At 71.9% G+C, this 43,745-nt stretch carries 38 protein-coding genes and 1 pseudogene; 21 read left to right on the forward strand and 18 right to left on the reverse strand.

Annotated features, from left to right (window positions below):
* On the reverse strand, window positions 1–552 hold a 552-nt coding region (locus tag HEQ75_RS21360; protein ID WP_168034186.1), incomplete at its 3' end, for an enoyl-CoA hydratase/isomerase family protein.
* Between the two features lies 1 nt (window position 553).
* Window positions 554–1,147 carry a cysteine dioxygenase family protein gene (locus HEQ75_RS21365; RefSeq protein ID WP_168034150.1) on the reverse strand — a complete coding sequence of 198 codons (594 nt, stop codon included), beginning with the start codon at window positions 1,145–1,147 and terminating at the stop codon, window positions 554–556.
* A 131-nt stretch (window positions 1,148–1,278) separates the two neighbouring features.
* Between HEQ75_RS21365 and HEQ75_RS21370 the strand changes: the two genes are divergently transcribed.
* From HEQ75_RS21370 to HEQ75_RS21390, 5 genes are all read left to right on the forward strand, one after another.
* Window positions 1,279–2,061: an IclR family transcriptional regulator gene (locus HEQ75_RS21370; protein WP_168034151.1), complete on the forward strand. Its 783-nt coding sequence runs from the start codon at window positions 1,279–1,281 to the stop codon at window positions 2,059–2,061.
* Between the two features lie 125 nt (window positions 2,062–2,186).
* Window positions 2,187–3,242, forward strand: coding sequence for a radical SAM/SPASM domain-containing protein (locus tag HEQ75_RS21375; protein WP_168034152.1), 1,056 nt, complete (start codon window positions 2,187–2,189; stop codon window positions 3,240–3,242).
* 14 nt (window positions 3,243–3,256) lie between these two features.
* Window positions 3,257–4,483: an ABC transporter substrate-binding protein gene (locus tag HEQ75_RS21380; protein WP_168034153.1), complete on the forward strand. Its 1,227-nt coding sequence runs from the start codon at window positions 3,257–3,259 to the stop codon at window positions 4,481–4,483.
* 7 nt (window positions 4,484–4,490) lie between these two features.
* Complete coding sequence (locus HEQ75_RS21385; RefSeq protein WP_168034154.1) at window positions 4,491–6,146, forward strand: ABC transporter permease; 1,656 nt, start codon at window positions 4,491–4,493, stop codon at window positions 6,144–6,146.
* On the forward strand, window positions 6,143–6,778 hold the full coding sequence (locus HEQ75_RS21390; protein WP_168034155.1) for an ATP-binding cassette domain-containing protein: 636 nt from the start codon (window positions 6,143–6,145) through the stop codon (window positions 6,776–6,778). Before HEQ75_RS21385 ends, HEQ75_RS21390 begins: the two co-directional genes overlap by 4 nt.
* Window positions 6,779–6,944: 166 nt before the next feature.
* Here the strand turns inward: HEQ75_RS21390 and HEQ75_RS21395 are convergent, their stop codons facing one another.
* The 6 genes from HEQ75_RS21395 to HEQ75_RS21420 form a co-directional block, all read right to left on the reverse strand.
* Entirely contained in the window at window positions 6,945–7,712 is a 768-nt protein-coding gene (locus tag HEQ75_RS21395; RefSeq protein ID WP_168034156.1) for an MBL fold metallo-hydrolase, read from the reverse strand.
* 13 nt (window positions 7,713–7,725) lie between these two features.
* Window positions 7,726–8,700 (reverse strand): Bug family tripartite tricarboxylate transporter substrate binding protein, encoded by a 975-nt coding sequence (locus HEQ75_RS21400; protein ID WP_168034157.1) that lies wholly within the window; start codon window positions 8,698–8,700, stop codon window positions 7,726–7,728.
* 32 nt (window positions 8,701–8,732) lie between these two features.
* Complete coding sequence (locus tag HEQ75_RS21405) at window positions 8,733–9,827, reverse strand: Ldh family oxidoreductase (RefSeq protein ID WP_168034158.1); 1,095 nt, start codon at window positions 9,825–9,827, stop codon at window positions 8,733–8,735.
* Window positions 9,824–10,813 carry a Bug family tripartite tricarboxylate transporter substrate binding protein gene (locus HEQ75_RS21410; protein ID WP_168034159.1) on the reverse strand — a complete coding sequence of 330 codons (990 nt, stop codon included), beginning with the start codon at window positions 10,811–10,813 and terminating at the stop codon, window positions 9,824–9,826. The genes HEQ75_RS21405 and HEQ75_RS21410 overlap by 4 nt, the downstream gene beginning before the upstream one ends.
* Before the next feature lie 50 nt (window positions 10,814–10,863).
* Window positions 10,864–11,667, reverse strand: coding sequence for a class II aldolase/adducin family protein (locus HEQ75_RS21415; RefSeq protein WP_168034160.1), 804 nt, complete (start codon window positions 11,665–11,667; stop codon window positions 10,864–10,866).
* Window positions 11,668–11,769: 102 nt separating this feature from the next.
* Window positions 11,770–12,675, reverse strand: a complete 906-nt coding sequence (locus HEQ75_RS21420) for a LysR family transcriptional regulator (protein WP_168034161.1) — start codon at window positions 12,673–12,675, stop codon at window positions 11,770–11,772.
* 89 nt (window positions 12,676–12,764) lie between these two features.
* Here HEQ75_RS21420 and HEQ75_RS21425 point away from each other — a divergent pair, with 89 nt between their 5' ends.
* A complete protein-coding gene (locus tag HEQ75_RS21425; protein ID WP_168034162.1) occupies window positions 12,765–13,640 on the forward strand; it encodes an amidohydrolase family protein in 876 nt (291 codons plus the stop codon).
* A gap of 39 nt (window positions 13,641–13,679) precedes the next feature.
* Here HEQ75_RS21425 and HEQ75_RS21430 read toward each other — a convergent pair whose 3' ends face one another.
* The gene (locus HEQ75_RS21430) at window positions 13,680–14,630 is read right to left on the reverse strand and encodes a tripartite tricarboxylate transporter substrate binding protein (protein WP_168034163.1); all 951 of its coding nucleotides are present in this window, start codon (window positions 14,628–14,630) and stop codon (window positions 13,680–13,682) included.
* A 106-nt stretch (window positions 14,631–14,736) separates the two neighbouring features.
* On the opposite strand from HEQ75_RS21430, the gene HEQ75_RS21435 reads away from it, so the two are divergent.
* On the forward strand, window positions 14,737–15,558 hold the full coding sequence (locus HEQ75_RS21435; RefSeq protein ID WP_209318700.1) for an amidohydrolase family protein: 822 nt from the start codon (window positions 14,737–14,739) through the stop codon (window positions 15,556–15,558).
* On the opposite strand, the gene HEQ75_RS21440 is transcribed toward HEQ75_RS21435, so the two are convergent.
* From HEQ75_RS21440 to HEQ75_RS21450, 3 genes are read right to left on the reverse strand one after another with little or no spacing between them, the layout of a single operon-like run.
* Window positions 15,546–16,568, reverse strand: a complete 1,023-nt coding sequence (locus HEQ75_RS21440; RefSeq protein WP_168034165.1) for an MBL fold metallo-hydrolase — start codon at window positions 16,566–16,568, stop codon at window positions 15,546–15,548. The genes HEQ75_RS21435 and HEQ75_RS21440 overlap by 13 nt on opposite strands.
* Complete coding sequence (locus HEQ75_RS21445) at window positions 16,565–17,713, reverse strand: thiolase family protein (protein WP_168034166.1); 1,149 nt, start codon at window positions 17,711–17,713, stop codon at window positions 16,565–16,567. The genes HEQ75_RS21440 and HEQ75_RS21445 overlap by 4 nt, the downstream gene beginning before the upstream one ends.
* Window positions 17,710–18,081, reverse strand: a complete 372-nt coding sequence (locus tag HEQ75_RS21450; protein WP_168034167.1) for a Zn-ribbon domain-containing OB-fold protein — start codon at window positions 18,079–18,081, stop codon at window positions 17,710–17,712. Before HEQ75_RS21450 ends, HEQ75_RS21445 begins: the two co-directional genes overlap by 4 nt.
* A gap of 104 nt (window positions 18,082–18,185) precedes the next feature.
* Between HEQ75_RS21450 and HEQ75_RS21455 the strand changes: the two genes are divergently transcribed.
* From HEQ75_RS21455 to HEQ75_RS21500, 10 genes are all read left to right on the forward strand, one after another.
* Window positions 18,186–18,539: a hypothetical protein gene (locus HEQ75_RS21455; RefSeq protein ID WP_168034168.1), complete on the forward strand. Its 354-nt coding sequence runs from the start codon at window positions 18,186–18,188 to the stop codon at window positions 18,537–18,539.
* A gap of 76 nt (window positions 18,540–18,615) precedes the next feature.
* A complete protein-coding gene (gene htpG / locus HEQ75_RS21460) occupies window positions 18,616–20,448 on the forward strand; it encodes a molecular chaperone HtpG (protein ID WP_168034169.1) in 1,833 nt (610 codons plus the stop codon).
* 68 nt (window positions 20,449–20,516) lie between these two features.
* Window positions 20,517–21,296 carry an SDR family NAD(P)-dependent oxidoreductase gene (locus HEQ75_RS21465; protein WP_168034170.1) on the forward strand — a complete coding sequence of 260 codons (780 nt, stop codon included), beginning with the start codon at window positions 20,517–20,519 and terminating at the stop codon, window positions 21,294–21,296.
* Between the two features lie 87 nt (window positions 21,297–21,383).
* Window positions 21,384–22,997, forward strand: coding sequence for an ABC transporter substrate-binding protein (locus tag HEQ75_RS21470; protein ID WP_168034171.1), 1,614 nt, complete (start codon window positions 21,384–21,386; stop codon window positions 22,995–22,997).
* Window positions 22,997–24,004 (forward strand): ABC transporter permease, encoded by a 1,008-nt coding sequence (locus HEQ75_RS21475; protein WP_168034172.1) that lies wholly within the window; start codon window positions 22,997–22,999, stop codon window positions 24,002–24,004. Before HEQ75_RS21470 ends, HEQ75_RS21475 begins: the two co-directional genes overlap by 1 nt.
* Window positions 24,001–24,870, forward strand: a complete 870-nt coding sequence (locus HEQ75_RS21480) for an ABC transporter permease (protein WP_168034173.1) — start codon at window positions 24,001–24,003, stop codon at window positions 24,868–24,870. Before HEQ75_RS21475 ends, HEQ75_RS21480 begins: the two co-directional genes overlap by 4 nt.
* A gap of 68 nt (window positions 24,871–24,938) precedes the next feature.
* Window positions 24,939–25,937 carry an ABC transporter ATP-binding protein gene (locus tag HEQ75_RS21485; protein ID WP_328734600.1) on the forward strand — a complete coding sequence of 333 codons (999 nt, stop codon included), beginning with the start codon at window positions 24,939–24,941 and terminating at the stop codon, window positions 25,935–25,937.
* Window positions 25,934–26,959, forward strand: a complete 1,026-nt coding sequence (locus tag HEQ75_RS21490) for an ABC transporter ATP-binding protein (protein ID WP_168034174.1) — start codon at window positions 25,934–25,936, stop codon at window positions 26,957–26,959. The genes HEQ75_RS21485 and HEQ75_RS21490 overlap by 4 nt, the downstream gene beginning before the upstream one ends.
* Window positions 26,956–27,147 carry a DUF4089 domain-containing protein gene (locus tag HEQ75_RS21495; RefSeq protein ID WP_168034175.1) on the forward strand — a complete coding sequence of 64 codons (192 nt, stop codon included), beginning with the start codon at window positions 26,956–26,958 and terminating at the stop codon, window positions 27,145–27,147. The genes HEQ75_RS21490 and HEQ75_RS21495 overlap by 4 nt, the downstream gene beginning before the upstream one ends.
* Window positions 27,144–28,541, forward strand: a complete 1,398-nt coding sequence (locus tag HEQ75_RS21500) for an AtzE family amidohydrolase (RefSeq protein WP_168034176.1) — start codon at window positions 27,144–27,146, stop codon at window positions 28,539–28,541. The genes HEQ75_RS21495 and HEQ75_RS21500 overlap by 4 nt, the downstream gene beginning before the upstream one ends.
* A gap of 1 nt (window position 28,542) precedes the next feature.
* Here HEQ75_RS21500 and HEQ75_RS21505 read toward each other — a convergent pair whose 3' ends face one another.
* On the reverse strand, window positions 28,543–30,114 hold the full coding sequence (locus HEQ75_RS21505; RefSeq protein WP_168034177.1) for a regulator: 1,572 nt from the start codon (window positions 30,112–30,114) through the stop codon (window positions 28,543–28,545).
* Window positions 30,111–30,800 carry a cysteine hydrolase family protein gene (locus tag HEQ75_RS21510; RefSeq protein WP_235962037.1) on the reverse strand — a complete coding sequence of 230 codons (690 nt, stop codon included), beginning with the start codon at window positions 30,798–30,800 and terminating at the stop codon, window positions 30,111–30,113. Before HEQ75_RS21510 ends, HEQ75_RS21505 begins: the two co-directional genes overlap by 4 nt.
* Before the next feature lie 110 nt (window positions 30,801–30,910).
* On the opposite strand from HEQ75_RS21510, the gene HEQ75_RS21515 reads away from it, so the two are divergent.
* Window positions 30,911–32,428, forward strand: coding sequence for a phospholipase D-like domain-containing protein (locus HEQ75_RS21515; RefSeq protein WP_168034179.1), 1,518 nt, complete (start codon window positions 30,911–30,913; stop codon window positions 32,426–32,428).
* 76 nt (window positions 32,429–32,504) lie between these two features.
* Here HEQ75_RS21515 and hpxZ read toward each other — a convergent pair whose 3' ends face one another.
* Genes hpxZ through HEQ75_RS21530 form a run of 3 tightly spaced genes read right to left on the reverse strand, consistent with a single transcriptional unit; the run spans window position 32,505 to window position 35,306 of the window.
* Complete coding sequence (gene hpxZ / locus HEQ75_RS21520) at window positions 32,505–32,900, reverse strand: oxalurate catabolism protein HpxZ (RefSeq protein ID WP_168034180.1); 396 nt, start codon at window positions 32,898–32,900, stop codon at window positions 32,505–32,507.
* A gap of 1 nt (window position 32,901) precedes the next feature.
* Window positions 32,902–34,068: an amidase gene (locus tag HEQ75_RS21525; RefSeq protein ID WP_168034181.1), complete on the reverse strand. Its 1,167-nt coding sequence runs from the start codon at window positions 34,066–34,068 to the stop codon at window positions 32,902–32,904.
* On the reverse strand, window positions 34,068–35,306 hold the full coding sequence (locus tag HEQ75_RS21530) for a serine hydrolase domain-containing protein (RefSeq protein ID WP_168034182.1): 1,239 nt from the start codon (window positions 35,304–35,306) through the stop codon (window positions 34,068–34,070). Before HEQ75_RS21530 ends, HEQ75_RS21525 begins: the two co-directional genes overlap by 1 nt.
* Before the next feature lie 60 nt (window positions 35,307–35,366).
* Here HEQ75_RS21530 and HEQ75_RS21535 point away from each other — a divergent pair, with 60 nt between their 5' ends.
* Complete coding sequence (locus HEQ75_RS21535; RefSeq protein ID WP_168034183.1) at window positions 35,367–35,828, forward strand: RidA family protein; 462 nt, start codon at window positions 35,367–35,369, stop codon at window positions 35,826–35,828.
* Between the two features lie 60 nt (window positions 35,829–35,888).
* Window positions 35,889–37,517: a GMC family oxidoreductase gene (locus HEQ75_RS21540; protein WP_168034184.1), complete on the forward strand. Its 1,629-nt coding sequence runs from the start codon at window positions 35,889–35,891 to the stop codon at window positions 37,515–37,517.
* 21 nt (window positions 37,518–37,538) lie between these two features.
* Here HEQ75_RS21540 and HEQ75_RS21545 read toward each other — a convergent pair whose 3' ends face one another.
* Window positions 37,539–42,752, reverse strand: a complete 5,214-nt coding sequence (locus HEQ75_RS21545; protein WP_168034185.1) for a LamG-like jellyroll fold domain-containing protein — start codon at window positions 42,750–42,752, stop codon at window positions 37,539–37,541.
* 324 nt (window positions 42,753–43,076) lie between these two features.
* Between HEQ75_RS21545 and HEQ75_RS21550 the strand changes: the two are divergent.
* A pseudogene (locus HEQ75_RS21550) lies at window positions 43,077–43,745 on the forward strand (hypothetical protein); the annotation flags it as partial.

Raw genomic sequence — 43,745 nt, forward strand, 5'->3', positions numbered from 1 at the left:
CTGGGCCGCGGGCGCGGCCTCCGCCGCCGCCACCGCCGTCGCCAGGCCGATCGCCGCCGCCTGCGCCGCGTCGATCGCCGCGCCATCCAGCAGCAGGCGCCGCGCCACGCCCGCCCCGACCAGCCCGGCCAGCCGCCCGGTGCCCAGCACCAGGCCGAAGCCGGGGCCGGGGAAGGCGAAGCTGGCGCCATCCAGCGCCAGGCGATGATCGCAGGCGGCGAAGAGATCCGCCCCCGCCCCCATCACCCGCCCGCCGGCCAGCGCCAGGGTGGCGATGGGCAGGGCGTGCAACTTCTGCAGCAGCAGTTCGATCCGGAGGATGCGCAGCGCCAGGTCGCCCTCGCTCGCCGTGTCGAAATCCGCCAGGTCGAAGCCGGTGCAGAAATGCCGGCCGCGGCCGCGCAGCACCACAAGCCGGGCGCCGCCCGCCACCGCCGCATCCAGCGCGGCCTCCAGCCCCGCCACCAGCGCCGCATCCAGCGCATTGCCGCGCGCCGGCCGGTCCAGCCAGATCGTGGTGGTCTCCCCGGGCTCAACCACCAGCCCCGCCATGTCAGCCACGCCAGGGATTCGGCAGCACGGTGTTGGCATAGCCGCTGACGAAGCCCTTCGGCGCCAGGGTCGCGGCGTCGAAGACATGCCGCGCGACGGCGCCGATATTGGCGCCATAGACATGGATGCTGATGGAGGTGCGGTCATCGAAGGCGTTGGCGACGCGGTGGATGTCGCCGATGCGGGGGGAGACGGCGTCCACCATCCCCGCCTCCAGCCGCTCCGTCGCATGCGGGGTGGCGGTGCCGGGGGCGAACAGCTCCGCCACCTCCGCCCCGCGCAGCACGCCGATCAGGCCCCAGACCGTGTGGTCGTGGATCGGCGTGCGCTGGCCCGGCCCCCAGACGAAGCTGACGACGCTGAAGCGCTGCAGCGGGTCGCAATGCAGCAGGTACTGCATGTAGTGCTCGGGGTGCGGCTGGGCGAAGCGGTCCGGCAGCCAGTCATCCACCGCCACCAGCCCGCCCAGCAGCGCGCCGCCCTCGGCGAGCAGGCGCGGCTCATCCGTCCCCGCCGCCTCCACGAGTCGCGTCATCCCGGCGATGAAGCCGCGCAGGCGGGCGGCGCCTTGGGGGGTGGGCGAGGTTTCGGACATCCTTCGGCTCCTCGGGTCGTGCGGCCGGCCCGGCACGTGCCGCATTGTGGAACGCCGTGCCGCATGGTAGCGCAGAGCAGGCTGAACCCGGGACGGCCGCGTGGCAAGCCCTGGCCGATTCCAGGACCACCATGCCCGATTCTTCTCCCGACCCCGCCGGCCCCGACAAATCCTTCGCCAAGGGCCTGGCCCTGCTCCGCGCGCTGGCGCTCAGCCCGCAGCCGCGCGGGGTCAGCGAACTGGCGCGGGAGCAGGGGCTGACGAAGAGCAACGCCTTCCGCCTGTTGCAGACGCTGGTCGCCGCCGGCTTCGTCCGCCGCCACGCCGCCGGCAGCTACGAGGCCGGCCTGCTGTTGTGGGAGTTGGGGGCGGCCGTCGCCGGGCGGCTCGATCTTCGCCGGATCGCCGCGCCGCACCTGGCCGGGCTGGCCCAGGCGACGGAGGAAAGCGTGCACCTTTCGGTGCTGGAGGGGACGGAGGTGCTGTACCTGGACAAGGTGGAGGGGCCGCACCCGGTCCGCGCCTACAGCCGCATCGGTGGCCGCGCCCCGGCGCATGGCGTGGCCACCGGCAAGGCGCTGCTGGCCTGGCGCGATCCGGCCCCGGCGCCCGCCTCGCCGCCTCCCCTGGAACGCTTCACGCCACAGACCATCACCGACCCCGCGGCGCTGGCGGCGGCGCTTGCCCAGGTCCGGGCGGAGGGCTGGGCCATGAACCAGGGCGAGTGGCGGGAGGGGGTGGCCGGCCTGGCGGCGCCGATCCGCGACGCCACCGGCGCCGTGGTGGCCGCCATCGGCATTTCCGGCCCGGCCGAACGGCTGCGGCCGCGCCGGATGCGGGCGATGGCGCCGCTGGTGGTGCAGGCCGCCGCCGCCATCTCCCGCCAGCTGGGTGCGCCGGCGGGGCTGGATTGACCGGCCCGGGGTGGCCGCGGCGGACCGATCGCCGGTAGGCTTGGCCACCCCGTAACCTCTGCCGGGGCGCTCACGAAGCTCGAAGCGACCCCATCTTTGGCGGGGCGTGCCACCGGGGAGAGTGCATGGAATCGATCTACTGGGTCATGGCCTGGGCCTGCCACCGCAAGTGCCGGCACTGCTACGAGGACCGCTTCCGCCCCTATGTGCGTCAGAATCTGGAAGCCGTGGTGGCGGAGGCGGAGCGCAACACCCCCCGCGTGCTGGCGAACCTGCCGCCGCGGATGACCTACCTCGACCGCGACGACCCGGCGCCGGACGGCACGCTGCCGGAGAAGACCGGCCGCATCATCCTCTCGGGCGGCGAGGCGCTGCTGGACCCGGTGCGGGAACGCGTGACCTACAAGGTGATCGAGGGGCTGGTGGCGCGCTACCGCGGTGCCGGCGGCGTGAAGATCGTGGTGCAGACCACGGGCGACCTGCTGCGGCCGGACATCGTGCGGGACCTGCTGGACCGCGGCGTCTGGATGATCTCGGTGGCCGGGGTGGACGATTTCCATGTCGGCCTGGAAGGCGAGGCGAAGCAGGCCGAATTCAAGGCGGTGCTGACCGCGATGATGGAGGCGGAGGGCATGCGCGCCGCCGGCGTCGCCAGCACCCACCGCAAATGGTTCGAGGAGGAGGGACCGCTGTTCTCCTTCTTCGGCGCCACGCCGGATGCCTGGATCGGCAAGCTCTGGCCGCGCGGCCGGGCCTGGCAGAACGGCCTGTCCACCGCGACGATAGAGGATAATTTCTGCAACCGCTGGTCCGGCGGGCTGGGTTTCCTGAACCATGGGGTGAACGGGTCCGAGGTCTCGATCGAGCCCGATGGCAGCGTCTATCCCTGCTGCATCAAGACCAGGCTGCCGCTGGGCAACCTGGCGGAGGAAAGGCTGCTGGACATCCTGGACAGCCTGTCGGAGGACCCGGTCTACCAGGCGATCAATGCCGGAAAGCCGGAGCGCATGGGCCTGGCCGATGGCTGGTCCGAGGCGATGTTCCGGGAAAAGTCGCAGACCCTGGACCCGAAGGGCCGGCCCTACGCCAATCTGTGCATCGGCTGCGACCGCTTCCATGAGGAGGTGCTCGGCGCGCGCATCGAGGCTGCCCGCGCCCGCCGCCTGGCCGTGACCGCCTGACCGGAAGGCCCGCCATGACCCAGCCCACCCGCCGCGCCCTGCTGGGCGCCGCCAGCCTGGCCCTGGCCGCCCCGGCCTGGGCGCAGACCCCGGGCCACGCGCTGCTGGCGGCCGACTGGCCGGCGGTGCAGCGCGAAGCGCGCGGCCAGACCGTGTTCCTCAACGCCTGGGGCGGCGACGACCGCACCAATGCCTTCCTCGCCTGGGCCGGCGGCCGGGTGCAGGCGCTGCACGGGGTGGCCATGCGCCATGTCCGCCTGCGCGACACGGCGGAGGCGGTGGCCCGCGTGGTGGCGGAAAAGGCGGCCGGAAGAACCCAGGGCGGCAGCGTCGACCTCATCTGGATCAACGGGCCGAACTTCCTCGCCATGAAGGAACAGGGGCTGCATTTCGGTCCCTTCCTGGACCGGCTGCCGAATGCCCGCTTCATCGATCGCCTGGGCAAGCCCTCCACCATCGTCGACTTCACCGTGCCGGTGGAGGGGCTGGCCGCCCCCTGGCGGATGGCGCAGGTGGCCTTCATCGCCGACTCCGCGCGGGTGCCGCAGCCGCCGCGCAGCATGGCGGCGCTGCTGGACTGGGCGCGCGCCAACCCCGGCCGCACCACCCATCCGCAGGTGCGCAACTTCATGGGCGTCACCTTCCTGAAGCAGGCGCTGCATGAGTTGGCGCCGGACAAGGCGGCGCTGCTGCGCCCGGCCTGCGACGCCACGCTGCGGCCGGCCGCCGATGCGCTCTGGGCCTGGTACGACCAGCTGCGGCCGCATCTGTGGCGCGGCGGGCGGGCCTTCCCGGCCAATGGGCCGGCACAGCGGCCGCTGATGCTGGACGGGGAGCTGGACATCTATATCAGCTTCAACCCGGCGGAGGCGGCGGTGGCCATCGCCAACGGACAGCTGCCGGAGACCGCCCGGCCCTTCGTGCTGGCGGGCGGCACCCTGGGCAACACCAGCTTCGTCTCCATCCCCTTCAACGCTGCCCATGCCGCCGGCGCCATGCTGGTGGCGGATTTCCTGCTTTCGGCGGAGGCGCAGGCGCAGGCCGCGGACCCCCGCGTGCTGGGCAGCCCCACCGTGCTGGACCTGGCGGCGCTGCCGCCCGAAGGCCGCGCCCGCTTCGCCGCCCTGCCCGCCGGCCCCGCCATCCTGCCGCCCGAGGCGCTGGGCCGGCCGCTGCAGGAGCCGCATCCGAGTTGGATGACGCGCCTGACAGCGGAGTGGGAGGATCGCTACGGCCGCTAGCCAGGTGATGCGCGCGGCCCCCTGGCTGACCGCCACGCTGTTCCTGGGCCCGCTGGCGGCCGGGCTGGCGGGCACGCTGCTGCCCGCCTTCGGCTACCTGCCGGCCCTGGGCGGCGATTCGCTGTCGCTCGATCCCTGGCGCGCGCTGCTGGCCGCACCCGGCCTGGCGCGGTCGGTGATGCTGACGCTCGGCAGCGGGCTGGCGGCCACGCTGGTCGCCCTGCTGCTGGTGCTGGGCTTCTGCGCCGTGACGCAGGGCAGCGCCTGGGCGCGGCGGGCGCAGGCGGCGCTGGCGCCGGTGCTGGCGACGCCACATGCGGCGCTGGCCATCGGCTTCGCCTTCCTGGTCGCCCCCTCCGGCTGGCTGGCGCGCCTCGCCTCTCCCTGGGCGACGGGCTGGGACCGCCCGCCGGACCTGCCGATCCCGGGCGACCCCTGGGGGCTGGCGCTGGTACTGGGGCTGGTGCTGAAGGAGGTGCCCTACCTGCTGCTGATGGCCTTCGCGGCGCTCGGCCAGGTGCCGGCGAGCGCCAGCCTGCGCGCCGCCGCGGCGCTGGGCCACCGGCCGGTTCCGGCCTGGTTCAAGCTGGTGCTGCCGCAGATCTACCCGCAGCTGCGCCTGCCCATTTGCGCCGTGCTGGCCTTCTCGCTGTCCGTCGTCGATGTGGCGCTGATCCTCGGCCCGGGCACGCCGCCGACGCTGGCGGTGCTGGTGCTGCGCTGGTTCGGCGACCGCGACCTGGCGCTGTGGTTCCCCGCCGCCGCCGGGGCGGTGCTGCTGCTGGGGCTGGTGCTGGGCGCCATCCTGGCCTGGCGGCTGGGGGAGAGGGCGGTGGCCGCGCTGGGCCGGCGCTGGATCGCCACCGGGCATCGTGGCGGGCAGGCGCTGCTGCTGCGCGCCCTGGCGCCGGCCGCCCTTGGCCTGCTGCTGGCGGCCAGCCTGGCCGGGCTGGCGGCGCTGATCGCCTGGTCCCTCGCCGGTCCATGGCGGTTTCCGGAGGCGCTGCCCGCAGGCTGGACCCTGCGGGTCTGGCGGGCGCAATCGGCCGAGATCGCCGGGCCAGCGCGGGCGACGCTGCTGGTGGCGGTGCTGTCCACGCTGGCGGCGCTGGGGCTGGTGCTGGCCTGGCTGGAATCCGGCGCGGGGCGGCGGCTGCGGGCGCTGGTCTGGCTGCCGCTGCTGCTGCCGCAACTCGCCTTCCTGTTCGGCTGGCAGGTGGCGCTGGTGCGGCTGGGGCTGGATGGCACGCTGGCGGCGGTGGTGTGGACGCATCTGCTGTTCGTGCTGCCCTATGTGCTGCTGTCCCTGGCCGATCCCTGGGCGGCGCTGGACCCGCGCTATGCCCGCAGCGCGGCGGCGCTGGGCGCCGGGCCCTGGCGGGTGTTCTGGGCGGTGAAGCTGCGGCTGCTGCTGCGGCCGCTGCTGGTGGCCGCGGCGGTGGGGTTCGCGGTTTCCGTCGGGCTGTACCTGCCCACGCTGTTCGCCGGCGCCGGCCGCATCACCACCCTGACGACGGAAGCGGTGACGCTGGCGGCCGGGGCGGATCGCCGGGTGCTCGGCGCCTATGCGGCGTTGCAGGCGGCGCTGCCGCTGCTGGCCTATGCGCTGGCCGCCGCCCTGCCCGCCTGGCTGCACCGCCATCGCCAGGGGATGCGGCCATGAGCCTGCGCATCGATGATCTGGTCATCACCCTGGGCGACCGCCCGCTGCTGGCGCTGCCGGCGCTGGCGGTGGCGCCGGGGGAGGTGGTGACGGTGATGGGGCCCTCGGGGGCCGGCAAATCCACCCTGCTCGCCTTCCTGTCCGGCACGCTGGATGCCGCCTTCCGGGCGCGCGGCCGGGTGTGGCTGGCGGGGGAGGACGTGACCAACCTGCCGCCGCATCGCCGGCGGATCGGCCTGCTGTTCCAGGACGACCTGCTGTTCCCGCATCTGAGCGTGGCGGAAAACCTGGCCTTCGGCCTGGCCCCCGGCCTGCGCGGCGCCGCCCGCCGCGCCCGCGTGGCGCAGGCGCTGGCGGAGGCGGAGCTGGCGGGGTTCGGCCCGCGCGACCCGGCGACGCTTTCGGGCGGCCAGCGCGCCCGGGTGGCGCTGCTGCGCACGCTGCTGGCGGCGCCGCGCGCCCTGCTGCTGGACGAGCCTTTCTCGAAGCTGGATGTCGCGCTGCGCGGCCGGGTGCGGGACTTCACCTTCGCCGCGGCCCGGCGCGAGGGGCTGCCCTGCCTGCTGGTGACCCACGACCCGGCGGATGCCGAGGCCGCGGGCGGGCGGGTGCTGGAACTCGGCCGGGGCTGACGGAGCCTTGGCGCATTTCCCGAGTCGCCTTGCGAAGCCGCAAGGCTTGGAAATGCTCTACTCCGGCGCATTTCCCGAGTCGCCTTGCGACGCCGCAAGGCTTGGAAATGCTCTACTCCAGCGCATTTCCCGAGTCGCCTTGCGAAGCCGCAAGGCTTGGAAATGCTTACTCCGGCGGCGCCAAGTCGAAGCGCGTCATCTCCTCCAGGCTCTCGCCGAACCATGCCTTCACGCCCGCGGTGTGACGGCCGATGGGGCGGGGAACGCCGTTCTCCACCACCATGGGCAGGTCATGGCCCGGGATCAGCAGGCAGCCGGGGCGGGTGCGGCAGATCTCCCACACCATTTCCACCGTCGCGCGGCTCACCGCCGCATCATAGGTCATGTCCGTCCGGCGCGTGGTCAGTTCCACCCGGTTCTTCACCGCATCCTGCAACAGCACGCAGTCCTGGCCGTCCCCCGCGATGATGAACAGCAGATGGCCGGGCGTGTGGCCGGGGGCGAGGTGGGCGGTGATGCCGGGCAGCACCTCCTCCCCCTCCTCCACCAGATGCAGCGTCGGCCAGGTGGACAGCGCCAGGATGGCGTGTTCCGGCACCGGCGTGGTGCCCCATTCCACGCCCAGCGCCCAGGCCAGCTCCTTGCGGCCGATGGCGATGCGGGCATGGCGGAACAGCGGCCAGTTCACCGCATGGTCGTGATGCGCGTGGCTCAGCAGCAGGTCGGTGACGTCCGCCGGCGTCACGCCATGCTGCGCCAGCGCCTCCACCAGCGTCTTCCGCTGGCCGAAGCCGCCGCCATCCAGCACCACGGTGCGACCATGGCCGCGCAGCAGCACGATGGTGCTCCAGCCGAGGCCGCCATGCTGCGTCGCCTTGCCGGGAAAGCCCGGCACCAGGATATCCAGCGTCCAGCCGCCGCCCTGCCATTGCATGTTCGGCCTCCCTTCAATCCAGCCGCACGCCGGAGGCCGCGACCACCGGCAGCCACAGCGCCAGCTGCTGGTCCCAGAAGCGCTGCAGTTCCGCGGTCGTGCTGCCGGCGGGCTCCGCCCCTGCCTCCCGCAGCCGCCGTGCGAGGTCCGGCTTGGCGACAGCGGTGCGGATGGCGCCTTCCAGCCGCGCGATCGCCGGCGCCGGGGTGCCGGAAGCGGCGAAGACGGCCATGATGTTCATGATCTCGAAATCGGAGAAACCCTGCTCGATGGCGGTCGGCACCTCCGGCAGCGCCGGGTTGCGTTCCCGCGCCAGCACCGCCAGCGCCCGGACATTGCCCGAGCGCACATGCGGCGCCTGGGAGGCGATGCCCTCCACCAGCCAGTCCACATTGCCGCCGATGAGGTCGGCGTAGACCAGCCCGGCGCCGCGATAGGGCACGTGCAGCGCCTGTGTGCCGCTGCGCAGGTTGAACAGATGGGCGCCGAGATGGTTGATGCTGCCGGCGCCGGCGCTGCCATAGGTCAGCCGGCCCGGTGCTTCCTTCATCACGCCGACGAATTCCTGCAGCGTGTTGGCGCGCACATGCTTGCCCACGGTCAGCACCATGGGCAGCGTCGCCACCAGGGAGACCGGCGTGAAGGCGGTGCGCGGATCCAGCCGCGGGTCGCGCATCAGCCCGGCGTTCAGCACCGCATTGGTGATGGTGAACAGCGCCACCGCATGGCCGTCCCGCGGTGCGGCCAGCAGCGCCTCCGCGCCGATGATGCCGGCGGCACCGCCGCGATTCTCCACCAGCACGGTGCGGCCGCCCAGCGCCTCCTGCATCCCGGGCGCCAGGATGCGGCCGACCACGTCGGTGGCGCCGCCGGGGGCGAAGGGCACGATGATGCGCACGCTCTGGCTGGGGAAATCCGGCTGGGCCAGGGCCGGCGCGGCCAGCCCCGCGGCGGCGAGGCTGCCCAGGGCACGACGGGTGATGTTCATTCTGTTGCCTCCCGGTTCTTGTGGTTGGCCCCTCAGGGCATCAGGCACGGCACGCCGGCCCGCTCGCAGACGCCGCGCAACTGCCGCGCCAGGCTTTCGGGAATGGGAATGCCCTCCGCCAGGCGGCGGGCGCGGCTGGCGACCTCCGGGTCGCCGGCCACCAGCACGGGTTTTTGCGGGTCCGCCGGCGGAGTCGCGCGCAGCACATCGATGGCGTCGTCGAGATCGGCCTCGAAGTCGCCGGGATCGCGGAAGGCGTCGGGGTCGATGGCCATGAAGAAATGGCCAAGATTGTCCGGATCCTCCGGCCGCTGCGTGCGGTTGCGGATCGGCGAGAAGCTGGCGCCGGACAGCACGCCGCCCAGGATATGCACCATCATCGCCAGGCCATAGCCCTTGTGGCTGGCCATGTCCGCCGTGCCGCCCAGCGGCGTCAGCCCGCCCTGGTGCGTCACCCGCAGCCGGTGCCAGGCCTCCGCCGCATCCGTCACCGGCTGGCCGGCCGCATCGAGCACCCAGCCGGCGGGCAGGGGCTTGCCCTGCAGGTCGTGCACCTTGACCTTGTTGCTGGCGCAGCTGCTGGTCGCCATGTCCAGCCGGAAGGGCTGGTTGCGCGCGGCGGGCGCGGCGAAGGCGATGGGGTTGGTGCCGAGCAGCGGGATGGAGCCGCGCGTCGGCACCACGGAGATGCTGCGCGTGGCGCTGGTGACCATGCCGACCAGCCCCTCCGCCGGGGCCAGCGCCGCGTAGTAGCCGGCGGCGCCGAAATGGTGGGAGTTGCGCACCGCGACCACGCCGACGCCGGCGGCCTTCGCCTTGGTCATCGCCAGCGTCATGCCGAACACCGCCGCCGGATGGCCGAGCCCGGCATCGGCGTCGACCAGCGCCGTCACCAGATTCTCCCGCAGGATGCGCGGCTCTGCGTGCAGGTTCAGCCGGCCCTTGCGGCGGCTTTCGTCGTAATCCATCAGCATGGAGATGCCGTGGCTGTCGACGCCGGCGAGATCGGTTTCGATCATCACCTCCGCCGTCACGCGCACCGTCTCCGCCGCCATGCCCCAGGCGGTGAGGATGGACGTGATCTGCTGCCGGCAGACCTCGGCGGGGACAAGATGCATGTCGCTCATTCCGGCTTCAGGCCGGCGATGTCGATGGCGCGGCGGGCCTTCGCCAATTCGCCCTGCAGGAAGCGGGCGAGGTGGTCCGTGGTCAGTTCCTCCGGCGTCGGCGGATTGACGCTGAAGGACAGCAGCCTTGCGCGGATCTCGGGGTCGTTCGCCGCCTCCCCGATCAGGGCCTGGAGACGGCGGAGGATCGGTGCCGGCGTGCCCACGGGGGCGAAGAGCCCGACGAAGGAGGCGGCGAGGAAATCCTTGTAGCCGGCCTCGATGAAGGTCGGCACGTCCGGCACCTGCGGCGAGCGCTGCGGCGCGGCGACGCCGAGGATGCGGCCGCGGCCATCGCGATGCAGGTCCAGCACGGTGGAGAGTTCGATCAGGATGCCGTCGACATTGCCGGCGACGAAGTCCGGCAGCGTGGCGCCGCCGCCGCGATAGGGCACATGCACCAGGTTGGCGCCGGTTTCCGCCTTGAACAGTTCCAGCGGCAGGTGGTTGGCGCCGCCGACGCCGGAGGTGCCGATGCTGACGCCGTTCGGCCGCGATTTCGAATAGGCCACCAGCTCCGGCAGCGTCCGCACCGGCATGGCGGGCTGCACGATGAGGACCATCGGCACCTGGCCGAACATGGCGACGAAGGTGAGGTCCGTGATCGGGTCGAAGCGCTTGTTCGCCATCAGCAGCGGGCTGTTGACGATGGAGCCCGGGCTGCCGATCAGCAGCGTGTAGCCATCGGCGCGGGCGCGGATGACGGCTTCCGTGCCGATGGCGCCCGCCGCGCCGCTGCGGTTCTCCACCACGATGGGCTGGCCGAGGCGGGGCGCGATGCGGTTGCCGTAGAGCCGGGCGAGCACATCCGTGTTGCCGCCGGCCGCGAAGGGCACGACGAAGCGGACCGGCCGGTCTGGCCAGTTCTCCTGCGCCGCGGCGCCGCGCGCGGCAAGCGTTGCCGCCGTGGCGCCCAGCAGCAGGCGCCGCCCGATGATCGGGTTCATGGATCCATCCTCCCTTGGCCTCATCCGCTCTCTGGCGGATTGAGGGATGTTCAGATCGCGTAGGGCGGGTAGCCCGAATTCTTCTGCTCCGCCTCCAGCCGCCGCAGCATCGCGTGCCATTCCAGGACGCCATAGGGGCGGCGCGCGCCCGGCTGGTACAGATGCGCGGTCTTGGCCAGCGTCGCCTCGTCCGGCACCAGCAGTTCGGTGCGCGAATTCATCGCATCCACCTGGGCGCGGCAGGACATCTCCAGCTGGTACATGGTGTTGAAGGCCTGCTGCAGCGTGGCGCCGCAGGTCAGCAGCCCATGGTTGCGGAAGATCAGCGCATCATGCGGGCCGAGATCGGCGACGATGCGCTCGCGCTCCGACAGATCGACGGCCGGGCCTTCATAGTCGTGGTAGCCAAGGTGGCCGACGAAGCGGATGGAGGTCTGGCTCAGCGGCAGCAGGCCGCATTTCATCGCGGCGACGGCCATGCCGGCACGGGTGTGGGTGTGGAGCACCGCCGCCACGTCCGGCCGCGCCTTGTGGATGGCGCCATGGATCACGTAGCCGGACTTGTTGATGCCGTAGTCCGTGTCCGGCTTCCAGAGGATGTTGCCCTCCACATCGATCTTCACGAGCGAGGTGGCGGTGATCTCCTTGTACAGCAGGCCGTACAGGTTGATCAGCAGGTGTTCCGTGCCGGGGATGCGCAGCGTGATGTGGTTGTAGATCAGGTCCGTCATGCCGTAGGCATCGACCAGCCGGTAGCAGGCGGCCAGCTCGCAGCGGGCCTTCCATTCCTCGGCGCTGACCTCGTCCCGGATCGAGGGCCAGTTCGTGTCGTAGCGCGGGGCCGCGATGTCCATCTTCGGGGTTTCCTCATCCAGCAGGCGCGGAATTCTTTCCCCATGCTCCCCCGACCGGCGGGGCACGTCCAATAGGAAGCTTTGGGCGGGGTATTGATGGCATCAATGCTCTGGCGGCAGCAGGCCTTCCTCGCGCAGCACCGCCCGCACATGCTGCACGAAGCGCGCGGCGGTGGAGGAATCCGGCGTGCCGCGCGGCCGCACCAGCACGGTGGCGAATTCCACCGGCGGGTCCAGCGGCCGCGCCACCAGCGTCGGGAAGGCCAGGCTGCGCAGCATCAGCGGCTCCACCAGCGCGATGCCGGCGCCGTGCTGCGCCAGCATGATCCCGGTGAGGGAGACGGTGACCTGCGCCACGATGGGCGGCGCGATGCCGGCCTCGGCCAGCGCGCGGTCCACATACAGGCGGAAGATGTTCTGCGGCAGGTAGGTGACGATCGGCTGGCCCGCCAGCGCCGCCAGCTTCACGCACGGCGCCCGCGCCAGCGGGTGGTCCGCCGGCAGCACCGCGGCGATGGAGCTGCGCACCAGCAATTCCGTCTCCACCTCCGTGCTGCCGACGGGCTCATGCACCACGCCGAGCTCCACCTCCCGGCTCGCCACCCGGTCCACCACCTGCGGCGAGGTGAGGGATTGCAGCGCGACGCGCAGGCCCGGCCGGCCGGAGAGGAAGGTGGCGACCGCCTTGGCCAGGTAGCCATTGGCGATGGGGAAGGCCGCGGCGATGGACAGCGTGCCGAGCCGCCCGCCGGCCAGATCCTGCGTCAGCCGCTCCACCGCCGCCAGGCGGCTGAACACCGCATCGATGTCCGGCAGCAGCGCCTGCGCTTCCGGCGTGGGTTGCAGGCGGCCGCCGATGCGGTTGAACAGGCGGAAGCGCAGCTGCGCCTCCAGGTGCTTCAGCACCGTGCTGACCGAGGGCTGCGTCACGTTCAGCAGCCGCGCCGCCCCGGTGACGGAGCCGGTGCGCATGATGGCGTGGAAGACCTCGAACTGCCGCAGATTCATGACAAACAGGCTAGGGCATAAAGTGGATTGATGGAAACCGGCCGAATCTGGGGCTGGACGGGGCGGCCCGCCGCGGCCAGCCTGCCGCCATGACCCCCCTGGCCCTGCCCGCCGGCGCCTGCGACTGCCACACGCATGTCTTCGGCACCGCGCCCCGCTACCCCTTCGACCCCGACCGCGGCTACACGCCGGCGGCGGTGACGCCGGCCGCGCTGCTGGCGCAGCAGCGGGCGCTGGGGCTGGACCGCGTGGTGCTGGTGCAGCCCAGCCCCCACGGCGCGGACAATGCCTGCCTGGCCGATGCGCTGGCCGCGCTCGGCGCGATGCGGGCGCGCGGCGTGGCGGTGATCGACGCGGCGACGACCGGGGCCGAACTGGACCGGCTGCATGCGCTGGGCGTGCGCGGGGTGCGGATCAACCTGCACACCGCCGGCCGCGCGGACCCCGGGCAGGCGCGCGCCCTGCTGGCAGCGGCGGCGGCGCGGGTGGCGCCGCGCGGCTGGCATGTGCAGGTCTACACCGACCTCGCCGTGATCGCGGCGCTGGAGGCGGCGATCACCGCCCTGCCCTGCCCGCTGGTGGTGGACCATTTCGGCCGGTCGATGGGCGCGGGCGGGCTGGCGCAGCCGGGGCTCGACGCGCTGCTGCGGCTGCTGGGGCAGGGCGTCGTGCATGTGAAGCTGTCCGCCGCGCATCGGCTTTCCGCGCAGCCGGGGCTGGCCGACATGGCGCCCATCGCCCGGGCGATGATCGCGGCCAACCCGGACCGCGTGCTGTGGGGGTCCGACTGGCCGCATGCCGGCATCCGGCCGGGCCTGCCGCCGGACGCGATCCACCCGTTCAACGCCATCGACGACGCGGCGGCCCTGCAACGCCTGGCCGGCTGGGCCGGGGATGCGGCGATGCTGGCGCGCATCCTGGTGGCGAATCCGGCCCGGCTCTACGGGTTTCCGCAGGCCGGGTAGCCGAAGGGGGAGCGCGACGCTCCCGGAAGGGATCTCGCCTCAGGCCTTGCGGACGCTGGCGCGCAGCGCGTCCAGCACGCCGTCCATCGCGGCCTGGAAGCCGGGGCCGTCCAGATAGCCCTCCATGGCGCCGGTGCGGTCCAGGAAGGTCTTCCAGGCAGGCTCGGCCATGGCGCGGCGGAAGCGGTCGTGCAGCACCGTCGCGATCTCGTCCGGCAGGCCGGCGGGGGCCGAGAGGCCCTTCATGTTCTCCACCACCACGTTCCAGCCCAGCTCGCGCAAGGTCGGCACGTCCGGGAAGCCGGGCAGCCTGGATTCGGAGGCAACGGCCAGCGGCCGCACCTCGCCCCCCTGCACCAGCCCGGCCATCTCCTCCGGCGCCAGCACCGCCAGCTCCACCGTGCCGGCCAGCGTGGCCTGCAGCGACGGCGCGCCGCCGGTGAAGGGCACGTGCAGCAGTTCCACCCCCGCCGCCTGCGACAGCAGCACGAAGACCGCGTGGTAGATCGAACCGATGCCGGAGGAGGCGTGGGAAATGCCGCCCGGGTCGCGCTTCGCCGCCGCGATCGCCGCCGGCAGGTCCGCGAAGCGGCCGGATTTGCGCGTCACGATCAGCAGCGGCTGGCGCGTCAGCCGGATGATGGAGCGGAACGAGGTCTTGGGGTCGTAGGGCAGGTCGCGGAAGGCGGGCAGCGAGGTGCTCTCGCTGCCGCCGCCGACCAGCAGGTTCAGCCCATCCGGCGGCAGGCCGGCGACATGCTGCGCGGCGATGGCGCCGCCGGCACCGGGCCGGTTCATCACCACCAGCGGCGTCGGGAACAGCGGCCCGGCCGCGGCGGCGATGGCCCGCCCGGCGAGGTCCGCGCCGCCGCCCGGCGCGAAGCCGACGATGAGCTGCACGGGGCGCGAAGGCTCCCACGCCGCCTGCGCCGCGCGCGCGCCCAGCGCCAGCCCCGCCGTGCCGGCCAGAATCATCCTGCGCGTCGTCATGCCCGTTTCCTCCGTTTGCTTGGCGCGGACCTTACGGGCGGCGGCGGGCGATGGACAAGTCCCGGCGGATTGGCTTGGCTGCAGGCACGGGAGAAGGACAGGACAATTGCGAGACGTTCCGCCACCGGGCGCCACCGACTGCCACATGCACATCTACGGCGCGCCCGAGCGCTATCCGGTGGCGCCCACCAACCCTTCCCCGGTGCCCTTCGCCTACGACCTTGACGCTTGGCGCGCGCTGCGCGACCGGGTGGGGCTGACGCGCACCATCGTCGTGCAGCCCACCGCCTATGGCGCGGACAATGCCTGCACGCTGGATGCCGTGGCGGCGCTCGGCGCGGCACGCGCCGTGGTGGGGGTGACGGAGACCACGCCGCTGGCCGAATTGCAGCGCCTGCACGCCGCCGGGGCGCGTGGCGCGCGCGCCTTCATGATGCCGGGCGGCCTGGTGCCGTGGGAGAAGCTGCCGGCGCTGGCCGAGCATGTGGCGCCGATGGGCTGGCATGTGCAACTGCAATTCGACGGCGGCGCGATGGCAGACCGCGCAGCGCTGATCGCCGGCCTCGCCTGCCCCGTGGTGATCGACCATATCGGCCGCTTCGAGGCGCCGGTGCCGCCGGAGGCCGCGCCGGTGCAGGCGCTGCTGCGGCTGCTGGGGACCGGGCGCGTCTGGGTCAAGGCATCCTCGCCCTATGGCACCTCGCGCAGCGGGCCGCCGGGCTATGCCGATGTGGCCGCCATCGCGCGGGCGCTGATCGCCGCGGCGCCGGAGCGCATCCTGTGGGGCTCCAACTGGCCGCATCCGAACGTCCACGCGAACAAGCCGGATGTGGCGGCGCTGCTGGACCTGCTGGGCGAATGGGTGCCGGATGCCGGGCTGCGCCGGGCGATCCTGGTGGACAACCCGGCGCGGCTCTACGATTTCTGAACCGGCTGCCAGCGCCACAGGGCATCGTCCAGGCGCCGCATCCGCCCCTGGGCTTCCAGGTGCAGCAGATGCGCCATCGCCTCCGTCACCGCGAAGCCCAGCGCGGCTTCGCCCAGGTCGCGGCGGAACAGCAGCGGCAGCGCCTGCATCGCCGTGATCGCGTCGCCCGCGCCCAGCAGCCGGTCCAGCCGGCCTGCGTGGTGCGCGGCGATGGCGGCCAGCCGCCGGTGCAGCCCGTGCCAGGGCAGGCCGTGGGAGGGCAGCACCAGCACATCGTCCCGCGCCGCCCGCAGGTCGCGCAGGGAAGCGAGGTACAGCGCCAGCGGGTCCTGCCCGCGCCGTTCGGGGTCCGCGCCGATATGCGGCGTGATCGCCGGCAGCACCTGGTCGGCGGCGATGAACACCGCATCGTCCAGCGATTCCAGCATCACCTGTTCCGGCGCATGGCCGCCGCCCGTGTGCACGCGCCAGCGCCGCGCGCCGATCCGCAGCACCTCGCCCGCCGCCACCGGCACCACCTGCTCCGGCAGCGGCGTCAGCAGCGCCTGGAAGCGGGCGCGGCGGCCGAGCATCGCCGCCACCTGCACTGCGCTCAAGCCGCAGCGGGCATAGAAGTCACGCGTCGCCTCGGTAGCCTCCGCGGGCCGGGGCGCGGCCATGTGGCGGTAGCGGGCGCTCTCGCCGCGGCTCATCAGCACCGGCGCGCCGCTCCGCGCGGCCAGCCAGCCGGCGAGGCCCGCATGGTCCGGGTGGCAATGCGTCACCAGGATGCGGGTGATCGGCCGGTCGCGCAGCAGCCCGGCGAAGGCTTCCTCCCACAGCGGGCGGTGGCCTGGATAGTCGCCGCCGGCATCGATGGCGCAGAAGCCGGCGCCATCCTCCAGCAGCCAGAGATTCACATGGCCGAGCGGCAGCGGCATCGGCCGGCGCAGCCACAGGATGCCCGGCGCAACCTCACGCGGCTCGGCAGAATCGGGCGGCGGCGCGGCGGGCAGGTGGTCCGGGCTCATGCCGCGTTCTCCCGTTGCAGCACATGCCCCACGGCGACGAAGCCGAGGCCGATCATGTGCGCCAGCGCGGTGCGTGCGCCGGGCTGCTGGCGGCCCTCGGCCTCGCCGCGCAGCTGCCGCACGATCTCCGCCACCTGGCCGATGCCGGTGGGGCCCAGCGGATGGCCCATGCCGATCAGCCCGCCGGAGGGGTTCACCGCGCAGCGCCCGCCGCCGATCTCCCACGACCCGTCGCGGAGCCGCGCCGGCCCCGCGCCGGGCGGGCAGAGGCCCAGCGCCTCCGCATAGATGATCTCCTCGATCGAGAAGGCGTCGTGCAGCTCGACGATGTCGAGATCCTGCGGGCCGATCCCGGCGGCCGCCAGGGTCGCGGCGCCGGAGCGGCGCACCGTCTCCACCACGCCGAAGGCTGTCTCGGCACCCGAATGGTCGCTGCTGGCGTGGCTCGACAGCACGCGGATGGCGCGCCGCCGCTCCAGGCCGAACCGGGCGATGGAATCCTCGCTGGCCACGATCACGGCCGCCGCGCCTTCCCCGCGTGGGCAGCATTGCAGCGCCGTCAGATCCCCGGCCACGGGGGCGGAGGCCAGCACCTGCTCCAGCGTGCGCGGCTTGCGGAACTGCGCGAAGGGGTTGCGCGCGGCGTTGCCGTGGTTCTTCACCGCGACGCGCGCCATGTCCGCCAGCGTCACGCCATGGGATTCCCGCCAGGCGCGGGCCAGCAGGGCGAATTGCACCAGCGGCAGGTCGGCGGCGGGCGAAAGGCGCGGCAGCCCGTCACGCTCCGCCGCCCGCTGCGCCCCGCCATGCTTGTCCACGCCCAGCGCCAGCACAACCTCATGCTGGCCGGAGGCCACCTGCAGGCAGGCCAGGCGGAAGGCGGAGGAGCCGGAGGCGGAGGCATTCTCCACCTGCGTCACCTCCAGCCCGGTGGACCCCATATGCCGCAGCATCACCCGCCCCGCGGCCATGCCCAGCGTCGCCGTGCCGATGCAGGCGCTGGTCACGGCCGGCCAGGCGAGCCCGGCATCGTCCAGCGCGGCGCGCAGCGCCGCCAGGCCGATGGCCGGAAAGGGCGTCTCGCTGGCGAACTGGTAGCGGTGCATGCCGATGCCCACCACGCGGACGGGGCGCAGCCCCCTCATGCCGGCGGCACCGGGCGGAACAGGCAGGACACGCCATCGGCTGCCATCACCGCCTGCACCGCGCTGCCGGGCGGAAGGTCCCCGCCTGCACCCTCGATCACCCCCTGCACCACCGGCCCCTCCGCCAGGCGCAGCTCCGCCAGCCGCACCGGCGGCGCCAGGCCCGGCAGCACCGGCTGGTGCAGCGTGATGCAGGCCAGCACGGTGGCCCGGCCGCTGAGCGCCACAGGCTCCAGCGCCGCGGCCGGGCGGCCGGTGGTGGTGCAGCCGAAGGCGCTGCGCGGGAAGGTCAGCGCGCCGGTCTCCGGCTCGCGTAGCGCCAGCAGCCGCGCCGGAAGGCCCGGCGCCTCGGCGGTGAACAAGGACAACGCCACATGATCCTCCCCTGGCTTGCCGGGGAAGTGTAGCCGCGCCGGCGCCCCTTGCCGAATGGCCGCGGCGCCCGATCCTCCAGCCGGGAGGACCCGCAACGATGAGCACGACACCCGCCATCCTGGCCCTGGTCGCGACGCTGGCCGCCGGCATCGCCGCCGGGCTGCTGTTCCTGCAACGCAAGCGGCGCGGCTGGGTGGGGCGGGCGCATCTGCTGCTGGCGCTGGCCGGGCTGGCGCTGGCGGCGCTGGCGGTGCTCGGCGGGCGCCCCGCGCCTGGCGGGCCGCCCGCCGCCCTGCCGCCGGGCCTGCTGGCCGCCGCCACCCTGGCCGGCTTCGCCGCGCCACGCCTGGCCCGGCGCGGCTACCCCCGGATGCAATTGCTGCTGGCCGGGCACCTGCTGGCCGGCATCGCCGGCTTCCTGGTCTTCCTCGCCTGGGCCCGCAACGGTTGAAAAGCCGGCCCCCGCCGCGCATATCGCCGCCCGCGGACGCCGCCGCGCGGTGAAATTCGGCAAAGGGGTCAAACACATGGACGAAACGCTGGAACGCCACGAATTCGGCGCCGAGGTCGGCCGCCTGCTGGATCTGGTGGTCCACGCGCTGTACTCGGAGCGTGAAATCTTCCTGCGGGAGCTGGTGGCCAATGCGGCGGACGCCGTCGACCGCCGGCGGTTCGAGGCGCTGTCCGACCAGGCGCTGATGCTGCCGGCGGAGGCGAAGCTGCGCATCGTGCCGGACAAGGCGGCGCGGACGCTGACCATCGCCGACCCCGGCATCGGCATGTCCAAATCCGAGCTGGCGCAGCATCTCGGCACCATCGCACGCTCCGGCACCCTGGCCTTCGCCAAGACCCTGGCGGAGGCGAAGGCGACGGAGCAGCCCAGCCTGATCGGCCAGTTCGGCGTCGGCTTCTATTCCGCCTTCATGGTGGCGGACCGGGTGGAGGTGACCTCGCGCCGCGCCGGGGGGGAGGAAGCCTGGGTCTGGGCCAGCGAGGGGCGCGGCGAATACACCCTGGCGCCGGGCAGCAAGGCCGAACCCGGCACCGACATCGTGCTGCACATGAAGGCGGATGCGGAGGAGTTCCTGGAGCCCTACCGGCTGCAGACCATCATCCGCAAATGGGCCGACCACATCGCCATCCCCATCACCGTGGCCCGCGACGGCCAGGACGAGCCTGCGAACGAGGGCACGGCGCTGTGGCGCAAGCCGAAGGCGGAGGTGAGCGAGGAGAGCTACACCGAATTCTACCGCCATTTGGGCCATGTCTTCGACACGCCCTGGGCGACGCTGCACTGGCGCGCGGAAGGCGCGCTGGACTTCACCGCGCTGCTGTTCCTGCCCAATTCGAAGCCCTTCCAGGCGGTGGAGGGCGAGCGCGCAAGCCGCGTGCGCCTGCATGTCCGCCGCATGTTCATCACCGATGAGGCCGCGCTGCTGCCGCCCTGGCTGCGCTTTGTCACCGGCGTTGTGGACACCGAGGATCTGCCGCTGAACGTCTCGCGCGAGATGCTGCAGGCCACCCCCGTGCTGGCCCGCATCCGCCGTTCCGTCACCGGCCGCGTGCTGTCGGAGCTGAAGACCCGCGCCAAGGATGCGGAGGCCTATGGCAGCTTCTGGGCCAATTTCGGCGCCGTGCTGAAGGAAGGCGTCTGGGAGGACACGGAGCACCACAAGGAATTGGCGCCGCTGCTGCGCTTCCGCTCCTCCGCCGTGGAGGGCTGGACCTCGCTGCCGGACTATGTGGCGCGGATGAAGCCGGGGCAGGAGGCGATCTACGTCCTGGTGGGCGACGAGGCGGCGGGCCTGGCGGGCTCCCCGCAGCTTGAAGGGTTCCGCGCGCGGGGCGTGGAGGTGCTGCTGCTGACGGACGGCATCGATGCCTTCTGGCCGGACCGGATGGACCGCTTCGAGGACAAGCCCATCCGCAGCATCACGCAATCCGGCCTGGACCTGTCCAAGCTGGAAGCGACGGAGGCGCCGCAGGGCGAGGCGGCCGACGTGGCGACGCTGCTGGCCCTGGTGAAGGAGGCGCTGGGGGCGGAGGTGGCGGAGGTGCGGTCGACGGAACGCCTGGTGGACAGCGCCGTGGTGCTGGCCGCGGCCGAAGGCGGCCCGGACCTGCAGATGCAGCGCCTGCTGCGCCGCGCCGGGCGCAGTTTCGGCGCCAGCGCGCCGGTGCTGGAGATCAACCCGCGCCATCCCCTGATCCGCCACCTGGCCGCGCAGGCGACGGCGGAGGCCGATCTGGCGGAGTCCGCCGGCATGCTGCTGGACCTGGCGCGCATCCAGGATGGCGAGGCGCCGCGCGACCCCGCCGGCTTCGCCCGGAAGGTGGCGGCCCGCCTCGCGGGGGGCTGAACCGGCACCCCCTTGCGACGGATCGCGCTTCGGCGTTCTGCTGCGCCGGGCAAGAAGGGGGAAATGCCATGGCCGAACCGGTCGTGCTGATCACCGGCGCGGGGCGCGGCATCGGCCTGGCCAGGGCGCGCCGCTTCCGGGCGGAGGGCTGGCGCGTGGCGCTGCTGGACATCGAGCCGGGGCTGCTGGACGCCGCCATGGCCTCGCTGGCCGCGCCGGATGCGACGCTGGCGCTGGCCTGCGACGTGGCCGATGGCCCGGCGCTGGGGGAGGCGGTGCGGCAGGCGGCGGCACATTTCGGGCGGCTGGACGCGCTGGTGAACAATGCCGGCACCGCCGTGTTCAAGCCGCTGCTGGAGACCACGCCGGAGGATTGGGCACGCGTGCTGGCGGTGAACCTCACCGGCCCCTTCCTGGCCACCCAGGCGGCGGCACCGCTGATGGCGGAAGGCGGCGGTGGGGCGGTGGTGAACATCACCTCCATCTCCGGCCTGCGCGCCTCCACCCTCCGGGTCGCCTATGGCACCAGCAAGGCCGGGCTTGCGCATCTGACGAAGCAGCAGGCGGTGGAGCTCGCCGGGCTTGGCATCCGCGTGAACGCGGTGGCGCCGGGGCCGGTCGATACCGCCATGGCCAAGGCGGTGCATTCACCGGAGATCCGCGCCGACTACCACGACCACATCCCGCTGGGCCGCTACGGGCTGGAGGCGGAGCTGGCGGAAACCATCCTGTTCCTGTGCAGCGACCGCGCCAGCTACCTGACCGGCCAGGTGATCGCCGTGGATGGCGGCTTCGACGCCACGGGCATCGGCCTGCCGACGCTGCGCGCGGCCAGGCGCAACCTGTAGCCGCCCGCGCAGCGCGCTGGCACGCGCCTTGCTGATCCCCCGGGCCGGAGGAGGGGCGCCCCGCCCCCTCCGGCCTGGAGGACAGCGATGGACCGCCGCGATTTCCTGAAAGCCGTGCCGGCCGCCGCGCTCGGCATGCCCCTGGCCGCACCGGCCGTGAAGCAGGCCGCGGCCCAGCGCGCGCCGACCCGCAGCGAAACCCTGCTGCTGGTGCAGGAATACGGCCCCAACAGCATGGACATGCAGGGCATCGGCGCCTCCCAGCCGGTGAACGGCGTGGCGCAGAATTGCTATGATCGGCTGGTGCGCTTCAAGCGCATGCCGGTCGATGGCGTGACCACCGGCTTCGACATCACGCAGCTGGAGCCGGAGCTGGCGGAGAGCTGGCAGGAGGCCAGCGATGGCACCTCCGTCACGTTCAAATTGCGGGCAGATGCCCGTTTCCATAGCGGCAGGCCGGTCAGCGCCCGCGATGTGAAGTGGTCGCTGGACCGCGCCGTCTCGATCGGCGGCTTCGCCACCACGCAGATGCGCGCCGGCAGCCTGGAGAAGCCGGAGCAGTTCGTCGCGGTGGATGACAAGACCTTCCGCGTCGACTTCCTGCGCCGCGACAAGCTGACCATGCCGAACCTGGCGGTGACGATTCCCTTCGTGTTCGACAGCGAGAAGGCCATCGCCAATGCCGGCGGCGATGTCTGGGCGAAGGACTATCTGAAGAACAACATCTGCGGCGGCGGCGCCTACAAGGTGGACGCCTGGCGGCCGGGAACGGAGACGGTCTACAGCCGCTTCGACGATTGGAAGTCCGGCCCCCTGCCGCAGTTGCGCCGCGTCATCGCGCGCGACATCGCCTCCCCCTCCACCCGCCGGGCGCTGATCGAGCGTGGCGACGCGGATATCAGCTACCAGATCCCGCCCAAGGATTTCGCGGACCTGGTGGCGGCAGGCAAGCTGAAGGTCTCGGCCATGCCGGTGCCGAACGCGATCTGGTACCTGGCGCTGAATTCCGCCCTGCCGCCCTTCAACAACGTGAAGCTGCGCCAGGCCGTGGCCTGGGCCATGCCCTATGAGCAGATCCTGCAGGGCGCGCTGTTCGGCCGCGGCGTGCCGATGTGGGGCGGCCCGGCGACGCCGGCGCGCCTGTCCTGGCCCGTGCCCTTCCCCTATGCCGCCAACATGGAGCGCGCCCGCGCGCTGATGGCGGAATCGGGCGCCGCCCCCTTCAGCACCACCCTGATCTACGACGCCGGCGGCGCCACGATCACGGAGCCGATGGCGGTGCTGATCAAGGAAGCGCTGGCGCCGCTCGGCATCACGGTGGAGCTGAACAAGATCCCCGGTGCGAACTTCCGTGGCGAGCTGAACAAGAAGACCGCGCCGATGGCGATCAACCGCTTCGGCGGCTGGCTGGACTGGCCGGACTACTTCTTCTTCTGGAACTATCACGGCAACAACTCGATCTTTAACATCCCGTCCTACCAGAACCCGGTGATGGACCGGATGATCGACGCCGCGCGCTTCGCCCCCGACGCCGCCACCTACGCCACCAATGTGCGCGGCTTCCTGGAGCTGGGCATGCAGGACGTGCCCTTCATCCCCATCGTGCAGCCCTTCCACGACGTGGCGATGCAGCAGAACATCGGCGGCTACCAGTTCTGGCCATCGCGCGAGCCTGATTTCCGCTATTTGACGAAGGGCTGATGCGCGGCCTGCTCTGGCGGCTGGCCGGGTCCCTGCCCGCGCTGGCTGCCGTCATCGTCGTCACCTTCGTGCTGACGCGCGTGCTGCCCGGCGACACCGCCACCTACTTCGCCGGGCCCACTGCCAGCGCCGAATCCATCGCCCAGATCCGCGCGGAGCTGGGCCTGGACCGACCGCTGCCGGAGCAGTTCTGGAACTACCTGCGGGCCCTGGTGCAGGGCGACCTCGGCATGTCGCTGACCACCGGGCAGCCGGTGCTGACCGACATCCTGCAGCGCCTGCCGGCATCCGCCGAGCTGACGCTGGCGGGGCTGCTGCTGGCGGTATCCATCGCCATCCCGCTCGGCATCCTGGCGGCGGTGAAGCAGGGCTCGCTGGCCGACCATGCCTGCCGCGTGGTGGTCACGGCCGGCGTCTCCCTGCCCGTATTCTTCACCGGGTTGCTGCTGGTCTACGTGTTCTACTTCGTGCTGGGCTGGGCGCCGGCGCCGCTCGGGCGGCTGGACGCCTTCGCCAGCGCGCCGCCCACCGTCACCGGCTTCTACCTGGTGGATGCGGCCCTGATCGGCGATTGGGAAACCTGGCGCGGCGCGCTGGCGCAGATCGTGCTGCCGGCGGCAACGCTGGGCCTGTTCGCGCTGGCGCCGATCGCGCGCATCACGCGGGCTTCCATGCTGGCGGTGCTGGGGGCGGAGTTCATCCGCACGGCGCGGGCCTCCGGCCTCGCCTCCTCCACCATCATCCTGACCTATGCGCTGCGCAATGCGCTGCTGCCGGTGGTGACGACGCTGGGCATGGTGTTCTCCTTCCTGCTGGGCGCCAATGTGCTGGTGGAGAAGGTCTTCGCCTGGCCCGGCATCGGCAGCTACGCGGTGGAGGCGCTGATCGCGTCCGACGGCGCGCCGGTGCAGGGCTTCGTGCTGACCATGGCGATCCTCTACGTGCTGCTGAACCTGGCGATCGACATGGTGAACCGCGCGCTCGACCCGCGGGCGCGGCGCGCATGAGCGCGGCGGTGGGTGCCGGCGGCAATTCCGTGCTGCGCCATGCCCGGCATGTGGTGGCGGAGAACCCGGTGACGGGCTTCGCGCTGGGCCTGTTCGTGTTCTTCGTGCTGGCGGCGATCCTGGGTCCGTCGCTGGCGCCCTACGACCCGCTGGCGAGCAACACCGCGAATGCGCTGCAGCCGCCTTCCGCGGCGCATTGGTTTGGCACGGACCAGATCGGGCGGGACATCTTCTCCCGCGTCCTGGTGGCGACGCGGCTGGATCTCGGCATCGCCGCGGCCTCCGTGGCGCTGGTGCTGGCGGCGGGCGGCTTCGCCGGGCTGGCGGCCGGCTTCTTCGGCGGCTGGGTGGACATGGTGGTGGGGCGCATCGCCGACACCATCATGGCCTTCCCGCTGTTCGTGCTGGCCATGGCCATCGTCGCCGCGCTGGGCAACACGGTGCCGAACATCGTGCTGGCCACCGCCATCATCAACTTTCCCCTCTATGTGCGCGTGGCGCGGGCAGAGACGGTGCAGCGGCGGGAAGCCGGCTTCGTCGATGCCGCGCGCATCGCCGGACATCGCGACATGGGCGTGCTGCTGGGCCAGGTGGCGCCGAACATCCTGCCGATCATGGTGGTGCAGATGTCGCTGACCATGGGCTATGCCATCCTCAACGCCGCCGGCCTGTCCTTCATCGGTCTCGGCGTGCGCGCGCCGACGCCGGAATGGGGGATCATGGTGGCGGAGGGCGCCTCCTTCATCGTCTCCGGCGAATGGTGGGTGGCGCTGTTCCCCGGCGCCACGCTGATGGTCGCGGTGTTCTGCTTCAACCTGCTGGGCGATGGCGTGCGGGATATCGTTGATCCCCGGAGGCGGACGTGAGTCCGCCGACCGCTTCGCCAAGCAAGGCGGACGTGAGTCCGCCGACCGCTTCGCCAAGCAAGGCGGACGTGAGTCCGCCGACCGCATTGTCAGAGACGTCGGACATGACCGCCATCCTCGACGTCCGCGACTTCTCCGTCGAGTTCCGCACGCGCTCCGGCATCGTCCACGCGCTGGACCGCATCTCCTTCCAGGTCGCCCGCGGCGAGACCATGGCGCTGGTGGGCGAATCCGGCTCCGGCAAGTCGGTCACAGCCTATGCGCTGCTCGGCCTGCTGGATGCCGCCGGCCGCATCACCGGCGGCAGCGCGACGCTGGAAGGCGTGGAACTGACGCAGGCCTCGCCCAAGGAACTTGCCAGGATCCGTGGTGCCCGCGCCGCGATGATCTTCCAGAACCCACGCGCCGCGCTGAACCCGATCCGCCCCATCGGCCGGCAGATCGCCGATGTGGTGCGCCGCCATGCCGGCCTGTCGCGCCGGGACGCCGATGCGCGGGCGGTGGAGATGCTGCGGGAGGTCGGCATCCCCGACCCGGCGCGGCGCTTCGCCGCCTATCCCTTCGAACTCTCAGGTGGCATGTGCCAGCGCGTGATGATCGCCATCGCCGTCGCCACCCGCCCCGCTCTGCTGATCGCGGACGAGCCGACCACGGGGCTCGATGTCACCACCCAGGCGGTGGTGATGGACATCATCCAGTCCCTGGCCGCGGAAACCGGCATGGCCACCATCCTCATCACCCACGACCTCGCCCTGGCAGCGGAGCGCAGCGGGCGGATCGCGGTGATGCATGCCGGCCACATCGTCGAGGATGCGGTGACGGCCGAACTGCTGGCGCATCCGCGCCACCCCTACACGCGCCGCCTGCTGGCGGCGACGCCGACCGCGGCCGGTGGGCTGGCCGACCTGCGCGCCATTCCCGGCAGCCTGCCGGACCTCCGCCGTACCGACCTGCCACCCTGCCGCTTCGCCGCGCGCTGCGAGCAGCGCCTGCCGGCCTGCGAGGCCCCGATGGCCTGGCGGCACCTGGCGCCGGCGCACCGCGTCGCCTGCTGGAACCCCGCATGACCGGCCAGATCGGCAATGCGCCGCGCGACTTTGCCGCCGACCCGCTGCTGGACGTGGCTGAGCTCTCGAAGCGCTTCCCGCTGGCCCGCCGCGGCTGGCTGGGCGGCCGAGCGCCCGCCATGGTGCATGCGGTGGATGATGTCTCCTTCACCCTGGGGCGGGGGGAGACGCTGGGCCTGGTGGGCGAATCCGGCTGCGGCAAATCCACGCTGGTGCGGTTGATCGCCCGGCTGACAGACCCCACCAGCGGCTCCATCCGCTTCAACGCGCGGGAATTGGCGGCGCTGCCGGCGCGGGATTTCGCGCGCGACGCGGACCGCGCGCGTATCCAGATCGTGTTCCAGGACGCGGGGGAGAGCATCAACCCGCGCTTCACCGCGGCGGATGCCATCGCCGATCCGCTGCGCAAGCTGCGCGGCCTGCGCGGCGCGGCGCTGCAGGCGAAGGTGGCGGAAGCGGCGACGCTGTGCGGCCTGCCGCTGGAACTGCTGGACCGTTTCCCGCACCAGCTTTCCGGCGGCCAGCGCGCCCGTGTCGGCATCGCCCGCGCCATCGCCCCGCGGCCGGACCTGCTGGTGCTGGACGAGCCCACCGCGGCGCTGGATGTCTCGGTGCAGGTCACCATCCTGCAACTGCTGGTGACGCTGCGCGAGACGCTTGGCATCTCCTACGTCTTCGTCAGCCACGATTTGAACGTGGTGCGGCTGCTGTGCGACCGGGTGGTGGTGATGTATCTGGGCCGCATCGTGGAGGTGGGGCCGGCGCGCGCCGTGTTCGACAACCCGCTGCACCCCTATACGCGCGGCCTGATCGCCGCCGTGCCGCGGCTGGACGGGCTGCGGGCGGGGGGGCTGCGCCTGGCGGGCGACCCGAAGAGCCCGATCGACCCGGACCCCCATGCCTGCCGCTTCCACGGCCGCTGCCCGGTGGGCACGGACCGCTGCGGGACCGAGATGCCGGCCCTGCGGCGCTTCCCGGGGTCCCGCCAGGCCGCCTGCCACTTTGCCACGGAGCCCGCATGACGACGCCCCCCTTCGATGCCGAGGCCTATGCGCGGCAGGCCGCGCCGCTGCTGGGGCTGACGGTGACGCCGGCGCAGCTGCCGGGCGTGGTCGCCAACCTGCAACTGGCCGCGCGCATGGCGGCGATGGTGGAAAGCTGGAAGCTGGGCGTGGCCGACGAACCCGCGCCGGTCTTCGTCGCCCGATGAACACCGCCGCCACCATCGCCGCCGCCATCCGCACCGGCCGCACCACCGCCACCGCGACGGCGGAGGCCGCGCTGGCCGACATCGCCGCGCGCAACGCCGCCACCAACGCCTTCACCGCGGTGACCGCGGCGCGGGCACGGGCGGAAGCCGCCGCGGTGGATGCCGCGATCGCCGAGGGCCGCGACCCCGGGCCGCTGGCCGGCGTGCCCTATGCGGTGAAGAACCTGTTCGACCTGGCCGGCCTCACCACGCTCGCCGGCGCGAAGATCGAGCGCGACCGCCCGCCGGCGGCGCAGGACGCCTTCCTGGTGCGGCAGTTCCAGGCCGCCGGGGGCGTCTGCCTCGGCGCGCTGAACATGGACGAATATGCCTATGGCTTCACCACGGAGAACGCGCATTTCGGCGATTGCCGCAATCCGCACGATCTGGCGCGCGTCGCCGGCGGGTCCTCCGGCGGTTCGGCTGCCGCCGTCGCGGCGGGGCTGGTGCCGCTGACGCTGGGCAGCGACACCAACGGCTCCATCCGCGTGCCCGCCTCGCTCTGCGGCATCTTCGGGCTGAAGCCGACCTATGGCAGGCTGTCGCGCCGCGGCAGCTACCCTTTCGTCGCCTCGCTCGATCATCTCGGCCCCTTCGCCCGTGATGTGGGTGACCTGGCGCTGGCCTATGACGTGCTGCAGGGCCGCGACCCGGCCGACCCGGCGCAGCAGGACCGGCCGGTGGAACCAGTCTCCGCCCGGCTCGGCGCCGGGATCGAGGGGCTGCGCATCGCCGTGGCCGACGACCATTTCGCCCGCAACGGCCATGCCGAGGCGTTCGAGGCGGTGGCGGTGTTGGCGCGCGCGCTGGGCGCCACGCGAAGGGTGACCATTCCGCAGGCGGCGCTGGGCCGCGCTGCCGCCTTCCTCATCACCATGAGCGAAGGGGCGAACCTGCATCTGGCCGACCTGCGGGAGCGGGCGGCGGATTTCGACCCCGGCACGCGCGACCGCTTCCTGGCAGGCGCCCTGCTGCCCGCCGCCTGGCTGGTGCAGGCGCAGCGCGTGCGGGAAGCCTATCGCGCCGCGGTGATGGCGGTGTTCCAGCAGGTGGACGTGGTGCTGGCGCCGGCGACGCCCTTCGTCGCGCCGCCGATCGGCCAAGCGATGACGGAGATCGACGGCCAGATCTTGCCGATCCGCCCCAATCTCGGCGTCTATACCCAGCCCATCTCCTGCATCGGCCTGCCGGTGCTGGCGGTGCCGCTGGCCGATCCCGGGGCGGCCGGTGCGCCGCAGGGAATGCCGATCGGCGTGCAGCTGATCGCCGCCCCCTGGCGGGAGGATGTGCTGTTTCGCGTCGCCGCCGCGCTGGAGCGCGCCGGCATCGCCGCCGCGCCCGCGCCGCCGGCGTGAGCTACTCGGCCGGCGCCGCCGCCACCGGCGGCGTGAGGCGCGCCTCGTTGCGCGAACAGACGAAAAGGCCGGCGGCGACCAGCGCGTAGGCCAGCGCCACGCCGGGCGTCACCGCGAAACCCACCGTTTCGCCATGCATGAAGCCGAAGAAGGTCAGCACCGCGCCGGCGGCGGCGAAGGCGGCGGCGCGCTGGAAGTCGCGCTCGATGATGAACACCGCGGTGGCGGCCAGGATCAGCCCGCCCAGGATGGCGCCGCCGCCCAGCACTTCCAGCCCGTGATACAGCACGCCCATGCCGGCCAGCTTGTCGAAGCCGACGGCAGCGGCGCTGGTGCCCGCCGCGCCGAGCGCACCGTCGATCAGCGTCTTCGCCCAGGCCGCGAGGTGCGGCGTGAAGCCCAGCACGATGGCCGGCGCGTGCTTGTGCGGCGTCTCCTGGAAGGCCTGCGCGCCGATCAGCATGCCGATGTAGAGCAGGATGGGCGAGATCGCGACCACGGGGATCAGCTGGAGCAGCACGGCGGTGATGCCGAGCCAGGTCAGCACCAGCACGGTGACGCCGGTGGCGGCGGAATAGCCGATGCGCCCGCCCATCGCCTTCCAGCCCGGGTGGCCGATATAGACCGCGTTGATGAAGGGGTTGCCCATCAGGCAGCCGATCATGCTGACCACGCCATCCGCCGTCAGCACGCGTGTGGTCGGGAAGGCGTCGCCCGCCACCTCCGCGCTCTCCACATTGTCCATCGCCTCGACCAGATCGTAGATGCCGAAGGGGATGGCGGTGACGAGGATGATGCCGATGAACTCGAAGCCGGAGAACACATGGCCGATGGCGGGGATCGGCACGGCGAAGCCGATATTCGCGAAGCCCGCCATCAGCCCGGTCAGCGACATGCCGCCGATGCCGAGGCCGAAGGCCGCCGCGCCCCAGGCGATGACGCCGCCCACCGCGATGGCGACCAGCCCCGCCGGCGTGCCGCGCGGATAGCGCACGCCGCCGAACCAGCCGAGCAGGATGACGGCGAAGCACAGCACGCCGATCATCGGCGTCAGGTAGATCTCGAGCGCCGGGCGCATGGAGATGAAGGTGACGGAAACGCCGGCCAGCGTGCCGAGCAGCGCGGCGCGCGGCGTGATGCGGCGGATCACCGGCGCCACGAAGCCGCCGATCATCAGGATGATGCTCTGCACGAACACCCAGGTGAGTCCGGCCTCCCACGCCTTCACCGGGTCCAGGGTGCGGGACAGGATCGGCAGCATGATGACGAAGGTGACGATGAACATGTGCGGCACGGAGATGCCGGAGGGCAGCGCGCAGACATCGTCGCGCCCGGTCTCCTTCGCCAGCTTCCAGCCGAGCCAGGCATAATAGGCGGTGGACAGGAACAGCATCAGCCCGACGGCGGGCAGGATGCGGCCGAAGACCAGCTCGTCCGGCATGCGCAGCACGAAGCGCAGCAGCCCGGTCAGCACCAGCAGATTGACCAGGATGTTGGTGCCGAAGCCGAAATAGGCATTCCAGTCGCCCGGCACCCACAGCGCCGGGCCGCCGATCCTGCGCGTCGTCGTCATCTCGCACCCTCCAGCGCCTGCGTGACCGCGGCCTCGGTCGTGACCCAGCCGAAGATGCCGCCCTGCGCCGAGATCATCGCCAGCGCGGCGGCGTGGAATTCCGGGAAGTAGGAGGCGCAGCAATCGCCGGGCACGATGCAGCGCAGCCCGCGGTCATTCGCCTCCCGCACCGTGGTGTGGACGCAGACCTCGGTGGTGACGCCGGCCACCAGCAGCGCCTCGATGCCGCGGTTGCGCAGCATCGAGTCCAGGTCGGTCTGGTAGAAGGCACCCTTGCCGGGCTTGTCGATCACCGGCTCCCCTTCCGCCGGGGCGAGGGCGGGGATGATCGCGTGCCCCGGCTCGCCACGCACCAGGATGCGGCCCATCGGGCCGGGATCGCCGATGCGCATCCCGGGCGGGGCGCGCAGCACCTTGGCGGGCGGCGCATCCGCCAGGTCGGGCCGGTGGCCTTCGCGGGTGTGCATCACGAGAAGGCCGGCGCGGCGGGCGCTGGCCAGCAGGCGGCGGCAGGGCTCGATGGCACCGGCGAGGCGGGCGACGTCATTGCCCAGCGCCGCGCCGAAGCCACCCGGCTCCAGGAAATCGCGCTGCATGTCGATGAGGATCAGCGCCAGGCGGCGGGGATCGAGCTCGATCGGGGCGGGCTGCGCGGCAATGCTGACCAGGGCCTGGTCCTCCGGCAACGGTCTTGGGGCGGAACGAAGCCAAGCAAACCGCATGCCATCGCTGCCTCACCTTCAGTTTTGCGTGCACCGGGTTGACGCCCCGCGACGGTGCCACCCATTGGGGCGTGATGCAGGCCGCGCCCGAACCGACCCCCGACGCGAAGGAGACGCCCCAGGCGGAGCCGCCCCTGCTGCGTCCCGGCGAGAATTGCTGGCGCGTGGCGCGCGCCAGCCGCGCCGCGGTCATCATCGACGCCGATGGCTATTTCCGTGCCGCCCGCGCCGCCATGCTGGCCGCGCGCCACCGCATCATGCTGATCGGCTGGGATTTCGACTCGCGCATCGAGCTGACGCCGGGCGAGACCCCGACGGACGGCCCCTCGCGGCTGGGCGATTTCATCCTCTGGCTGGTGCACCGCCGGCCGGAGCTGGAGATCTTCCTGCTGCACTGGGACCTCGGCGCCTTCAAGGCGCTGTTCCGCGGCACCACGATCCTGCATCTGCTGCGCTGGAAGGCGCATTCGCGCATCACCGCCCGGCTGGATGGCAGCCACCCGCCCGGCGCCTCGCACCACCAGAAGATCGTCGTGCTGGATGATTGCCTGGCCTTCTGCGGCGGGATCGACATGACGGCGGGCCGCTGGGACACGCGCGATCATGCGGATGCCGCGCCGCGCCGGCTGCGGCCCAGCGGCCGGCCGCACGACCCATGGCACGACGCCACCACGGCGCTGGACGGCGCCGCCGCGGCGCAGCTCGGTGCCCTGGCGCGGGAACGCTGGACGCTGGCCGGCGGGCGGAAGCTGGCACCGGTGACGCACAGGACGGATTGCTGGCCGGAGGGGCTGGCCCCGCAGTTCCGCGAGATCGACCTGGCCATCGCCCGCACCCAGCCGGCGATGGCGGAAACGCCCGGCGTGCATGAGGTGGAGGCGCTCTACCTCGACATGATCGCCGCCGCGCGCACCATGATCTACGCCGAGAGCCAGTATTTCGCTTCCCGCCGCATCGCCGAGGCAATCGCCCGGCGGCTGGCGGAGCCGGAGGGGCCGGAGGTGGTGCTGGTAAACCCGACTTCCGCGGAAGGCTGGCTGGAGCCGATCGCCATGGACAGCGCCCGCGCCCGGCTGCGGGAGGCGCTGCGCCGGCTGGACCCGCATGGCCGCTTCCGCATCTACCACCCCTTCACCGACGGCGGGCAGCCCATCTACGTCCACGCCAAGGTGATGGTGGTGGACGACCGGATGCTGCGCATCGGCTCCTCCAACATGAACAACCGCTCCATGCGGCTGGACACCGAATGCGACGTGATGATCGACGCCGCGCTGCCCGCCAACGGCGCGGCGCGGGGGACCATCCGCGGTATCCGCGACGGGCTGCTGGCGGAACATCTGGGGTGCACGCCGGCGCAGGTGGCCGGGAGGATCGCGGAGACGGGGTCGCTGGTCGCCACCATCGAGGCGCTGCGCGGGCCGGGCCGGTCCCTGGTGCCCTACGAGACGCCGGACCTCAATGGCGTCGAGGCCTGGCTGGCGGATAATGAGGTGCTGGACCCGGAAGGGCCGGAGGCGATGTTCGAACCGCTGGCCAAGCGGCGCGGCCTGTTCCGCCGGCTGCGCGGCATGCGGCGCAGCCTGGCGCGATAGGCGGGCATCCGCGCTCCTCACGGAAAGCCTCCCTCACCCGGCCCTGTCCCCCCTGCGGGGGAGAGGGCCTTGCCGGTCAGTAGGCCGGGCTGGCTTCGGTGACCGAGACATGGGCGGAGACGACCTTCCAGCCGACATCGGGGAAGCGCACCCAGGTCTGGCTCTGCCGGCCCGGCATCTCCCGCCCCCGCATGTCGAATTCCAGGTTCACCGTCGCCAGGTCGCGGCCGAGGGTGGTGATCACCAGCCGGCGCTGCGCCAGCTTGATGCCAGGCCCCGGCGGGCGCCGTACGCGATGCGCATGGATCTCGTCGAAGCCGTAGCCATTCTCGTGGATCGCGTAGCGGATGGTGTGCGGCGAGTTCCAGAAGGTGGCGTCCAGCACATCCACGTCCTTGTCGATCAGCGCCTGCTCGTAGCGGTCGAACAGGGCGCGGATCTCGGCCACGACTTCCGGGTTGTTGATCTCCATGTCAGGCCTTCTCCAGGTCGAGGGCGGTGCGGACCAGCAGCGCGTCGGCGCCGCGGGCGGCCAGCAGGGACAGGCCCACGGGGCGGCCCGCCACGGTGGCGCCGGGGATGCTGAGCTGCGGGTGCCCGGCCAGGCCGCCATGCGCGCAGAGGCACAGGATGGCATCGCGGATCGGGTTCAGCGCCGACAGCGGCAGGCCCGTGGGTGGCGCCGGGAAGGGCGTGGTGGGCATGGCCAGGATGGTGCCCGGCGGCAGCAGGTGGCGCAGCCGGCCGCGCACCTCCTGCCGCAGCAGCGCCGCCCAGCCGCGCTCCGCCTCCGGCGTCGCCGCCGCCATCACCAGGCCGCGGGCGACGGAGAAGGCGAAGCGCGGATTGTCGCGCTCCACCCAGGGGCGGAAGGTCTCCCACGCCTCCACTGGCTGCAGGGTGCGCTGGGCGCGGCCCCAGGCGGACAGGCCCTGCGGGGCCATGATCTCCTCCCGCCAATCCGGCACCAGGCGCTTCAGGCGCTCCAGCAGCGGCGCCAGGGCGGCCGCCGTCTCCGGCTCGGCGAAGCCGAAGGCGTCGGTTGCCACCACCAGCTTCAGCGGCGGCGCGGCCGCCGGTGCCTCCCGCAGCAGCACCTCGGACGCAAGGGCGAAGGTGGCGGCATCGCGGGCGAACCAGCCGGTGGTGTCGGAACTCGGCGCCTGCGGCATCATGCCGGCGAGGTCGAGCCGCCCATGCGTCGGCCGGATGCCGTACAGGCCGCAGAAGCTCGCCGGCACGCGCACCGACCCGCCGGTATCCGTGCCGAGCGCCGTCTCGCACATGCCCTGCGCGACCGCACTGGCGGAGCCGGAGGAGGAACCGCCGGGCACATGGCCGGGGGCGGCCGGGTTCAGCGGCGTGCCGTCGAAGGCGTTCTCGCCCAGGATGCCGAGCGAGACCTCGTCCGTCACCGTCTTGCCGACCAGCATGGCGCCGGCGTCCAGCAGCGCCTGCACCGCCCAGGCATGGCGCGTCGGCACCGGGTTTTGCCGCGCCCAGTCGGGGTTGCCACCGCCGGTCGGGTGGCCGGCGACGTCGAACAGGTCCTTGGCCGCGAAGCGCAAGCCATCCAGCGGGCCGCCGGCGCGCCCGGCCAGGCGCAGGCGCGGGCCGGGGAGGAAGGGGTCCTGCGACATCAATCGATCACCGCCTGGTAGGAGAGCACGCGCAATTCCCGCCGCAGCGGCCAGGTGGAGGAGGGCATGAGCTGGGTCAGCAGGATCACCGCCATCGCCTCCGCCGGGTCCACCCAGAAGGCGGTGCTGGCGGCGCCGCCCCAGGCGCATTCGCCCGGCGTGCCCAGGATTTGCGCCCGCGCGGGGTCCAGCATGACGGAGAAGCCGAGGCCGAAGCCGATGCCTTCCGCCGTGCTTTCCGACCAGCGCGGCTGGCCCATCGCCGCCATGTCGCCGCGCAGGTGGTTCGACATCATCAGCTCCACCGTCTTGCGGCCGAGGTAGCGCACCCCGTCCAGCTGCCCCTTGTTCAGCAGCATGCGGCAGAAGCGGAGATAATCCGCGGCGGTGGAGACCAGCCCGCCGCCGCCCGAGGGCACGGCGCGCGGGTGCAGGTAGCGGCTGGTGGCCGGGTCGTCGATCATCTGCAAAGCGCCATGCGGGCCGCGCGCGTAGTTGGCGGCGAGCCGCGCCTGCTGCCCTTCGCGCAGGTGGAAGCCGGTATCCACCATGCCGAGCGGGCCGATCAGACGCTCATGCAGGAAGCTCTCGAAATCCTGGCCGCTGATGACCTCGACCAGGTGGCCGAGGACGTCGGTGGAGACGCTGTAGTTCCAGGCCGTGCCCGGCTCGGCGACCAGCGGCAGCTTCGCCAGCGCCTCGGTCACCTCGGCGAGGCTGGTCTCGGCGGCGCCGTAGTCGATGCCCTGCTCGCGGTACAGCGCGTCCACGGCGGTGGCCTGCATGAAGCCGTAGGTCAGGCCGGATGTGTGCGTCAGCAGGTCGCGGAAGGTGATGCACCGCATCGCCGGCACCGTCTCAAGCTTGCCGCGCGCGCCGCCGGTACAGACCCGCTGGTTGGCGAAATACGGCAGGAAGCGGCTGATCGGGTCGTCGAGCTGGAAGCGCCCTTCCTCGTACAGCATCATGATGGCGACCGAGGTGATCGGCTTGGTCATGGAATAGATGCGGTGGATCGTCTCCGGCGTCATCGGCGTGCCGAAATCCAGGCCCACCAGGTCACCGGAGCCGAGATGCGCGACGCCCGACGACCCCAGATGCGCGACCTGCCCCCGGCGCATCACCAGCGTCGTCGCGCCGGCCACCTTGCCATCCGTCACCAGCCTTTGCCGCCAGGTATCGATGCGCGCCAGCCGCCGCGCGCACAGGCCGACATCTTCGGGGGAGGTGGTCTGCATGATGACTCCGGGCGATGTTCGTGCAGAGTGATGCCATAGCGAGCCGGGAGACCCAACGCCATGTCCGCCGAACAACGCCTGAAGGAACTTGGCCTGGAACTGCCGGACCCGCCGGCGCCGCTGGCCAACTACGTGCCCTGGCGGATCGGCGGCGGGCTGCTGTTCCTGTCCGGCGTCGGGCCGCATCGGCCGGACGGCACCTCCATCACCGGGATGCTGGGCGGCGACCTGGCGGTGGAACAGGGGGTGGAGGCGGCGCGGCTGTGCGGGATGAACCTGCTGGGCAACATGCGCAAGGCGCTGGGCTCGCTCGACCGGGTCGACACCGTGCTAAAGGTGCTCGGCATGGTCCGCGCCGTGCCGGAGTTCGGCCACCAGCCGGAGGTGATCAACGGCTGCACCGACCTGTTCGTGGCGGTGTTCGGCGATGCCGGCCGCCCGGCGCGCTCCGCCGTCGGCATGGGCAGCCTGCCGCGCGGCATCGCGGTGGAGATCGAGGCGGTGGTCCTGCTGAAGCCCTGATCTTGGCGCGACCCGCCCCGCGCGCATAGACTCGGCCCCATTGGGGAGATCCGGCGGCCGATGGTCAGCGCAAACGCGGAAGAGTTCGACTATGTCATCGTGGGGTCCGGCGCCGCCGGATCGGTGCTGGCCAACCGGCTGAGCGCCGATCCCGGCGTCACGCTCTGCGTGCTGGAAGCCGGGCCGCCGGACCGCAACCCCTTCATCCACATCCCCGCCGGCTTCATCAAGACGCTGGCCGACCCCTCCGTCACCTGGCAGTTCAAGACGGAGGGCATCCCGATGACCGGCGGGCGGCGCATTGCCACCACCCAGGGGCGCACGCTGGGCGGCGGCTCCTCGGTCAACGGGCTGATCTACAACCGCGGCCAGCCGGCGGACCTGGACAGCTGGGCACAGCGCGGCAATCGCGGCTGGGGCTATGCCGATTGCCTGCCCTATTACCGCCGCAGCGAGAACCGCGTGGGGCTGGGGGGCGAAACCCGCGGCCGCAACCCGGACGGCATCCCGATCACCGACATGGACTGGATCAGCCCGGTGTCGGAGGCCTTCATCAAGGGCTGCCTCGGCCTCGGGATTCCCCGCGCGCCGGACTACAATTCCGGCGACCAGATGGGCGTCGGCTACTACCAGCGCACCATCCGCAACGGCCGCCGCATCTCCGCCGCGCGGGCCTTCCTGCACCCGGCGATGAAGCGGCCGAACGTGGCGGTGCGCACCAATGCCCGCGCCAGCCGCATCCTGTTCGAGGGCAAGCGCGCCATCGGCGTGCAGTACGTCTCGGCCCCCGGCGCACCGGTGCGGGAGGTGCGGGCGCGGCGGGAGGTGATCCTGTCCGCCGGCACGGTGAACACAGCGCGGCTGCTGCAGATCTCGGGCGTCGGCCCGGCCGACCTGCTGGGGCGGCTCGGCGTGCCGGTGGTGCATGAACTGCGCGGTGTCGGATCGAATTTCCGCGACCACTATGCCAGCCGCTTCGTGATGCGCGCGAAGCCGGGGGTGGAGACGCTGAACGAGCTGTCCCGCGGCCTGAAGCTCGGCGCGCAGATCGCCCGCTGGGCGCTGCGCAGGCCGAGCATCCTGGCCACGACGCCGTCCCATGTGCATGTGTTCTGGAAGAGCTTCGAGGGGCTGGACCAGCCGGACCTGCAATGCGTCTTCACCCCGGGTAGCTATGCGGAGGGCAAGGTCTACATCCTGGACGACTACCCCGGCGTCACCGCCGGCGCCTGGCAGCACCGGCCGGAATCCACCGGCTGGGTGCGGGCGCGCAGCACCAACGTCTTCGAGGATCCGGAGATCAACCCGAACTACCTCTCGGACCCGATGGATGTGCGCGTGCATCTGGGCGGCATGCGGCTGCTGCGGCGGATGCTGGCGACGCCGGAGCTTTCCGCCTTCCTGGAAGGCGAGACGCTGCCGGGGCCGAAGGTGCAGTCGGATGACGAGCTGCTGGATTTCGCGAAGCGGAACGGCAGCACCACCTACCACCTGATCGGCACGGCGCGGATGGGGCCGGAGACGGACCCGAGCGCGGTGGTGAACGACCGGCTGCAGGTGCACGGCATGCAGGGGCTGCGCGTGATCGACGCCTCCATCATGCCGTCCATGCCCTCCGCCAACACCTACGCGACCACCATGATGATCGCGGAGAAGGCGGCGGATTTCGTGCGCGGCGCGGTGGCCTGAAGCCACCGCGCCCGCGCCGCGTCAGGCGATGATCGCGATCTCCGAACCCGCCCAGCCGGCCGGGTTCAGGAAGTCCGCGACGATCTGGCGCGCCGCGTCACCGGCGCCGTCCGCATCCCACCACAGGCGGTTCGCGTCGGTCTCGTAGACGAACTGGCCCAGGGCGCCATCCGCCAGGCCGGTCGTGTTCTCGATGTAGCGGCCGCTGGCCACCACATCCATGCCGGCCAGCAGCCCGCCGCCGAAGCCGGCGGCGGAGATCTGCACCGTGTCGGCGGCGGCGAAATCCTCGATCCGGTCGCCGGCCTCGCCGGCCAGGCCGAAGCGGAAGATGTCGGCGCCGGCACCACCCAGCAGGCGGTCGCGCCCGGCGCCGCCTTCCAGGATGTCGTCGCCGCCCAGGCCGCGCAGCACGTCGTTCGCACCCATGCCGAGCAGCACATCGCCGCCGGCGGAGCCGGTCAGGCGGTTGCTGATGGCATTGCCCGTCGCCGTCAGGCCCGACACCGTCAGGACCATGTCCTCGACCTGCTCGGAGAGGGTGAAGGACACCGCGGCGTTGACGCGGTCCTGGCCCTGGCCGGCCAGTTCCACCACCACGTCCCCGGCATCGTCCACCAGGAAGACGTCGTCGCCGAAGCCACCCAGCATGCTGTCGGCGCCGATGCCGCCGTTCAGCGTGTCGTTGCCCGCACCGCCCTGCAGCGTGTCGGCACCGCCGCCGCCGAGCACCGCGTCGTCGCCCGCCGCGCCGTCCAGCAGGTCGTTGCCGCCGAGGCCGAGCACCACGTCATTGGCGCCGGTCGCGACGATCTCATCCGCCTGGCCGGTGCCCATCGCCTCATACACCAGCATGTCGCGGCGGCCGTCATGTTCGGTCACGGCGATGGTGTTGCTGGTGCCGTCGGTGATGCGGGTGAAGCTCGGCGCGCTGTAGGCCGGCGGCGCCTCGACCAGCGAGGTCACCTTCACATCGTCGAAGGCAAGCCCGGCATTGCCCCAGGAATAGAGCCCCACCGTGCCCTGCATCAGCGACCGGTCCTCCACCGCATAGGCGAAGATCTCCTCGCCATCGATGAAGGCGCGCATCTTCTGGTCGATGATCTCGAAGCGCAGGTGGAAGCTCTCGCCCGGCGTGTAGCGCTGCGGCACCTGGGCCAGGATCTCCTCCACCCCGTCGCGCATGCGGATCAGGTTGAACAGCGGGCCGGCGCCGTTGGAGGGGTTGCGGTCATAGGTGCCGTCCGCATCCAGCTCCAGCTTGTAGTAGTTCTTCGCGTCCTGGTAGTGGATCAGGAAGCCGAGGCCGTCATTGTCCGGCGTGACGATGTCGGCCTCGATGGCGTAGTCGGTCCATTCGGACGCGCCTTCGCCCTGGTACAGCGCGTAGGTGCCGAGGCGCAGCACGTTCACGCCATCGCCCAGCGGCGACCAGCCGTTCAGCCACTTGTCCGGGTTCGACGCGCCATCCCATTCCAGCTGGCGGGACTGCAGATCGGAACGCTGCACCAGGCGGCCATCCTCGATCGCCCAGTCGGACTGCGTGCCATCCGGCCCGAGCCCGCCCATCTCGCCCTCATCGACGATGACCCAGTCGGACGGGATCGTGCCGCCGGAGAAGCTCTCGTTGACCAGCAGGGTCCCGTCCGGCGTCGCCGCGGGGGCCTCGGGCTGCAGCGGCGCAAAGGCGTCGACCGTGACGTTGTCGAACTGCGAGGAGCGCTGGTTGTCGGAGTAGAGGCCGACCGTACCGCCGCTGAGCGGCGTGGCATCCACCACCTCGCCGCCGAACAGCAGCTGGCCGTCCAGCATGGCGGTGATGCGGCCTTCCTGGATGCCGACGGCCAGTTCCTGGTCCACGTTGAAGCGCGTGCCGCCGGTCTCCGTCGCCAGCACCGTCTCCACGCCTTCGGCCACGCGGATCAGGCTGCGCGTGTTGGTCTCGCCATCCAGCACCAGGCGGTAGTGGTTGTCCGCATCCTGCCAGTAGAAGACAAGGCCGATGCCGTCATTGTCGGTGGAGCGGATGGTCGCGGCCAGGGTGTAGTCCTGCCAGCCCAGCGCGGCCTCGGCCTTCCACAGCAGCACGTTGTCGGCGCTGTCGGACATCTCGAAGATGCGGCCTTCCGGCGCCGGGTCGCCGGCCTGCGGCGTGCCGGGTGCGAAGACCGTGCCCTTCAGCAGGAAGTTGCTCGCCGTCTCGCCGGTCTGGCCGAAGCTCAGCGTCGCCGGGCCGAAGCTCGGCGCCAGGGTCGGCTCGTTGAAGTCGAACTGCGCGGAGAGCGCCGTCGGCGCGGTGGCCTCGATGCCGCCGGCCTTGGCGCCGCCGAGCGCCGTCATCTCGGCCTCCGTGTAGACCTTCTCGGTCACCAGCACGGAGGAGACGTAGAGGTTGGAGGTCTCGCCATCCTCATCCGTGAACAGGCTGGCGCCGGCGCCGACATCCAGGCTGAAGCGCGCGGCGGAGACGGTCTGCTCGCCGACCTTCACGCCCTCGATGTACTTGCTCAGCAGCAGCGTGTCCGCGCCGTTCGGCGTGAAGGTGAAGCCGAGGCGCTGCCAGGTGTCGTAGGCGAAGCTGCCCTGGTAGTTGCCGCCGATGCCGATGCCGCCGGTGCCGTCGCCACCCATGCGGATGAACAGGTCGCCGTCGTCGACATTGTTCGGGTTGAGCTGGACCAGCGCGGTCCAGTTGCCCTGGCCGGAGGGCACCAGGATGTCCATGATCAGCGACCAGGTCGGCACCAGCGTGCCCACTTCCTGGCCCAGATTCGGCTGCAGCAGCAGGCCCTGGTTCGGCGCCAGCTTGGGGATGAAGCCCACGCTCTCCGCGCCACCGGGCAGCGCCGCGATGCCGAAGCTCTCCGGCGTGCCGGTCTCGATCAGCGTGGCGGAGGCGCCGGGGCGGTCCCAGCCATCCATGTTGCCGTCGTTGAAGTTGTCGGTCAGCAGATTGCCCGGGCCGGCGACGAGCACCAGCTTCTCGTCCGTGGTGACGCGGCCTTCCGCATCGGTGACGGCCAGCGTCAGGTGGTGGCGCCCGGCGCCGAGTTGAACCTCGGCCACCTCGCCGCGGGCGATGGCATGGCCCTCGGCGTCGTACCAGATATGGGAGACGATGTCGGCGGCCGGGTCAAGCGTGCGGCTGCCGTCCAGCGTCACATTCGCCAGGCCGCGCGCATTCGGTGCGGACAGGAACAGGTCGTCGCCCGCCTTGGCCTGGGCGCGCAGGTCCGGCGTGCCGACATCCATGTCGGTGAACACCTCCTCATGGCCGCGATAGGGGCCGGTCAGCCCGTCGCGGTCCAGCTCCTCCTTGGTGCGGTAGCCGTCGAGGTAGTCGTCGAACTCGGTGAAGTAGGTCTCGGTGGAAATGCGGTCATTGTCCGGGTCGACCACCACCAGGCGCATCGCGCCATTGCCGCCGCGGCCGCCGAGCGACTCGTCGCCATTGCCGGTGATCTCGCGCGAGATGCCGTTCTGGTAGTTCACCAGGCTCTCGATGATCGCGTTGCCGTGCTGGCTGTAGCTGACATTGGTCTCCGCGCCATCGCCGAAGATGTGGCCGGAGAAGGTGAAGGTGATGTTCGGGTACTTCGCCAGCAGTTCGCGGTACACCGTCTCGCCGTCATTGGCGCCTTCCGGGTCGCGGCCGATGCCGTAGTCGTAGCCCGCACCCTCGTCGTACAGCGGGCCGCCGGCCGGGTCGTGGCGGCTGGCATAGTCGGTCAGGGAGTGGGAGACGATGATGACGCGGTGGTCGAGATGTGCGTCCAGCACTTCCCCCGCCCAGCGCAACACGTCGTCGCGCGGCCCGAACTCCATGGACAGGACCAGCCACTTCGTGCCGTCCGGCGCGGTGAAGGTGTTGTAGTTGTTCACCGCGCGATCCGGCTCGCGGTCATAGACGCCGCCGAAGGTGCCGGGGTTGGAAGCCGCCTGGCGCTCCGGCGAGAAGTAGGTGTCGAGCAGGCTGGTATGGTCGCTGGCGCTGCCGCCCGGGCCCTGGTCGTGGTTGCCCGGCAGCACGGAGTAGGGGATGATTCCATCCAGCTGCGACAGCGCCGCATCCACCACCTGCCATTCGCTGACCAGGTTGTTCTGCGTGATGTCGCCGACATGGGCCACGAAGTTGATGTTGTGGCTGTCCTTGTTGTCGACCAGCCAGCTCGTCATGTTCATGAACATCTGCGGCGTGCCGTTGGTCAGGCTCGCGTCGGAATAGTCCTGCGTGTCCGGCAGCACGGCGATGGTGTAGGCGTTGGGGCCGGCGACGCGGACGCGGAAATTGTCGGCGGCGACATTGCCCTCGGAATCCATCGCCGTCAGGCGCAGGTCGGCATGGCCGAGCGCGCCGAGGTCGAGCGTCAGCGTCTCGCCATCCAGCACCACCCCGGTGACGACGCTGTCATCGTCATTGCCGATGGTGAAGGTGATGTCGTCGCGGTTGAACACCTCGGACAGGTCGATGGTGACGGTGGAACCCGGCGTCTGCATCACGTCGCTGATGCGGTTCACCACGCTCAGCGCCGGGGCCGGCGGCGTCTCCGTATCGCCCGGCGCGGCGAGGGTGCCGGCGCCGAAGGTGGCGGCGAAGCTGGCCGCCTCGAAGTCGAACTGCGTGGCGCCGGGCGCGGGCGCAGCATCGGCGATGCCGTCGGCATCAGGCCCGCCCAGCGCGGCCACCTGCTCGGCGGTCAGCGCGCGTTCCGCGATCATGACGGAGGAGAGCGCGCCGGCATTGGTCTCGCCATCCTCGTCGGCCAGCAGCAGCGCGCCACCGGCGTCGCTGATATCCCAGCGCGTGCCGGACAGGGTCTGCGTGCCGACCAGCGCGCCGTCGATGTACTTCGTCAGCACCAGGCCGTCCGGCGTCGTCTCCGCCGTGATCACCACGCGGTGCCAGTCGCCGAAGGTGAAGGTGCCCTCATAGACGCCGGAGATGCCGATGCCGCCAGCATCGACGCTGTTCGCGCGGATGAAGAATTCGCCATCATTGCCGTTGGTCGTGTCGGTCTGCAGCAGCGCCATGAAGGCGCTGGTCGGTGCCGGCACGATGATGTCGAGCGCCAGCGTCCATTCGGTCAGCGTGCCGTCGGCATCGCCGGTGTTGGGCTGCAGCAGCAGCGCCTGCTCCGCCGTGAAGGCGGAAAATTTCAGTACGCCCGAATCCCCGTCGGCGAAAGCCGGCAGGCCGAGGCCGGCGGTGGTTCCAAACTGCACGAAGTCCGACATGTACGGCACCCTGTTCACAAGAGGCCGGGAAGCTGCTCGGCCTCCATGTCACCGGTTGTAGCGATTCGGTTAAGCTATGGTGGCGCGTTGGGCAGAAGGCAGCGCGACGCCGGATAATTCCGCTCCCTGCAAGGCGCTGTCGGTTCGCGACGGCCGCCTTGCGCCAGGGTCCTGAGGCCCCGGGCAGGTCGCTTCAACTTGCCCGGAGCCTGCGGCGCGCTGCTGGCCCTGCGCGATGGTGCCGCCCATCCTGCCATGCATGAGGATGCTGCGAAGCCTTGCCCTGCCAGCAGGCGCCGACGCGTGAGGCCGGAGGGCGGGGCAGTGTCCGAAGCCCGGCGCATCGCCGGCGAAAGCCTGCGCGAGATGGGGTGGCGCGCCCTGCGCGGGGCGCCGGGCGGGCTGGCCGTGGCGCATCCGGCGTTCGGTGTGGCACTGCTGGACCTGGCGCCGGATCCTGACGCGGATGCGGACCCGGTGGCGACGCTGCGGCGGCAGCTCAGCGCGCAGGGCTTCGCACCGGATGCGCTGCCCGTCATCCACCGCGCCCTGACGCCTGCCGATCTCTGGCGCCTGCCCCTGGTGCTGGACCATGCCTTCGCCGCCGCTCCGCCATTGGGGGCGCTGGGCGGCGCCTGGGTGGACGAGGTGCAGGCCGCGCTGGAACGCGAGGCGGCACCGGCCGAGGCCGCGGCCGCACCGCCGGCCCCGATGCCCGCGCCGATCCTGGCGGCGCCGATCCGGCCCGCGGAAGCGGCGCGGCCTCCGCGCCTGTTGCGCCTGGCGACGGCCGGCGTGCTCCTGCTGCTCGGTGCCGGCGGCGTGCTGCTGCACGCGATGGAGCAGCCGCCGCGCCCCGCGCCCGCCATCCCGCCGGAGGCGGAACGCCCCGCGGCCGCGCCCGGTGCCCGGCAGCCACCATCGGCCCTGGCGCCGGACCGGGTGGCGCCGGGTCCATCGGCGGCGGAAGCGGCGGCGCGGCAGGCCATCGTC

This window comes from Falsiroseomonas selenitidurans (assembly GCF_012103215.1).
GTDB classification, from domain to species: Bacteria; Pseudomonadota; Alphaproteobacteria; order Acetobacterales; family Acetobacteraceae; genus Falsiroseomonas; species Falsiroseomonas selenitidurans.

What these genes read in the sequence shown, in the direction of transcription:
- HEQ75_RS21390 (WP_168034155.1), top strand. Translation starts at nt 6,143, where the DNA reads ATGAGCCTGCGCATCGATGATCTGGTCATCACCCTGGGCGACCGCCCG.
- HEQ75_RS21395 (WP_168034156.1), bottom strand. Translation starts at nt 7,712, where the DNA reads ATGCAATGGCAGGGCGGCGGCTGGACGCTGGATATCCTGGTGCCGGGC.
- htpG (WP_168034169.1), top strand. Translation starts at nt 18,616, where the DNA reads ATGGACGAAACGCTGGAACGCCACGAATTCGGCGCCGAGGTCGGCCGC.
- HEQ75_RS21445 (WP_168034166.1), bottom strand. Translation starts at nt 17,713, where the DNA reads ATGAGGGGGCTGCGCCCCGTCCGCGTGGTGGGCATCGGCATGCACCGC.
- HEQ75_RS21385 (WP_168034154.1), top strand. Translation starts at nt 4,491, where the DNA reads ATGCGCGCGGCCCCCTGGCTGACCGCCACGCTGTTCCTGGGCCCGCTG.
- HEQ75_RS21405 (WP_168034158.1), bottom strand. Translation starts at nt 9,827, where the DNA reads ATGAGCGACATGCATCTTGTCCCCGCCGAGGTCTGCCGGCAGCAGATC.
- HEQ75_RS21440 (WP_168034165.1), bottom strand. Translation starts at nt 16,568, where the DNA reads ATGAGCCCGGACCACCTGCCCGCCGCGCCGCCGCCCGATTCTGCCGAG.
- HEQ75_RS21430 (WP_168034163.1), bottom strand. Translation starts at nt 14,630, where the DNA reads ATGACGACGCGCAGGATGATTCTGGCCGGCACGGCGGGGCTGGCGCTG.
- HEQ75_RS21545 (WP_168034185.1), bottom strand. Translation starts at nt 42,752, where the DNA reads ATGTCGGACTTCGTGCAGTTTGGAACCACCGCCGGCCTCGGCCTGCCG.
- HEQ75_RS21515 (WP_168034179.1), top strand. Translation starts at nt 30,911, where the DNA reads ATGCAGGCCGCGCCCGAACCGACCCCCGACGCGAAGGAGACGCCCCAG.
- HEQ75_RS21540 (WP_168034184.1), top strand. Translation starts at nt 35,889, where the DNA reads ATGGTCAGCGCAAACGCGGAAGAGTTCGACTATGTCATCGTGGGGTCC.
- HEQ75_RS21470 (WP_168034171.1), top strand. Translation starts at nt 21,384, where the DNA reads ATGGACCGCCGCGATTTCCTGAAAGCCGTGCCGGCCGCCGCGCTCGGC.
- HEQ75_RS21380 (WP_168034153.1), top strand. Translation starts at nt 3,257, where the DNA reads ATGACCCAGCCCACCCGCCGCGCCCTGCTGGGCGCCGCCAGCCTGGCC.
- HEQ75_RS21500 (WP_168034176.1), top strand. Translation starts at nt 27,144, where the DNA reads ATGAACACCGCCGCCACCATCGCCGCCGCCATCCGCACCGGCCGCACC.
- HEQ75_RS21365 (WP_168034150.1), bottom strand. Translation starts at nt 1,147, where the DNA reads ATGTCCGAAACCTCGCCCACCCCCCAAGGCGCCGCCCGCCTGCGCGGC.
- HEQ75_RS21425 (WP_168034162.1), top strand. Translation starts at nt 12,765, where the DNA reads ATGACCCCCCTGGCCCTGCCCGCCGGCGCCTGCGACTGCCACACGCAT.
- HEQ75_RS21530 (WP_168034182.1), bottom strand. Translation starts at nt 35,306, where the DNA reads ATGCAGACCACCTCCCCCGAAGATGTCGGCCTGTGCGCGCGGCGGCTG.
- HEQ75_RS21525 (WP_168034181.1), bottom strand. Translation starts at nt 34,068, where the DNA reads ATGTCGCAGGACCCCTTCCTCCCCGGCCCGCGCCTGCGCCTGGCCGGG.
- HEQ75_RS21535 (WP_168034183.1), top strand. Translation starts at nt 35,367, where the DNA reads ATGTCCGCCGAACAACGCCTGAAGGAACTTGGCCTGGAACTGCCGGAC.
- HEQ75_RS21475 (WP_168034172.1), top strand. Translation starts at nt 22,997, where the DNA reads ATGCGCGGCCTGCTCTGGCGGCTGGCCGGGTCCCTGCCCGCGCTGGCT.
- HEQ75_RS21410 (WP_168034159.1), bottom strand. Translation starts at nt 10,813, where the DNA reads ATGAACCCGATCATCGGGCGGCGCCTGCTGCTGGGCGCCACGGCGGCA.
- HEQ75_RS21400 (WP_168034157.1), bottom strand. Translation starts at nt 8,700, where the DNA reads ATGAACATCACCCGTCGTGCCCTGGGCAGCCTCGCCGCCGCGGGGCTG.
- HEQ75_RS21490 (WP_168034174.1), top strand. Translation starts at nt 25,934, where the DNA reads ATGACCGGCCAGATCGGCAATGCGCCGCGCGACTTTGCCGCCGACCCG.
- HEQ75_RS21455 (WP_168034168.1), top strand. Translation starts at nt 18,186, where the DNA reads ATGAGCACGACACCCGCCATCCTGGCCCTGGTCGCGACGCTGGCCGCC.
- HEQ75_RS21370 (WP_168034151.1), top strand. Translation starts at nt 1,279, where the DNA reads ATGCCCGATTCTTCTCCCGACCCCGCCGGCCCCGACAAATCCTTCGCC.
- HEQ75_RS21480 (WP_168034173.1), top strand. Translation starts at nt 24,001, where the DNA reads ATGAGCGCGGCGGTGGGTGCCGGCGGCAATTCCGTGCTGCGCCATGCC.
- hpxZ (WP_168034180.1), bottom strand. Translation starts at nt 32,900, where the DNA reads ATGGAGATCAACAACCCGGAAGTCGTGGCCGAGATCCGCGCCCTGTTC.
- HEQ75_RS21375 (WP_168034152.1), top strand. Translation starts at nt 2,187, where the DNA reads ATGGAATCGATCTACTGGGTCATGGCCTGGGCCTGCCACCGCAAGTGC.
- HEQ75_RS21415 (WP_168034160.1), bottom strand. Translation starts at nt 11,667, where the DNA reads ATGGACATCGCGGCCCCGCGCTACGACACGAACTGGCCCTCGATCCGG.
- HEQ75_RS21505 (WP_168034177.1), bottom strand. Translation starts at nt 30,114, where the DNA reads ATGACGACGACGCGCAGGATCGGCGGCCCGGCGCTGTGGGTGCCGGGC.
- HEQ75_RS21465 (WP_168034170.1), top strand. Translation starts at nt 20,517, where the DNA reads ATGGCCGAACCGGTCGTGCTGATCACCGGCGCGGGGCGCGGCATCGGC.
- HEQ75_RS21495 (WP_168034175.1), top strand. Translation starts at nt 26,956, where the DNA reads ATGACGACGCCCCCCTTCGATGCCGAGGCCTATGCGCGGCAGGCCGCG.
- HEQ75_RS21420 (WP_168034161.1), bottom strand. Translation starts at nt 12,675, where the DNA reads ATGAATCTGCGGCAGTTCGAGGTCTTCCACGCCATCATGCGCACCGGC.